This is a genomic window from Serratia silvae (assembly GCF_023282985.1).
In the GTDB taxonomy this organism is placed as follows: domain Bacteria; phylum Pseudomonadota; class Gammaproteobacteria; order Enterobacterales; family Enterobacteriaceae; genus Chania; species Chania silvae.
Genome location: NZ_JAGQDC010000001.1, coordinates 115,344 through 172,159 on the forward strand (window position 1 = coordinate 115,344; position 56,816 = coordinate 172,159).

Sequence of the window (56,816 nt, forward strand, 5' to 3'; positions counted from 1 at the left end):
GAATTCAATTTGCTGGTGGTGGTGCATGATGGTGTAGCTGACCGGGCACAGGAGATGTACGACCATTTTGTCGCGCTGGGTGTCCGTTACTTGCAGTTTCAGCCGCTGATGTTGGAAGGCGATGCCCCGGCGGCAGGTTATGGCTTGAGTGCCGCCAACTGGGGGCGCTTTATGGTGGCGATCTACCGCCGTTGGCGCAGCCAGGGCCATCTTGGCCAGGTTTTTATCATGAATATCGAGCACGTTTACGCCCAGTATTTCACCCACGTTAGCCCCAATTGTGTCCACTCCGCCCGCTGCGGAGGCAATCTGGTGATGGAGCCGGACGGCAGTGTGTATGCTTGCGATCACCTGATTGATGCCAAGCATCGGTTGGGCCGTTTTGATGACGCTAGCCAGTTTGCCGGCTATGTCGATGCTGCTATCGAGATGGACTTTGGTAAAACCAAGAGCCTGCGGCGCGAATGCCAGAGTTGTAGTGTGAAAAGCGTATGCCAGGGCGGTTGCCCGGCGCATATCGGTAAAGACCGCTACAACCGGTTGTGCGCCGGATACTACGCCTTTTTTTCAGAGGTGTTGGCACCGTTGCGTAGTTTTGCCAGAACGGCGCAAGGGGCGACGCTGTGGCGTTCCAGCGTGATTTCTGCCACAAGTTAATCAACCTCGTCCTTAAGGACGATAGCCAGCCTTTTGCTTTCCTTCCTATAGTGAGATTACCGCCCTTGGCGGCTAAACACCGGGTAAAAACCACTATAAGAGGAAGTAACCATGAACCTGTCGTCGCGGCTCAGTGCCCAGTTAGAACGGGGCAAGGTCGGGTTCCCCACCACGTTAGCCAGTTCGGTTGGGGTGATTATGGCCAGCCCGGTGATCCTCACCGTTACCAGCGGTTTTGGTATCGGCGGTGACACCTTCGCGCTGGCGATGCTGATCGCCTTTATCATGATGCAAGCCCAGCTCACCACCTTCTCCGAAGCGGCGGCGATCCTGCCCACCACCGGCTCGGTATATGATTATATCTCCTGCGGAATGGGGCGCTTTTTTGCCATTACCGGCACTCTGTCTGCCTATCTGATCGTCCATATCTTTGCTGGCACCACCGAAACCATTCTTTCCGGCATCATGGCGCTGGTGAACTTTGAAAACCTCAACACCCTGATGGAAAGCCACAACAGCTCGTGGATGATCGGCGTGGGCTTGGTGATCATTTTCGGTATTCTGAATGCGTTTGGCATCGAAGCCTTCGGTAAGGCTGAGGTAGTGCTGACCTTCTGCATGTGGAGCACCTTAATGATCTTTTCTATCACCGGGTTGCTGTTACCGCATGCAGTACCGTTAGAAGGCTGGTTTGGCACCACCCTCGACGTTGGCGATCCCCTTGCGGTGTTCAGCCTGGTCGGGATGGCGATGTTTATGTTTGTCGGCTGCGAGTTGGTGACGCCAATGGCCCCAGAGATTAAACATTCTCACCGCGTGATCCCACGCGCCATGTCCCTGGGGCTGTGCGGTGTGGCGCTGTGTATGGCGTTATACGGTGCGGCACTGAGTCACCAGGTGGAAAACGTGGTGGTGGATGCGGCCAATAATGTGCATCTGTTGGATACGCCGATGGCTATCCCGGCATTTGCTGGCCAGATCATGGGCAACTTTGGCAAATACTGGCTGGGCGTTGGGCTGCTGTTGGCCGGGGCAGCCACCATTAACACCTTGATGGCTGCGGTGCCACGCATTATCTACGGCATGGTGCTGGATGGTGCTATGCCACGCATCTTCGCTTATCTGCATCCGCGCTTTAAAACTCCGGTGGTGGCGATTGCCGCTGCGGTGCTGATCCCCTGTGTTCATGCTTTCGCTATTCAGGGCAATCTGGATCGCATTATGCCGATGGTGCTGGCTGCCGTGTGTGCCTGGGGCGTGGCTTATCTGCTGGTCACCTGTTCGGTGGTGATCCTGCGTATCCGCCGTCCAGATCTGCCACGCGCCTATAAATCGCCGTGGTTCCCGCTGCCGCAGATTGTCTCCAGCATTGGTATCGTGCTGGCGATTTTCTACATCACACCACCGGGCATGAACCCACGCGATGTCTACATCCCGTTTGGCATCATGATCGGCCTGACCTCCGCCTATGCGCTGTTCTGGACCCTGTGCGTGCAGAAGGTGAATCCGTTTAAACCGGTGCCGGTGGAAGAGGTGCTGGAGAGCGCCTTCAACAAGGCAGAAGCTGCGGAGGTGGAGTTTGATCGGCTTACTTCCCTCACTTAATCGCTTTTGGCGGCGCGATCCTCCCGGCTATCGACCAGGCACGACGTTGGATCGCTTGGTGAATAATCTGCGGCCTTACGCTTGCGAACGGGTCGCCGTGGGCCAGTTACGGCTCACGTTGCCACAGGGGCCGGTGATCGAGGTTGCCGAACAGGTGCAGTCGCTGTTTCTGGCACACATTGTTACCCATCATTTCCGCTTGCAGGGCCGCGCCCATTTTACCGATCCGCTGGTGCTCAACATCATCACCGGTGGCTGGCTGCGCCGTAAGGGCGTGATTTATCGCACCAAGGCCAAACATGATGGCGCTCGGCAGTTGATCGCCGCGTTGCAGCAATACCCGCAAATCGGCGATACGTTAGCCAAGCTCGATTTCCGCCACGCCACGCTCACGATAACAGAGGGCCGTTGGCAGTTGGATATCGAGCATTTTGCCGCTTCCGAAGTGGTCAGCCGCCTACCGGCCAGCCGTCGCTATCTGCGCTTGGAGGCCGAGCAGCGGCGCTTGCTGCTGAGCAGTTTCCTGATGGTCAGCCAACTGATGGAGAAATGTGATGAGTAGAGTGGTGGTGATCACTGGCGGCGGAACCGGCATTGGTGCCGCTTGTGCGCGTTTACTGGCGCAGGAGGGCGACCGGGTATTTATCGTTGGCCGCCGCCGTGAACCGTTGAACGCATTGGCTTCTGAGATTGGGGCATATGCCGTAGTTGGGGATGCCGCCAGCGGAGCCAGTTGGCAAACTGACATTCTGCCAGCGATTTTACAGCAGGCAGAGCGTATCGACTGTCTGATTGCCAGCGCGGGTGGAATGGGGGTGGGGCGCATTACCGAAGTCACCGATGCCCAGTGGCAGCAGGCGCTGGACAGCAACCTCAACAGCGCGTTTGCCAGCGCCCGGGCCTGTTTACCGGAGTTGGTGAAAAGCGGTGGCAATCTGCTGTTTGTCGCTTCGATCGCCTCGTTGGCCGCCGGGCCGGAGGTGTGTGGCTATGTCACCGCCAAACACGCGTTGATTGGGCTGATGTGTTCCATCGCCCGCGACTACGGGCCACAGGGTGTGCGTGCTAACGCGGTTTGCCCCGGCTGGGTGACTACGCCGATGGCCGATGAAGAGATGCAGCCGTTGATGGCGGCGCATAACTTAACGCTCGAACAGGCCTATCAATATGTCTGTCGCGATGTGCCGCTGCGCCGCCCGGCCAGTGCGCAGGAGATTGCCCAGGTGTGTCGTTTCCTCTGCTCAACGCAGGCGTCAATTATTACCGGTGCAACGCTGGTGGCCGATGGCGGCTCCACCATTGTTGATGTGCCGACCTTAGCTTTCACTTCCCTGTAAGGAGATTGTCATGAGTTCAGAAGCGGTATTTATTCAGGTTGGCGCGTTGGCGGAAGGCTTCGCCCCTCACAGCCATACGCTGGCACAGCAGGATTTGGCCGGTACCACGCTGGCGTTCCACTTTGCCGAAGGGGCAACGGTGCAGTGCAGCTTTAACGACGATCAAACCCTACTGTGGGGAGATCAACGGGTTGATTACCGGGCCACCAGCATTCGCCAGGGGATCCTGTTTATCGATTTCCTCGATCCGCAGCGGCCCAACGGCAGCATTACGCTGGTGTGCGATCGTCAGCAAGGCAACTTTACCGCCGTCTATGGCCAGTTGCCAGATGAGTCACAGGCGCGGCTGGACGCCTTTAGCCGGGTGGAGCAGGGCTTGCCGCTTACGGCGGTGAATGCCGAATTCCGCTTTGGCCGCCTGGACAACAGCGATGCAGCGTTGCCGCAGTTTACCGACGAATTGATCGGGATGCGTAATCTGTATACCTACAGCCCAACGGAGCGCTACGAGCATGTTTATCTGAACAATAATTTCTACGCCTGGCAGTGCCTGGACGGGGTCGAGAAAGGGCTGGCGGACGTTGATCGTTGCCATTACGTCAAAGTGGCGGAGAAGCTGTACCTGTTTGTCTGGCGCGAAAAGATCATTCCGACGCTGGGCGTGGTGATGATCGATCTGCAAGAGATGCGCACCGATGGCAAGATCCTCGGCTATCAGGGCAGCGATTTCAGCAGCCTGAGCAACTTTGCCGTGGGCGCTCACGCGCAGATCCTTAACACCACGCATTACCCTAAGGCCTGAGCCGATGATGGCGATCTATGCCAGTGACGCGTTTGCTGGGCAGGTGGTGTTGGTGACTGGCGGTGCGCAGGGCATTGGGCTGGCGATTGTCAGCGCCTTTGCTCGTTTGGGGGCCAAGGTAGTGGTGGCCGATCTGCAACTGCAAAAGGCGAAGGAGGCGGCTGAAAGCCTGTGCCAGCAGGGTTGGCAAGTGCAGGCCGCAGCCTGCGATATGGCCGATGCTGGGCAGATTGCCGAGTTGGTAGAACAGACTGCGCAGCAGCATCAACGGTTGGACGTGGTGATCCACAACGCTGCTTACTTTCCGCTAAGGCCGTTTAACCAGATAGATGCCGAACTGCTGCAATGCACGTTGAGCGTCAATTTAATGGCCCCGTTCTTTCTGGCGCAGGCGGCGTTACCGTGGATGAAGCGCCAGGGCGGTGGGCGCATTCTGGTGACTTCATCGGTTACTGGCCCGAGAGTGGCCTACCCAGGGCTGGCACATTATGCGGCCTCCAAGGCGGGGGTAAATGGTTTTATTCGTGCTGCCGCGTTGGAACTGGCCTGTGAAGGGATCACGGTGAATGGCGTGGAGCCGGGGATGATCCGCACGCCAGCGATGGCAAATCTGGGTGGGGAAGCGGTGAATCAGGCGATTGCCGCTGCGGTACCGCTCGGCAGGTTGGGGGAGCCGGAGGATATCGCTGCCGCAATGGTCTTTTTAGCTTCGCCAGCGGCGGGTTATATCACTGGCCAGACGCTGGTAGTGGATGGCGGTGCGCTGTTGCCGGAAGCCTATTTGTGAGCAACCACGTTGTTGGTTTGTTGATCCCCTAAACGGATCAGCTCATCGAGCAACACCATCAACTGATCCATCTTTTGCTTCGAAAATGCTGCTTCAATTTCCCCGTAACCCTGCTCCACCTGGTGGCGTGCCAGTTCATACAGCTCCTGGCCTTGCTGGGTCAAGGACACGTACAGCTTGCGCTGATCGTTAACCGGCTTGAGGCGAAAGATCAGCTTATCCCGCTCCATGCGCGACAGGATGCCGGTCAGGCTGGGGCGCAGGATGCAGGTTTCTGCGGCCAACTCGTGAAACTCAATGGAACGGCTATCGGCCAATACGCGAATGATGCGCCATTGCTGTTCCGTCAGGTTGTGGCTTTTCAGGATCGGGCGGAAGAACCCCATGGCGGTTTCACGCGCCTGCAACAGGGCGATGGTTAACGATTCATGCATGTCGATGGCCTTGGCTTAATTTTATTAACAACTTAATAGTAGCTAATTTTTGACCGGCGGAGAACGGCAAAACGCGATCCGTCACGTAAAAATCCTGCAAAAAAGGTTAATTTGCTGATTAATAACGCCAATGTACATAAAATGTGAATATTTCGTTATCACGATCACAAATTAAATTAACAACGTTGCGTAAAGTCTGAACAGCGTATAAAAGTATTCATTAACATATTAATGATTGGCGATCCGTAGAAGGAGTCTGCATGAAAGGCACCGTATTTTCCGTAGCACTTAACCACCGCAGCCAGCTTGATGCCTGGGATCAGGCGTTTCGCGCCGCCCCTTATCAAACGCCGCCCAAAACACCGGTTTGGTTTATCAAACCGCGCAATACTCATCTTGCCAACGGCGGCAGCATCCCGTTCCCGGCCGGTGAAACCGTGCAAAGTGGCGCGACGCTGGCAGTAGTGATTGGTAGCACCGCACGCAAGGTGGCAGCGGATAAGGTGGCCGATTATGTGGCCGGTTACGCCTTGGCTAACGACGTCAGCCTACCGGAAACCAGCTTCTATCGCCCGGCGATTAAAGCCAAATGTCGCGACGGTTTTTGCCCAATGGGGGAGGTAACCGCGCTCGCCAGCACCAACGGCCTGGAAATTATCACCGAGATCAACGGCGTGGAGCAGGATCGTTGGTCAACGGCGGATCTGGTGCGTTCGGTGCCGGAACTGATCGCCGCCATCAGCGATTTTATTACCCTGCAACCGGGGGATGCGGTGCTGATTGGCACGCCTCACCAGCGGGTTGAGATCAAGCCGGGTGACCAAGTAACGGTGCGGGCCGCAGGTTTGCCACCCCTTACCAACCACGTGACGCAGGCAGGAGAATAACCATGAGACACGCTCGTATCCGCCATCATGGCCAGATTGTTAACGTCACCGTCGACGATCAGTTACGCGTTGCGCTGCCCGATGGTAGCAAGCTTGGTGAGCACGATGTGGAATGGCTGCCACCGGCACAGGGCACGATATTTGCCCTCGGCCTGAACTATGCCGATCACGCCAGCGAGCTGGAGTTTAAAGCGCCGGAAGAACCTTTGGTGTTCCTCAAAGGGCCAAACAGCCTGACCGGCCACCGCCAGGTTTCTGTGCGGCCAGCGCAGGTGGAATACATGCACTACGAAGCCGAGCTGGTAGCGGTGATAGGTAAAACCGCGCGTAACGTCAGCCGCGAGCAGGCGATGGATTACGTGGCCGGTTATACCCTGTGCAACGACTACGCCATCCGCGACTACCTGGAAAACTACTACCGCCCCAACCTGCGGGTGAAAAGCCGCGACACCTTGACGCCTATCGGCCCCTACATTGTCGATCGTGACGATGTCGCGGATCCGCATAACCTGACGCTCAGCACCTACGTTAACGGTGAACTGCGCCAGCGCGGCACCACCGCCGACATGATTTTCGATATTCCATATCTGATCGAATACCTGAGTGAATTTATGACGTTGCAGCCTGGCGACATGATCGCCACCGGCACGCCGAAAGGGCTGGCCGACGTGCAGCCTGGGGATGAAATTGTGGTGGAGATCGAAGGCATTGGCCGCTTGGTTAACCACATCATCAGTGAAAAAGATTACGAGGAGAGCAAGGGATGAAAACCATCAACCATTGGATCAACGGCAAGAACGTCGCCAGCAAAGAGTATTTCACCACCACTAACCCGGCTAACGGTGAAGTGCTGGCGGAAGTGGCGTCCGGTGGTCAGCTCGAAATCGATCAGGCGGTAGCCGCGGCCAAAGAAGCCTTCCCTAAATGGGCCAATACGCCGATGAAAGAGCGTGCGCGCCTGATGCGTCGCCTGGGTGAACTGATCGACCAGAACGTGCCGCAGATTGCCGAGATGGAGACTGCCGACACCGGGCTGCCGATCCACCAGACCAAAAACGTGCTGATCCCACGCGCCTCGCACAACTTTGAGTTCTTTGCCGAGATCTGCCAGCAGATGAATGGCCGCACCTACCCGGTGGACGACAAGATGCTTAACTACACGCTGATCCAGCCGGTGGGCGTGTGTGCGCTGGTGTCGCCGTGGAACGTGCCGTTTATGACCGCCACCTGGAAGACAGCACCTTGCCTGGCGTTGGGTAATACCGCCGTGCTGAAGATGTCCGAACTGTCGCCACTGACGGCGGATCGCCTGGGTGAACTGGCGTTGGAAGCCGGTATCCCTGCCGGGGTGCTGAACGTGGTGCAGGGTTATGGTGCAACGGCGGGTGATGCTCTGGTACGTCATAAAGACGTGCGTGCGGTGTCCTTCACCGGCGGCACCTCAACCGGTCGCCGCATTATTGAAAGCGCCGGGCTGAAGAAATTCTCGATGGAGCTGGGCGGCAAATCACCGGTGCTGATCTTTGAGGATGCCGATATCGAGCGGGCGCTGGATGCGGCGCTGTTCACCATCTTCTCGATCAACGGTGAACGTTGCACTGCGGGTTCACGCATCTTTATTCAGGAAAGCATTTATCCGGAATTCGTTAAACGCTTTGCCGAGCGTGCCAACCGCCTGCGCGTGGGCGATCCAACCGATCCCAATACCCAGGTTGGCGCGTTAATCAGCCCGCAGCACTGGGAAAAAGTCTCCGGCTATATTCGCCTGGGCATCGAAGAAGGGGCCACTTTGTTGGCTGGCGGCCCGGATAAACCGGCCGGTTTGACCCACGGCAACTTCCTGCGCCCAACGGTGCTGGCCGATGTTAACAACAATATGCGTGTCGCGCAGGAAGAGATCTTCGGGCCGGTGGCCTGCCTCCTGCCGTTCAAATCAGAAGAAGATGGTCTGCGCATGGCCAACGATGTGGAGTACGGCCTGGCGTCGTACATCTGGACGCAGGATGTGAGCAAAGTACTGCGTCTGGCCCGCAATATTGAAGCGGGTATGGTTTTCGTCAACACCCAAAACGTACGCGATCTGCGCCAGCCGTTTGGCGGGGTGAAATCCTCTGGCACCGGCCGTGAAGGCGGGGAGTACAGCTTCGAAGTGTTTGCCGAAATGAAAAACGTTTGTATCTCCATGGGGGATCACCCGATCCCACGTTGGGGAGTGTGAGATAGCTCCGTGCCCTTTAAAACAACAACCAAGGACTAGACCCATTAGATTTCGGACTGCAGCTAGGCGACAAGCTTGTTCATCCAGGAGCTTACTTTTAGTAAGTGACTGGGGTGAGCAAGTGCAGGTAACAACGCTGCAGTTCGAAAGAGGATGGGTATAGGAGGACTTATGGGTAAATTAGCTTTAGCTGCAAAGATCACACACGTTCCTTCGATGTACCTGTCTGAATTGCCCGGTGAACATCACGGCTGCCGTCAGGCGGCCATTGATGGCCACAAAGAGATCAGTGCCCGCTGCCGCGAAATGGGCGTCGATACCATCATCGTGTTCGACACCCACTGGCTGGTGAACAGCGCCTACCACATCAACTGTAACTCGCATTTCAAAGGGGTTTACACCAGCAACGAGCTGCCGCACTTCATTCGTGACATGACCTATGAATACGACGGTAACCCGGAGCTGGGCCAGATGATTGCCGATGAAGCCCGCAAGCTTGGGGTACGTGCCAAGGCGCATGAGATCTCAACTCTGGAGCTGGAATACGGCACTCTGGTGCCGATGCGTTATATGAACAGCGATCGACACTTCAAGGTGATTTCTATTTCTGCTTTTTGCACCGTGCATGATTTTGCCGATAGCCGCCGTCTGGGCGAAGCGATCAAAACCGCGATTGAGCAATACGACGGCACCGTGGCGGTATTGGCCAGCGGCTCGTTGTCACACCGCTTTATCGACGATCAGCGTGCCGAGCAGGGCATGAACAGCTACACCCGCCAGTTCGACCAGCAGATGGACGAACGGGTAGTGAAACTGTGGGAGGAAGGGCGCTTCCGCGAGTTCTGCGAAATGCTGCCTGAGTACGCTGACTACTGCTACGGCGAAGGCAATATGCACGACACCGTGATGTTACTGGGCCTGCTGGGCTGGGATAAATATCAGGGCAAGGTGGAGTTTGTTACCCCGCTGTTTGCCAGTTCCGGAACCGGCCAGGTCAACGGCATATTCCCCCTTCCAGCCCAAGCGTGAGGACCCCAAATGCCCCATTTTTACGCTGAATGTACCGATAACATCCGCCGGGAAGCGGATTTGCCCGCGCTGTTCGACAAGGTAAACCACGCGCTGGCGGAAACCGGCATCTTTCCGCTGGCTGGCATCCGTAGCCGTGCCATCTGGCTGGATACCTGGCAGATGGCCGACGGTAAGCAGAACTATGCCTTTGTGCATATGACGCTGAAGATTGGCCACGGTCGCAGTCTGGAGAGCCGCCAACAGGTGGGCGAAATGCTGTTCATCCTGATCAAGGATCACTTTGCCGCGCTGATGGCCAAGCGCTATCTGGCCCTCTCTTTCACCATGGAAGAGCTGGATCCGGTGCTCAACTATAAGCAGAACAACGTCCATGCGCTGTTTAGCAAGGACTGAACAAGGGGTGGTAAATGCTGGATAAAGACATACTGAGCCGAGCCGTGCAGCGCCTGCATCAGGCCGAGCAGAGCCGTGAACAGATCCGCGCGTTATCGCTGGATCACCCGGAGATCACCATCGAAGATGCCTATGCTATCCAGCGTCAGTGGGTTGAGCTGAAGATCGCCGAAGGGCGCACTCTGAAGGGCCATAAGATCGGGTTGACCTCGCGTGCGATGCAGGTTAGCTCGCAGATCACCGAGCCGGACTACGGCGCGCTGCTGGATGACATGTTCTTTAACGACGGCAGCGACATTCCGATCGATCGCTTTATTGTGCCACGTGTCGAAGTGGAGCTGGCGTTTGTGCTGGCGAAGCCGCTGCGCGGGCCGAACTGCACGCTGTTTGATGTCTATAACGCTACCGACTATGTGATCCCGGCGCTGGAGATCATTGACGCTCGCAGCCATAACGTCGATCCGCAAACCCAGCGGCCACGTAAGGTGTTCGACACCATTTCCGACAATGCTGCCAACGCCGGTGTGGTGATGGGCGGCAGACCGATCAAGCCGGACGCGCTGGATCTGCGCTGGATCAGTGCCTTGCTGTATCGCAATGGCGTGATTGAAGAGTCTGGCGTGGCGGCGGCGGTGCTCAATCATCCGGCCAACGGCGTGGCCTGGCTGGCGAACAAGCTGTCTCCGTATGACGTGGAGCTGGAGGCCGGGCAGATCATTCTTGGCGGCTCCTTTACCCGCCCGGTAGCGGCGCGGCGGGGCGATACCTTCCATGCCGACTATGGCCCGATGGGCTGCATCAGTTGCCGGTTTGTCTAAGGAGGAACACCATGTTAACCAATCATTTCAAACAGGCCCTACAGGAAAAACGTCCGCAGATCGGTCTGTGGCTGGGGCTGTGCAGCAGCTACAGCGCGGAACTGCTGGCCGGAGCCGGGTTCGACTGGCTGCTGATCGATGGCGAACACGCGCCTAATAATGTGCAAACGGTATTGGGCCAGCTGCAGGCGGTGGCGCCTTACCCCAGCCATCCGGTGGTGCGTCCGGCCTGGAACGATCCGGTGTTGATCAAGCAACTGCTGGACGTCGGTGCGCAAACCCTGTTGATCCCGATGATCCAAAATGCCGAACAGGCGCAGGAGGCGGTGCGGGCCACCCGTTATCCACCCAACGGCATTCGCGGGGTCGGCAGTGCGCTGGCTCGCGCCTCGCGCTGGAACCGGGTGCCGAATTACCTGCATCTTGCCGACAGCCAGATGTGCGTGTTGGTGCAGATAGAAACCCGTGAGGCGGTAAAAAATCTGGATGCCATCCTGGAGGTGGAAGGGGTCGACGGCGTCTTTATCGGCCCGGCGGATTTGAGTGCTGACATGGGCTTTGCCGGTAATCCGCAACATCCCGACGTGCAACGCACTATTGACGATGCTATTGCCCGCATCAGTGCCGCAGGCAAGGCACCGGGCATCCTGATGGCACAGCAGGAACTGGCACAGCACTATCTGGCATCCGGCGCGCTGTTCGTTGCCGTTGGCGTGGATACCACCCTGCTGGTGCGGGCGGCAGACTCCCTGCTCAGCAGTTTCAAACAGGATAAACCGGCGGAGCAATCCCAGAGCGTTTACTAATCGGAGTCATCATGAGCAACGTCGATTCGCTCAAGCCGTTGAACCCGGCAGAGCAACATAAAGCGTTAACCGCCACCGAGCAGTCGGTGATTAAAAAGTTATTTCGGCGCCTGATTATTTTCTTATTTGTGTTGTTTGTTTTCTCGTTCCTTGACCGTATCAACATCGGGTTTGCCGGTTTGACCATGAAGCAGGATCTCGGTCTTAGCTCCACCATGTTCGGCCTGGCGGCAACGCTGTTTTACGTCACCTACGTGATCTTCGGTATCCCCAGCAACATGATGCTGAGCAGGGTGGGGGCACGGCGTTGGATCGCCACCATCATGGTGCTGTGGGGCATTGCTTCTACCTGCACCATGTTCGCCACTGGGCCAACCAGCTTGTACGTGCTGCGGATGATCGTCGGCATTACCGAAGCGGGCTTCCTGCCAGGGATCCTGGTGTATCTCACCTACTGGTTCCCGGCATTCTACCGCGCCCGGGCTAACGCGTTGTTTATGATTGCCATGCCGGTCACGATGGCGTTGGGTTCGCTGGTGTCCGGCTACATTCTGGCGCTGGACGGCATGATGAACCTGAAAGGTTGGCAATGGTTGTTCCTGCTGGAAGGCATCCCTTCGGTGATCCTCGGTGTGGTGGTGTGGTTCTATCTGGACGACACACCTGCCAAGGCCAAGTGGCTAACCGGCGAAGAGAAGGCCAGCCTGAAAGCGATGATGGAAGCCGACAAGCTGCAACTGGTGCAGCCGGAAGGGCCAAGCAGCCACCGGGCGTTGCAACAGCGCAGTCTATGGCGTGAAGTGCTGACACCGGTGGTGCTGATGTATACGCTGGCGTATTTCTGCCTCACCAATACCCTGAGTGCCATCAATATCTGGACGCCGCAGATCTTGCAGAGCTTCAACCAGAGCAGCAGTAACATCATGATCGGTTTTCTGGCGGCGATCCCACAAATTTGTACCATCGCCGGTATGATCTGGTGGAGTAAACGTTCGGATCGTCTGCAGGAGCGTAAATTCCACACCGCGCTACCTTATCTGTTTGCCGCGGCGGGTTGGCTGCTGGCCTCGGCAACCAATCACAGCATGGTTCAACTGCTGGGGATCGTGATGGCTTCGGTTGGCTCGTTTACCGCGATGGCGATCTTCTGGACCACGCCGGATCAATCAATCAGCTTTGAAGCTCGAGCTGTGGGGATCGCGGTGATCAACGCCACGGGTAACATCGGCTCGGCGGTCAGCCCGCTGCTGATCGGCTGGTTCAAGGACGTGACCGGCAGCTTTAACTCCGGGCTATATTTTGTCTCGGCGTTGCTGATTATCGGGGCCGTGCTGGTATGGCGTATTCCGATGAAGGATTCACGCCCACGGGCTACGCCATAAACTTTGGATACTGCCACCCTCTATGGGAGAGGGGCGGGGTGGGGGGATTTCCTTCTCTTACTTTCACCGGAGGACGACGTGCAGAAAAGTACCGGCTTTATCGCCAATATCGATATTGGCAAAGAGTATGACGCGCGTTATGCCGCTGATGAGGTGCACTACGAAACCTTTGCCGGGCTGGCGGCATTTTTTGGCCGGGATATGCAGGTGCACTGGCATGACCGTTTCTTCCAACTGCATTATCTGGCCACCGGCAGGATAGAGCTTCAGTTGGACGATCAGCACTATTCGGTGCAGGCTCCGCTGTTTATCCTTACCCCTCCCTCGGTGCCACATGCCTTTTTCACCGAGCCGGACAGCGACGGCCACGTGTTAACGGTGCGCCAGGAACTGATCTGGCCGTTGCTGGAACGCCTGTATCCGGGCAGCAATCTGGCGCTGGATATGCCGGGGATTTGCCTTTCGCTGGCCGCAGTGCCACAGGAGTTGGCCGCGCTTGGGCATTATTGGCAACTGATCGCCCGAGAGTTTAGCCAAAAGATGGCCGGGCGCGAGCAGACGCTGGCATTGCTGGCCCAGGCAGTCTTCACGCTGATGTTGCGCAATACCTCATTGGATGACAAGGCCGCCAGCGGCGTGCGCGGCGAACTGAAGCTGTTCCAGCGTTTTAACAAGATGGTGGACGAGCGTTTCCGCGATCACCTGTCGGTACCGGAATATGCCCAGTCGTTGGGGGTGACGGAATCACGCCTCAACGACCTGTGCCGCCGCTTTGCCAACCGGCCACCCAAACGGCTGATCTTTGATCGCTTGTTGCGTGAGGCCAAACGGCTGCTGTTGTTCAGTGCTTGCACGGTGCATGAAACGGCTTACAGCCTGGGGTTCAAAGATCCCGCCTATTTCGCTCGCTTCTTCAATCGGCTGGAAGGTTGTTCGCCTTCCGCCTATCGCGCTACACAACACATGCTGTCGTAACCAGGAACGGGTCAGCCTTTGTTAGCCACCAAATCCGCGACCAGCCGGTTGACCGGATCGCTCATATTGGTGAACTTGGTCAACTCCGAGCGGGTAACGACCACGAACACGCCGATATTTTGCTGTGGTACCATCGCCATATAGGTGATAAAGCCGCCGCCACCGCCGGTTTTCTGGATGATCCCCGGCAGGCCGTCTTTCGGTGCCATGTACACCCAGCCCAGCCCTAAAGCAGAGGCGTCACCCGGCACGTCCATCCCTTTCAACGACACCAGATCCTGGCGTTGGAAATACATGGTTTGTTCGCTCAAGGCCGTTGGCTTGCGCGAGCCGCTAACGTTGGAGGAGAGGAACTGCTGCATCCAGCGCTGCATATCGCGCGGCGTCGAGTAAACGCCACCGCTGCCACTGGCGGCCGTAGTGTCGCGGCAGGCGCTTGGCCCAGAGGCGGCCACCATCAGGCGTGAGCACTGTTCGGCACTCGGCGTCAGCGTGGTATCAACCATCCCCAGCGGGCCAGTGACTTTCTCACGCAGCAAGGCGTTATAAGGTTTGCCAGCGGCGCGTGACAGCGCATCGGCCAATAGATCGTAGGCCAGGTTGGAGTAGGCCGCCCGCACGCCCGGTGGCACGGTAATGGTGGCATGGGCCAACCACTGCCAGCGCTGTGCCTTGGTGGGCCAGGTAAACACTGGTGTTTTTGGCGGTTTCTTGCCGAGTTGCTCACGCGGCAGGGCGCTGGTGTGCGTTGCCAGGTTCAGCAAGGTAATCGGCTGGCGTGAATTGTAGGCAGGGACGATGGCCCCTTTAGGAGCATATTTGCGCAGCGGATCGGTGAGTTTGACCTTACCTTCCGCCGCCATTTTAACCATCACTTCGCTGGTCATCAGCTTGGTGATGGAGGCGATGCGGATCAGAGAATCTGGCCTTGGACGCAGGTCGTTGCCCGGTTTGGTATCGCCAAAACTGCGGTTAACCACCTGATTATTATCGATAACTACCAGCGCCATACCGGTTGCGCCGCTGTTATAGAAGATATGTTCGGCATACTGATCGACAATCTGTGAGGTCAGCTGTGCGTCAGCCGCCTGGCTGGCCAACGGCGCGGTACACAGGCCTAGCGCCAGCAATAACGTGGAGAGTGAGGTCTTCAACGGTCGTGTTCCATATAAAAATGTGGCAGGGAAGGCGTCAATTGTCCGCTAGTGTAATGCGCTACGGCGCGATTGGCATGTGATAAAAGTGGCGACAGGTAAAAGTTTTTCCCCTTTCCCCTTCCGGCGAAGGGGAAAAGATCAGGCGACGGGTTGCGGGTGGGAGGCAAGCTGGATATTGTTGCGGCCACTGTTTTTGGCCCGGTACAGCGCGGCGTCGGCGGCGCAGATCGCAGAGTTGATATCCAGCTTATCCAGCGCAGAAATCCCGGCACTTAACGTAACCTTGGTTGTCTCCTGCGTGTGGAAACGATGAGAGATGGTCAATTCCTGTACGCATTGGCGCACCTTTTCCGCTAGATAAGCCGCGTAGTCTTCACCGACGTTGGTCAGCAGTACCAAAAACTCTTCTCCGCCATAACGTACCACGATATCCCGTGAGCGTACCGCATCCCGGATGGTCGCTGCCACTTGGACTAGTGCTTGATCGCCCAGAGTATGGCCGTAGCGATCGTTGTAGGCCTTGAAGTGGTCGATATCGAGTAGCAGCACAAAGTGGTGGCTCGAGGTCGGCGAGAACAACTGATCCAGTTTGCTCTCCAGCCCACGGCGGTTATACAGGCCGGTTAGCGGATCGATCATGCTCAGGTCGCTGAACTTATCCCGTTCGTGGTACAGGTTGGCCACCAGATGTTGGGTAAACATTTCGCTGCGCTTCAACAGCAAATGACGCACCGAGAAAGCAATGATCGGCAGCAGGGTGGTGAACAGAATACGCATGGTGTTATGCATGTCGTCCAGCCACAGGATTATCAGCGCCGAGGGTACGGCGTGCAGGCAGAAGGCCAGCAGGTTATCCGTCAGCGAGATCGCACTGATAAAGAAAATGCTGAACAGGCTGATCAGCAGAAAGCCGTGGTTGTCACTGGCGGTAAGCTGACTCTTGCAATGGATGTGCACCGCCCATAGCAGCCCAAGGGTGATGGCGAGCAGGTTGAGCCTTTGGACGTAGTGGCGGGGCGAATACAGCGTAAATAGCATGGCCGCCAGGCAAATCGGCGGAATGCAGATTAGCGGCAGCGTGAAGGCCGGAGTCTTTTTAAAAGGCACGAATAAAGTAAAAATGGCAGAGGCTGCATTCATCAACAAGAAAAGAAACAGGGATAAGCGCTGTTTGCTGGTTTGCAGTTGCTGATAAGAACGCGAGTTCATACGGGGATCACTCTTTACCAATGGGGCCGGTCGAAGGAAAAATGTTAGACAACGCCTGCTGAATAATTCCAATCCGTTATTATTAATAGACTATAAATACTAGGAATTTTCTTATGTGAAGCTAACATTTTTACCGCAGGCTGTCATCCGCGTTCAGCCGGATCTTGAAAAGAGTGCGAGCTCAAAAAAAGTGTTATATGATATTGGTTATCATTATCACTTAAAGGGTGGGGTTATCATGTTAGCAGCCATGGTTACCGCTTGTGGGTTATGGGGCATCAGTTGGTGCCTGGGGAATAGGCTTGCCAGCGCCTGGGGTGTGTTGCTGCCCTGTGCCCTGATGCCATTTCTGGCGCTGATCGACCTGAATATGATGCAACTGCGTACCCTGATCGTGGTTGCCATGCTGGCCACGCTGGTGATGCTGTTTAACAGCCGCTGGCGTCATTACCTGTTACTTCCCTCCTGCATGGCTCTGGCCGGTGGTCTGGCCGCAATCAGCCTGCATTTCAGCTTTAATTGAAACGACAAAATCACGCCTGGGCGTGTTGGCGTTTTTCAGTGAGTTTTAATGCAGGAACAGCCAGAAGAGAACCCATCAAGTGGTGCGAAGAGAGGGACTTGAACCCTCACGTCCGTAAGAACACTAACACCTGAAGCTAGCGCGTCTACCAATTCCGCCACCTTCGCACAGTCTGATGTGTTGCTTTGATGTTGATTTATATCACCAGCTTGGTGCGAAGAGAGGGACTTGAACCCTCACGTCCGTAAGAACACTAACACCTGAAGCTAGCGCGTCTACCAATTCCGCCACCTTCGCATTCGATGCTGTGCAATATAAATCATGTGGTTATTTGGTGCGAAGAGAGGGACTTGAACCCTCACGTCCGTAAGGACACTAACACCTGAAGCTAGCGCGTCTACCAATTCCGCCACCTTCGCCTACCAGATACGTTACCGGAGTAACGCTACCACGGAGGCGAATTCTAGAGATTTTGGCGGGTACGTCAATAGTTATTTCCCTTTTTGGCGGCGTTTGCTGTAAAAAACGACATATCCCCTTCTATCTTTCAAACTACAGCGTTGTTGGCGGCCAGCTGTAGATTGAAATCTATTGAGGATAGGGAATCAATGTTTGTTGAACAGGGTAATCAGCCAATCAATCAATACCCTGACACGCGGCGCAAGGAAACGGCCTGGCGGATACATGATATAGATCGGCATCGGTGGTGGTGGTGTATCGGCCAACACTTCCACCAGTTCGCCGCTTTGCAACCAGGGAGAGAGCGTATAACGCGCTGCCTGGATCAGCCCTAACCCGGCACGGCTGGCGCTGGTATAGGCATCGGCTCCACTAACGCTCAATCTGCTCGGCAATTCGCGCAGCTCAAGGCGGCCATCACGGCAAAATTCCAGCGGGTAGTTGCGGTTATTCACCAATGAAAAATAGCCCACTGCCCGATGATGTTGCAGCTCATCGATCGACTGCGGAGTGCCAAAAGCTTGCAGATAGCCGGGAGAGGCGCAGGTGATCTGCGGCAGTTGGGCAATTCGCCGGGCTACCAGCGTATCGTCTTCGGTTTCCCAGGCCCGCAGCACGCAATCCACCCCTTCGCGCAGCAGATCGACATGGGCGTCGTTGGCCCCCAGTGCAATCTCTATCTCTGGATAGCGCTGATAGAAATCATCCAGCGCCGGGATGACGATTTCCCGCGCCAGCGAATGGGGCATATCGATCCGCACCTTACCGGTGGGTTGCAGCTTGTGGTGGCTGAACAGGGTATCTGCTTCTTCCAGGGCGTCCAGCAGGTGCAGACAACGTTGGTAGTACAGCGTCCCCTCGGCGGTGATCTGAACCTGACGCGTGGTGCGCACCAATAATCTGACGCCAAGCCGCTGCTCCAGGCGTTTGAGCACGTTGCTTACCGTGGCACGCGGCAGTTGCAACCGTTCCGCAGCGCGGCTGAAGCTGCCTAGTTCCACGATCCGGGTAAAGATGCGCATAGCCTGAACCTGATCCATCTTGCCGCCTATATTGTTGGTGATTTATGAACAGTGATGTGCAATCTGCATTATTTATCTTTATGGCATAAACAACCAGACTTTGTTCCGACATCCATGTTCAATGAGGACGACATAATGCAACAGCGCAAATTAGGTACTAATGGCCCCCTTGTCTCTGCTCTAGGTTTAGGTTGCATGGGGATGAGTGATTTCTACTCCACCGGTTATGACGAACAAGAGGCGATCGCCACGCTGCATCGGGCGCTGGAACTGGGGGTGACTATGCTGGACACCGCAGATATGTACGGCCCGCACACCAATGAGCAACTGATAGGCAAGGCGATCAAAGGCAAACGCGACCAGGTATTTCTGGCAACCAAGTTCGGTATTGTGCGCGATCCGGCCGATCCCAATGCGCGGGGCGTGAGCAGTAAACCGGACTATATCCGCCGCTCGGTGGAAGGCAGCTTGCAGCGGCTGGGCGTAGAAACCATCGATCTTTACTACCAGCATCGAGTCGATCCGACGGTGCCGATCGAAGAGGTGGTTGGCACCCTGGCGGATCTGATCGCCGAGGGTAAGATCCGCCATATCGGCCTGAGTGAAACCTCCGTTGCCACGTTAGAACGTGCTCACAAAGTGCATCCGATCACTGCGTTGCAGACCGAATATTCCCTGTGGAGCAGGGATGCCGAGCAGGGGCAACTGGCCGCTTGCCAACGTTTGGGCATTGGCTTTGTCGCCTATAGCCCGCTTGGGCGGGGTTTCCTGACCGGGGCGATCCAGAGTATCGAGGATTTGGCGGCAGATGATTTCCGCCGCGATAATCCACGTTTTCAGGGGGAAAACTTTGCTCGCAATCTGCAACTGGTGGCCAAGGTTAGCGAACTGGCCAAGCAGAAAGGCGTTGCCCCGTCGCAACTGGCGTTGGCTTGGGTGATGGCGCAGGGGGAATACATTGTACCGATCCCCGGAACCAAACGCCGCCGTAATCTGGAAGAGAACGTGGCGGCAGCGGAGATCACGCTAAGCGAGCAGGAACTGGCGGCGATCGAGGCGGTATTCCCACTGGCAGGCGTGGCGGGTGCACGCTATACAACGGTGGGTATGGAGTTGATTAACGGCTGATGGTGGGGGGCAAAGTGAGGATATTTCCCCCTCACCTGAGTGGTAAGGGGGAACACAGGCCTACTACCTTTTCTTCTTCGCATCGCGTGGCTGGCGGGCCACGGTGGCTTTGTACACCTTGAAGCGGCCATTCTGCGCCAACACTTCATGGCTACCGAAGGTGGCATCCAGAATATCTGGGTAAGGCAGGAAGGCGTTGGCGACGATGCGCAGTTGGCCACCGATTGGCAGGTGTTTTAACGCCCCGCGGATCAGCGTTTCTGCGGCGGTCAGGCTGGTGGCCAGGCCGTCATGGAACGGTGGGTTGGAGATGATCAGGTCAAAGCGACCGGTAATGTCGGAGTAGACGTTACTGACGATAACTTCCCCTTCGATACCGTTGGCAGCCAGCGTTGCCCGGCTGGATTCCACCGCTGCGGCATTGACGTCGCTAAGGGTCAGCTTCATTTTTGGCGACAGTTTAGACAGCACCGAGGCCATTACGCCAGCGCCACAACCCACGTCCAGCACTTTGCCTTTCATGTGTTTTTCCAGCGTGGAGAGCAGCAGTGAACTACCGACGTCCAAGCCGTCACGGCTGAACACGCCAGGCAGCGTCTTCACTTCCAGATCGTGCAGCTGATAGCTTTCCCACCAGTCGGCCAGATCAAACTGGGTCTGCACATCGATGCGGCCATGATACAACCCACAGCGGCGAGCACTGTCGATCTTGGCAAGCGTGGCATGTCCTTCCAGGGTTTGTTCCGCGCTGCGTACGCCGCTGCGGTTTTCACCGACGACAAAAATTTCTGCGCCAACCGGCAGCAGGGACAGGATATTGCACAGTTGGAACTGTGCTTCCTGTTTGCTCTTTGGCCAGTAATACACCAGCGTATCGCACTCGGCGACGAAGGCAGGATCGACCGTCAGGCCGAACTGTGCATTCTCTCCCATCGTCCGGTTCAGTAACTGCCAGTGATGGTATTGCTGGGTGTGGACACGCACATCCGCGGCCTCGAATTGGGCCGGCAGGGTATCCTGCAGATCGCCGGCAAACAGCACGCGGCGTTCAATAAATTCATCACTGTGGCGCAGCATGACTTCACTGGCGGGGGTTAATGCAGACATCAGTTTTCGGCTCCTCAAGATTTAGCCGGAGATTATAGAGCTTTGTGGCCAGATGTTCGACGGGTTTTATCCCCTTCATCTTTCAAGCTACAGCGTTGTTACCTGCGCGCCCTTACGCCAGTCACTTAGTTAATCTAAGCTCCTGGGGATAAAGACGCTTGTCGCCGGGCTGTGCTGTACAGGGATGTACAAATGCCGCGAGTGCATGGATGCACTTAGAGCGGCCAGCTTGAAATCTATTGGGGATAGGCCGCGGTGATAATTTGAATAGTTAACGGGAATAGCGCAGGCTGCGCGGGTTTGTTAGCATAGCGCGGCATAGAGCAGGTAGGGTGCGTCACACACGGGGATCGGCATGGCATCAAAACGCGACTGGTTGTTACAACAGCTGGGGATTACGCAGTGGATATTACGCCGCCCTGGAGTGTTGCAGGGGGAGGTGGCGGTCAGCGTGCCCCCGAACGTGCGCCTGCTGGTGGTGGCGCAGGCATTGCCAGACCAGCACGACCCGCTATTTTGTGACGTGCTGCGCAGCCTGGGGCTGACAGCGGCACAAACCTATGGCCTGACACCGGATCAGGTAGCGATGCTGCCGCAAGATACCGAGTGCAACAGTTGGCGGTTGGGCGTCACGGAGCCGCTAGCGGTGGCCGGCGCACAGCTACATAGCCCGGCGCTGGCCGAGCTTTCTCAAGATGCGGGTGCGAAACGCGCACTCTGGCAGCAGATTTGTCATCATGAACAGCATTTCTACCCTGACAGCGGCCGATCTGGCCACAGCCTTCAAGATTGAACAAGCCAGCCATGCGTTTCCCTGGACGGAGGCGACGCTAGCCAGCAATCAGGGCGAACGTTACCTTAACCTGAAACTGGAAACCGAAGGGCAAATGGCGGGTTTTGCCATTACCCAAATCGTGCTGGACGAAGCCACGCTGTTTAATATCGCCATCCACCCAAGTTGGCAGCGCCGGGGCTTTGGCCGCACTTTGCTGACTGCCGTGATCGAGCAATTGGAAGCGCGTGGAGTGGTCACTCTGTGGCTTGAAGTTCGAGCCTCCAACAGCGGTGCGATAGCGCTCTACGAAGACCTTGGCTTCAATGAAGTGACGGTGCGCCGCAACTATTATCCCGCAGCCAGTGGCCGCGAAGACGCGATCGTTATGGCATTGCCGCTGGGGTAGTGACTTATCGCCACCCCTGGTGCAGCCGTTTGGCCCGCCATTATGTTGTGCCGAAGAAACCATTGATTGTCACCGGTTGGTAAATCAGCGAAAATACTCGGCTACTATCTTTTTATTACCGCTTTGCCTGGCGCCGCGATCGGCGCGTTGTGACGATGAGCAGGGCGGACTAACCATAGAAACGTGAAAAACATGTCTCCTAGTGAATTCGCCCGCGAAGTTGCGAAAAGAAGAACTTTCGCCATTATCTCGCACCCCGATGCGGGTAAAACCACCATCACCGAGAAGGTGCTGTTATTCGGACACGCTATCCAGACCGCCGGTACGGTAAAGGGCCGTGGCTCCAGCCAGCACGCCAAATCCGACTGGATGGAGATGGAAAAACAACGTGGTATCTCGATCACCACCTCGGTGATGCAGTTCCCGTACCGTGACTGCCTGGTTAACCTGCTCGATACCCCGGGGCACGAAGACTTCTCCGAAGATACCTATCGTACCCTGACGGCGGTGGACTGCTGCCTGATGGTAATCGACGCCGCAAAAGGCGTTGAAGATCGTACCCGCAAGCTGATGGAAGTTACCCGCCTGCGTGATACGCCGATCCTGACCTTTATGAACAAACTAGACCGTGACATCCGCGATCCGATGGAAGTGATGGACGAAGTTGAGCGCGAACTGAAAATCGCTTGCTCGCCGATCACCTGGCCGATCGGCTGCGGTAAGCTGTTCAAAGGGGTTTACCATCTTTATAAAGATGAAACCTATCTGTACCAGACCGGTAAAGGCCACACCATTCAGGAAGTGCGCATCGTTAAAGGGTTGAACAACCCGGATCTCGACGCTGCCGTAGGCGAAGATCTGGCTGCCCAACTGCGCGATGAGCTGGAGTTGGTACAAGGAGCTTCCCATGAGTTTGAGCAAGAAGCCTTCCTGGCAGGCGAACTGACTCCGGTGTTCTTTGGTACCGCGTTGGGTAACTTCGGTGTCGATCATATGCTGGATGGGCTGGTGGCTTGGGCGCCTGCGCCAATGCCACGTAAAACCGATTCCCGTGAAGTCGTCGCTGCCGAAGAGAAATTCACCGGCTTCGTGTTCAAGATCCAGGCGAACATGGATCCTAAACACCGTGACCGTGTGGCGTTTATGCGCGTGGTGTCTGGCCGCTATGAGAAAGGGATGAAGCTACGCCAGGTACGTACCGGCAAAGACGTGGTGATCTCCGATGCGCTGACCTTTATGGCTGGTGACCGCTCGCACGTTGAAGAAGCCTACCCAGGCGACATCATTGGCTTGCACAACCACGGCACCATCCAGATCGGCGATACCTTCACCCAGGGTGAGGATATGAAGTTCACCGGTATTCCAAACTTTGCGCCAGAACTGTTCCGCCGTATCCGCCTGCGCGATCCGCTCAAGCAGAAACAGTTGCTGAAGGGTCTGGTCCAGCTGTCGGAAGAGGGCGCGGTGCAGGTGTTCCGCCCAATTGCCAACAACGATCTGATCGTGGGTGCGGTGGGCGTGCTGCAGTTTGACGTGGTGGTTGCCCGTCTGAAGAGCGAATACAACGTGGAAGCGCTGTATGAATCGGTGAACGTCTCTACCGCCCGTTGGGTAGAGTGCGACGACGTGAAGAAATTCGAAGAGTTCAAGCGTAAGAGCGAGCTGAACCTGGCGTTGGACGGCGGCAATAACCTGTCGTATATCGCGCCAACCATGGTTAACCTCAATCTGACGCAGGAACGCTATCCAGAGGTGGTGTTCCGCAAAACTCGCGAGCATTGATCTAGCTGCCCCTCACTCTAACCCTTATGTCTTGATCTTCTCCGCCTTAGCGGAGAAGATCCCCGACTGATCATCGGGAGATAGCCGGTGAGCTCCCTCTAACCCTAGTGCCTATGAGCCCGTGGGAGAGATTGTACCCCGGCTGTCTATTTCCCTGTCGGCGTTGATATCGCCAAACACAAGTTTGATGTCGCCATACTGCTGGAAAATCAGAAGGATAAAACCAAAAAGTTTTCCAATACCCCTTCTGGATGCCGCGAGTTCGCGGCCTTGTTGAGCCGCTTTGGCGACTGTCATATCTGCATGGAGGCCACCGGGAGCTACAGCACGGAACTGGCCACTTATCTGGCAGACAACAACTACCATATCCCATCAGCATGGTGCGAGTGTCCCGTTATCACGCCAAAAAGCAGTATATCGGAACATAGAAAAGTGGATAGATTAAAAGAACGCCGAATATCACAGCTTTGATCAAAAAACACACACAATCATAAAAACGTCCAACAAACCCTCGTTTGTTGGACGTTGCTCAAAAAGCACTTATCAGAAAGCGGTGGGGAGTTATTCGATTCCGTATTTTTTATCGGTCACGAATGTGGGTGCTTTCCAATTCGGGCCTTTTTCTGGCAGCGGTTTACCCGTTTTTTTCAATTTTCCTTCCTTAAATAATCGTTGATGAGTTCGCAGCAATTCACCGTTTGCAATAACTTCAAATTTATAGCGAACATACATGCGGTCGATATTTGGGTAGGGCGTCCGTGGAGCAAAATGCAAAAGAACATCCTCTACACTTTCATTTTTGTAAATACCTTCAAGATCTAACATCATTTACCCTCCTCGGCTTTCCAATACGCGTCTTCCGCTTCAGGCGTATACAAAGGTTGATTTTTTTCATTTATTTTATAGTCTTCCAGAGTTGCCGTATGGGTATTATTCCACACTTCATCATAGTTTTCTGGTATTTCCCCATCTTTAACCCCCAGATTCCGGTAACGCTCCAATTCCCGAATTTCGTGGGTGTAAAATCGCTTATCGGTATCGGTGACTTGCAGTTCCCCCTTGAGGATTTTCTCCAGACGATCGATCATCACCTTGTTATCAGGTGATTCACCAAACCGGCCAGCATGCAATTTCACCTTATCCACACCTGCACGGTCAATCTTAGCCCCTTTCCAGTCGAGGTTCTGGATCGGACCACCTGCTTTTTCGGTATGGTAGTCACGGCCGCTATATTCCCCCTTGGTGTTGGTTTCCCCATAAGGGCCACTCAACATCACATAGATCGGCTCAACACCGCTTCCTGTGGCGTCAGGCTGCCAATAGATAAAATCCCGAATATCTTTGAGATCATCTGCCGGATAGGTGGTTGTCACAATGCTGGCAACCTGCTTTACTTCCGTTCCGGTATGCACAGGTGTAGCCGGAACCGGTGAGCTGTTCCCGGTATGGGATGGCGCTGCTGACCCCGTCGGCACCGGGTTAACCAGAATAGTACGTGCCGGAACCCCACCTACTGCTGGCAACGTGATTTTATCCAGCCCGGTTTTCTCGTCACGCACTGCCCTGAGCACTGGCACTTTCGCAGAAACAGCGTTTACGCCCGTTTTAACCAAGGCGGCATACTGCCGACCATTCTCCACCGTGATAAAACCACGCACAGGTAGATTGACCGACGTCATTTCAGGCTGAATATTGACTTTGCCTGCGGCCATAAGGCTGGCATGTACACCAAGCATCGTGGCTCTGTCCCTGCCAAGCGTTTTATCAATTTCACTCTGGCTTTCCCCAACCTTGCCGGACCAGAATACTGCGACAAGAGCCCCGACAGTTGTTACAGTACCCACTGTTACCGTAGGTACAGCCTCAGCCAGTGCTACGGCTCCCCGCCAAACGGCACCGGATATATAACCCGACAGTTCACTGCCTGCCGTCAGAATACCTTCAGCGAAAGTAGATAGCTGAGTCATCCCCGGGGCACGATTCAGTACCAGTGCCCCCGCAGCGGCCAAGGAGGTCTGAGCCGATTTGACCATTTCTGGCGTATATACCGGTGTGGGGTTTATGCCAGCTTTGACCATCAGTGCTGCAAGTTTTGCTCGAGCCTCTGCTTCGGCTTTTGCCTTGGCTTCTGCTTTTGCCCTGGCTTCGGCTTTTGCCTTGGCCTCTGCTTCGGCTTTTGCCCTGATTTCTGCTTCTACCCTATTTTTTATCTCAATCAAGGTATTATTCTTACCACTCACGTCTCCCTTGACAGTTTTTACCCAATCAAGGTACGTGACAAGTTTATTTTTTTCCTCAATTTCCGCGTTAATTTTGGGGGAGACTGCTTTATTCCATAAGTCGATTAACCATGGCCCTGTTGTTGATATCGCGACATCAATCATGCCAGCAGACTTGTCGATAAAGTTCGACATTTTATTGTTATTCATAAAATCCAGGAACGCGATTTCTGTGTCCTGTACTTTTCCATTGACGATTTGTTCTTCCTGATTTTTTAAATCGAGATTTATCTGTAATGAATCAATAGCCTCCTGCAATGCTCTTGCAGCTGAATTGATTTCAGGATTATCAATGAGTCCTGATCTTCTCAAGTCAGTAAGTAACGCGGAGGCCTCATCCCTGATTTGCTCTATATTCTGCGGATAAGCATTTCTAGCCTGCTCCAAGATTTGATTGATTTTTGTCTGGCTCTCTCGTAGAGCAGATAATCCGTAAAAAACCACCTTGTTCGGGTCATACGCTATGCCACCTCCATGTGTTGCCCCCCATGGAACATAGACGGGAAGTGGCGCGATGGGGCTAGTCCCGACAGTTCCTATGGGATTGGTAGGGCCATTTGTGATACTTATGATTATTTCATTATAAATATTATATGGGATTCCATCTATATAATAATAGGGAGTGCCAGATATACTTGCCATTTGATTTCCTTGCTATTTAAATCACGATTTAATTTTTTTAGAGTAAATAGTGTTCAGCGCCAGAATCCATCGAACTAGTTGGCTTTATTTATTAGATATTTTATTTTCTAACGTCGCTAATCGAGACTCCAGCTCGCATCTGTCTTCAATCCTGGCTGCACGTTCTTCTTTAAGCGCTTCAATCAAAAGAGCCACGACGCCATTGATATTGATCCCCCGGGCGTCTTTCAGCGTGCTGCCGTCATTCAGCTTAAGTTCAGTTGTGGTCACTGATTGCGGTAATACACTTTCTACTTCCTGGGCGATGACCCCGGCTTCTGGCACTCCCTGTTTCAGGTAGGTATACCCGCCGATTTTTCCTAGCTTATCCAGCGCACCATCAATTTTTACGATATCCGTTTTCATTCGGGCATCTGAGCTGCTGTGCCACCCGCCGCCGGTGACGGCATAGCCGTCTTCTTTGAAAACGAACCAGCTATTCTTGTTGCCGTCACTCACGTTTATCACCAGCTCGTTGTACTTCACATGGTCGTGATGATAAATTTTTACGTGTTTGTTACCTGGATTTTGTAAGTACAACCCATTTGTAATGGATTCTTTCGATTTATCGGCATTCTCAGGCGGGCTTGCAGTAAACCAGCCGTGAGCGTTGCGTTTGGTCAGTTGCCCAACAGACAGCTCGGCATTGGGCCTGACCCGAAGTTCATTCCAGTTCCCCTGCCAGTCTCGATAGGAGATTAAACCTACCTCTTCTTTTCCGGGGGTTAAGCGGGTACCCATCATCATGGAAGTGGTCACATTGCCGCTGGTAAAATTGGTTTGGATACTGGGCGCGTTATACGTCTGTCCAAGAATGAGGGGATCGGGGCCGGTGGTCACGGCACTGATGCCTGCATTGTGTGACACCATCGCGCCGCCTGATACATCTACGCCATTACGCAGGGATACCCTGCCGTTAGAAAGGTTAAAGGAGAAGGGGCGCAGGGTGTTCCACTGCCCGTCCTGCGCCTGACCGCTCGGCGTCGTCAGTGCATAAAAATCTTGCCCATCATTACGCAGGATCACGCCGGTATTGCCGTTTGCCAGGCGAAAACCGTTTGGTGATTTAGACACGACCTCACCGTCACTGATGACGCGCTTACGCAACGTAGACAGCGATTTCAGTTCGGTAATGTCATCATTCATACCGTTCAGCACCTGAGCGTTTTTCTTTTCTTCAGCCATAGTTACTATCCTTCTTAACAACGAGTTTTTTGACGGTTGACAGCGTCTGTATCCTGATGAACTTGTAGCGGATTCAATATTTTTTCTGCTGTCACACCAGTAAAACACACGGCATGAAGCTGTATGCATAAACAGTATTTTGTTCTTATGAGAGAGAGGTGTCGATTGGTGTTTGTTGTATGGTGGCTGATACAAAAATGGAGATGGATTAGTCGAATAGTCAGAGGCAGCGACCACCCGTTTCATCGTTGGTGAGGAATAACGTCACATTACAAATTTGCAAATAATGTGGGCTGATTATCATTTAATCTGGGTTTCAGGCTCGGAGAGAATCGCCTAATGTGGGTTGAAAAACACCGTTGATTGCAGGTCGGGCAGTCTTCGATGTCAGGTCGTTACACATACTGACTTCCCACCGTACAAGTTCCTTCTCCTTTTTTGGGGAGAGGGAAATGCCCCTATCCTGCTAATTATTAAACCTTACTCATTGATCTTTTTGCTTCTAACCGCACAAGACTTTCCTCTTTCTCCGGCAAATTTTCGCTTATGATCTATATTTATCAGGGCGCATAGCGGTAACTGAGCGTAAAACACTATTGTATCCACATAATTTAGATAGTTATTCGGTAGTGTTGCCGATTGGAGACAGTCCTACCTTAGCAATATCAATAAGATAGTGATGTGGCTCTCAAATTAACTGCTATCTGTCTCCAATAGACGACGGTTTTGCGCTTTATTGTTGCTCAGTTGTTTTGTTGTTGTTGATTTTTAACGGCGTTTTTAACTTGGCACGGGCATTGCAGCAGTGTTCATCGTAGAGCAATAGTCCGGTCGTGAACGTTAGATTGTATAGAGATCGTGAAGTATTCATTTGAGTTAGCCGCATCTGGCGGCACAAGAGCCCGCAGTAGTTTGGGGTTCTACAACAAGAAGGAAGAGATCGATGAAAAATACCAAGTTTGCACATTCGCTGATGGCAGTCGTTTTGGGTTCGGTACTGGTTAGTGGTTCGGCCCTGGCTGAAGAGACCTTGATGAACAAAGCATCCGGCGTAGTTGATAGTACTGGTGCCAAAATCGATAGCTCCATGAAAAAAGTCGACAGCTATATGGATGACAGCGGCATAACGGCTAAAGTTAAAAGTGCGCTGGTTGACGATAAAGCCATCAAAAGTACCGACATCTCGGTGGAAACCGAAAAGGGTGTGGTGACGTTGAGCGGTTTTGTCGCTACTCAGGCTCAGGCTGAGCAAGCGGTTAAAGTCGCGGGCCAGGTGGAAGGGGTCAAATCCGTCAGCGATAAGCTGCACGTGAAAGATAAAGCGACCCAGTCGGTGAAATCTTATGCTGGTGACACCGCGACTACCAGCGAACTGAAAGCTAAACTGCTGGCCGATGACATCGTGCCTTCACGCAACGTGAAAGTAGAAACCACCGATGGTGTGGTGCAGCTTTCCGGTGAGGTGAAAACCCAGGCGCAGTCTGACCGTGCCGAAAGTATTGCCAAAGCCATTGATGGCGTGAAAAGCGTCAAGAACGATCTGGCAGTAAAACCGTAATCATCAGTAACAGTAAGCTAGAATCCCAGGCGGATGCCTGGGATGTACCACCAGAAATAGAATAACCCGCAGTTTTAAGCCGCACCCAGCAGGGGCGAGCCGAACGCGAAATTTTTTATCACCATGGTAAGGAGAGGCTTATGTTTCGATGGGGCATTATTTTTTTAGTTATTGCATTGATCGCCGCAGCACTGGGTTTTGGTTCGTTGGCAGGTACTGCTGCCTGGGCTGCCAAAGTGGTGTTCGTGGTTGGGATCATCCTGTTCCTGGTCAGCCTGTTTACTGGCCGTCGGCGCCCTTAGCGTCTCTCTAAACTGTAACAAAGCTTGATTCCTTTCCTCAATGCCAGGAGGCAGTTCATGAACAGCGACATCATTGTTGGCCGCTGGAAACAGCTGAAAGGCCAGGTTTGGCAGGCATGGGCGGAGTTTTCCGGCAATGACGGCCTGTGGCTGGCTGGGAGCAATGACTGCCTCTCTGGCGTATTACAAGAAGATTACGGAAGAGAGCAAGAAGAGGTATCCTCGGGGAAACGGTCATATTGAGGATACGGGTTTGGGATATAGAATACCCATCACGCTCGGTAATATAGAACCCCTGGCGTATAAACCATACCGGCCCGGTAAAATGGCGCTGGTGTGTGAGGGCGGCGGACAGCGCGGTATCTTTACCGCCGGTGTACTGGATGAATTCCAGCGCGCCCGCTTTAACCCTTTTGATCTGATGATTGGCACCTCTGCTGGCGCGCAGAACCTCTCGGCTTTTATTTGTGGTCAGATGGGCTACGCACGGCGGGTGATCACCCGCTACACCACCTCTGCCAATTTCTTCAACCCGTTGCGCTTTGTGCGTGGTGGGCATCTTATTGATCTCGATTGGTTATTGGATATTACCTCACAACAGCTGCCGCTGGCTTTTGATGTGGCGGAAAAGCAGCTGATTGATGGCCGTGAATTTCTGGTGTGTGCCTGCCGCAGCGATGACTTTGCGCCGGTTTATCTGCCTGCGGTGCGGGATAGCTGGTTACCAGCCATCAAGGCTTCCAGCGCTATCCCCGGTTTTTACCGTATGGGCGTAGAGCTGGATGGCATCAGCTATCAGGATGGCGGCATCAGCGATGCCATCCCCGTGGAAGAAGCCTATCGCCGTGGGGCGGATACCATCGTGGTGATCCGCACCGTGCCTTCACAGATGGTTTACACGCCGAAGTGGATGAAACGCATGGAGCACTGGCTGGGGGAAAGCAGCCTGCAGCAAATGGTGCGGGTGTTGCAGCATCATGAGCAGAGCTATTTGCGCATCCAGCAATTTATTGAAAAACCGCCCGGCAAACTGCGCATCTTCGAAATATTCCCGCCTAAGCCGCTGGCGAGCAATGCGCTCGGCAGCCGTTTGCCCGCACTGAATCGCGATTATCATCTGGGGCGCCGTTGTGGGCGCTATTTCCTGGCGACGGTAGGCCATTGGCTGCTGGAGCAGGAAAAGAGTGATGGCATTAAGGTGAAAAAGTCGCTATCACGTCGTTTGCTCCAACCGGAAACAGTGCGGATGCCGTCGCCGATTATTACCGATGTGCTTAACCCGCACAGCCATTCTGTGCAGCCTGAAGTTACGCCAAAAATCATCCTGCCAGGTGAGGTCACTCCTGGTGATGGAGAAGTGCGGTGAGTTACGCCTTTGTCGATACTCATTGCCACTTTGATTTCCCCCCTTTTAGCGGTAATGAAGCGGCGAGCCTGGCAGTGGCCGCCCAAGCCGGGGTGCAGCAAATTATAGTGCCTGCGGTAACGGCCGATCGCTTTGTACGCATTCTCAAACTGGCGCGCGAACATACCCCGCTGTTCGCTGCACTGGGCCTACATCCGCTGTATATCGCCCAGCACCATGATGAACAGCTTGAACAACTGGCCGGCTTCCTGGCGAGCAAGCCGCAGAAGCTGGTGGCTGTGGGGGAGATTGGGTTGGATCTGTATATGGCAGAGCCGCAGTTTGAACGCCAACAGGCGTTGCTCAAGGCACAGCTGAAGCTGGCAAAGCAGTATGATCTGCCGGTGATCCTGCATTCCCGTCGTAGTCACGATCAGCTGGCTGCTGCATTGCGTCGTACCGAGGTACCGCGCTGTGGCGTGGTGCATGGTTTTGCTGGCAGTCTGGCCCAGGCGCAGGCTTTTATTCGCCTGGGATATTACATCGGCGTTGGTGGCACGATCAGCTATGAACGGGCGCAGAAGACCCGCCAGGTGATGGCGCAGTTGCCGTTGACCTCGTTGTTGCTGGAAACCGATGCGCCGGATATGCCGTTGGCGGGTTATCAAGGGCAGCCGAACCGGCCCGAACGGGCTGCGGAGGTGTTTAAGGTACTTTGCCAACTGCGGCCTGAATCTGCGGACGACATTGCCGAACAGCTACAACAAAATAGCCAATCCCTGTTTGCATTAGATCCATATGCCTAACTTTATATGTGATTTTCGTCACGTTTTGTGATTTTCAGTTACTTCCACTTGTATATATTTGTGACATAAAACGAGTCTCATCCCGCCTCGCTCAGTATAATTGCGTCCCATTATCGCCCTTGAGCAACCCGTTTCATCCAGCGGGCCGGGGGCATTTCTTCTTCGCAACAGGGACATACTCGTATGCAACTCTTCATGAGCCTGGTCGGTATGGTGGTCTTGATCGCCATTGCGGTGCTGCTTTCCAGCAACCGGCGCGCTATTAAACTGCGTACCGTACTCGGCGCGTTTATCATCCAGATTGGCATTGGTGCGCTGGTGCTCTATGTCCCTGTCGGGCGCCGTATTCTTGGTGGCATGTCGGAAGGGGTGGCAAACGTCATCGCTTACGGTAACGAGGGCATCTCTTTCATTTTCGGTGGCCTGGTCTCCGACAAAATGTTTGAAGTGTTCGGCGGTGGCGGCTTTGTGTTCGCACTGCGCGTGTTACCGGTGATTGTGTTCTTCTCCTCGCTGATTGCGGTGCTCTACTATCTGGGCATCATGCAGGTGGTGATCAAGCTCCTCGGCGGTGGTTTGCATAAATTGTTAGGTACCTCGCGTACCGAATCGCTGTCAGCCACGGCCAATATTTTTGTGGGCCAGACCGAAGCGCCGCTGGTGGTACGCCCTTATATCGCCACTATGACCCAGTCGGAGCTGTTTGCCGTGATGTGCGGTGGCCTGGCTTCGGTAGCCGGTTCCGTGCTGGCGGGCTATGCCCAGATGGGGGTGCCGTTGGAATATCTGATCGCCGCTTCCTTTATGGCCGCGCCGGGTGGGCTGTTGTTTGCCAAACTGATGGTGCCGGAAACCGAAAATACTCAAGACCGAGCCGATGCGATGAAGCTGATCGCCGAAGACGATCGCCCGGCCAACGTCATTGATGCCGCTGCCTCGGGTGCGGCATCTGGTATGCAACTGGCCTTGAATGTGGGGGCGATGCTGTTGGCATTTATCGCTCTGATCGCGCTGCTTAACGGTATTCTTGGCGGTATTGGTGGCTGGTTCGATTTCCCGCAGCTGTCACTAGAGCTGATCCTGGGCTGGGTGTTCTCGCCCATCGCCTTCCTGATCGGCGTGCCTTGGAGTGAAGCCATGGTGGCCGGTTCGTTTATCGGCCAGAAGGTGATCGTGAATGAATTCGTGGCTTACATGAACTTTGGTGCTTACCTGCGTCCAGATGACGTGGTAGCCGCTGAGGGGCTACAGGTGTTGTCACAGCACACCAAGGCGATCATCTCCTTTGCGCTGTGCGGGTTTGCCAACCTCTCTTCCGTGGCGATCCTGTTGGGCGGGCTGGGCAGTATGGCACCGGGCCGTCGTCACGATATTGCCCGTTTCGGTTTGAAAGCGGTGGCGGCCGGTACCTTATCCAACCTGATGAGTGCCACCATCGCCGGATTCTTCTTGGCGTTGTAAGCTATACTTGGCATCAAACCAGGCTCCAGCAGGGGCCTGGTTGCCCGCAAAGTGGGCATTTTCCTGATGACCGCCTTCTCTTTAGTGAATTTGTGAACAATATCGCGTTATTTTGTGATGATCTTCACATATAATTCAGTCCTGTTACAGTGCTATCGTGTGTAGTGTGAATCAGAACACAAATATGCCAGAGTGATCGTGTTCAAATAGCGATCGCTGGCTATTCGCAATCGAAGGGCTATGTGCGGTGAGAAGGATCTCAGTTGCTGGCGTGGGAAGACTGTCCCGCGCGCTATCTTCAAGGAACCAAGTCCGCTCGCCAACATCAGAATGCTCAGTTGGAGAGTTTTATGACCGAATTAACCGCAGCAGCGCAACGCGCGCTGAACCTGATGGATTTAACCACGCTGAACGAAGATGATACCGACGAGAAAGTGATCGCGTTGTGTCGTCAGGCGAACAGCCCGGCAGGCCATACTGCCGCCATCTGCATCTATCCGCGTTTTATCCCGATTGCCCGCAAAACGCTGCGTGAGCAGGGGACGCCAGATATCCGTATCGCCACCGTCACCAACTTCCCGCATGGCAATGATGATATCGACATCGCCGTGGCGGAAACCCGTGCGGCCATCGCCTACGGTGCCGATGAAGTTGACGTGGTATTCCCTTACCGTGCCCTGATGGCCGGTAACGAAAGCGTGGGCTTTGAACTGGTCAAACAGTGCAAGCAGGCCTGCGCCGCTGCCAACGTGCTGCTGAAAGTGATCATCGAAACCGGTGAGCTGAAGCAGGCGGAACTGATCCGTAAAGCATCCGAGATCTCCATCAAGGCCGGGGCTGATTTTATCAAGACCTCTACCGGTAAGGTACCGGTCAACGCCACGCTGGAAAGCGCAGAGCTGATGATGACCGTGATCCGTGATATGGGCGTAGGCAAAACCGTTGGCTTCAAGCCAGCTGGTGGCGTGCGTACCGCAGAAGATGCACAACAGTATCTGCAACTTGCCGAACGTCTGTTGGGGGAAGGCTGGGCCGATGCGCGCCACTTCCGCTTTGGCGCGTCAAGCCTGTTAGCCAGCCTGCTGACTACGCTGGGGCATAGCACCCAAGCCTCTGGCAACGGTTACTGATTTTCATACCCTTCGTCTTTCAAGCCGTAGCGTTGTTGGCTGCGAACGTAAACCCCAGTCACTTATGATGTATAAGCTCCTGGGGATTTACGTTCTTACCGCCTAGCTACAACTTGAAATCCATTGGGTATCTTGCGGCATACTGCTTTCTTTCGGGCGCGACAACGTTGATAACGTTTCCCGGTGGTATGTCGAGTCATCCAAATATCAGCTAAAACAGGGGGCCACTTTGTTCTTGGCACAAGAAATAATCCGTAAAAAACGTGACGGGCAACCGTTGAGCGAAGCCGAGATCCGCTTCTTCATTAATGGCATTCGTGACAACGTGGTGTCAGAAGGGCAGATTGCCGCGCTGGCGATGACCATCTATTTCCACGACATGACGATGCCAGAGCGTGTAGCTCTCACCATGGCAATGCGTGATTCCGGCACGGTGCTGGATTGGAAAAGCCTGTCGCTGAACGGCCCGATTGTGGATAAACACTCCACCGGCGGCGTGGGCGACGTGACTTCGCTGATGCTTGGCCCGATGGTGGCAGCCTGTGGCGGCTATGTGCCGATGATTTCAGGTCGTGGCCTGGGCCACACCGGTGGTACGCTGGACAAGCTGGAAGCGATCCCGGGTTTTGATATTTTCCCGGACGACAATGCGTTCCGTAAGATCATCAAAGACGTTGGCGTGGCGATTATCGGCCAGACCAGCTCACTGGCTCCGGCAGACAAGCGTTTCTACGCGACGCGCGACATCACGGCTACCGTCGACTCCATTCCGCTGATCACCGGCTCGATTCTGGCGAAGAAACTGGCCGAAGGGTTGGATGCGCTGGTTATGGACGTGAAAGTTGGCAGCGGTGCCTTTATGCCGACCTACCAGTTGTCCGACGACCTGGCGCAGGCGATCGTGGGTGTTGCCAACGGTGCCGGTTGCAAGACGACCGCGCTGCTGACCGATATGAACCAGGTGCTGGCTTCCAGCGCAGGTAATGCGGTCGAAGTACGTGAAGCGGTACGCTTCCTGACCGGGGAGTATCGCAATCCGCGTCTGCTGGAAGTGACCATGGCGCTGAGCGTGGAAATGTTGCTGTCTGGTGGTCTGGCCACCGACGACGCTGACGCGCGCGCCAAACTGCAGGCGGTGCTGGATAACGGTAAAGCGGCGGAGATCTTTGGCCGCATGGTGGCGGCGCAGAAAGGCCCAACCGATTTTATCGAGCGTTACGACAGCTATTTGCCAGCCGCGACGTTAACCAAGCCGGTTTATGCCGAAAAACCAGGTATCATTACTGCGATGGATACCCGTGCACTGGGTATGGCGGTGGTGTCACTGGGCGGTGGCCGCCGTCGCGCGACCGATAGCATCGATTACAGCGTGGGCCTGACCGATATGGCTCGTCTGGGCGACACTGTCGATACCCAGCGTCCGTTAGCAGTGATCCATGCCAACGACGAAGAGAGCTGGCAGCAGGCGGCAGATGCGGTACGCGGCGCGATGGTACTGGGCGACAAAGCGCCAGAAGTTACGCCGGTGGTCTACAAACGCATCTCTCAATAACATTTTTTAAACGTTCAATGGCAGTTTTGAATTTTGTGACTGTTTATACCCAATGGATTTCGAGCTACAGCTAGGCGGAAAGTGCGCTCACCCCAGGAGCTTACTTAAGTAAGTGACTGGGGTGAGCGCACGCAGCCAACAACGCTGTAGCTTGAAAGACGCAGGGTATCAGCGTGAATACGCAGGAGAGTATGATGAAACGTACGTTTATTATGGTATTAGACTCATTCGGCATTGGCGCGAGTGAAGATGCCAAAAGCTTTGGCGATGAAGGTTCCGATACGCTTGGCCATATTGCTGCTGCCTGTGCGCGCGGCGAAGCCAACGTGGGCCGTAGCGGCCCGCTGACTCTGCCAAACCTGAGCCGTCTGGGCCTGGGCAAAGCGGCGGAAGAATCCACCGGAAAGTTCCCGGAAGGCTTGGATAAAAACGCTGAAATCATCGGTGCTTACGGCCATGCCAGCGAGCTTTCCTCCGGTAAGGATACGCCATCAGGCCACTGGGAAATTGCTGGTGTGCCGGTATTGTTCGACTGGGGCTACTTCTCGGACGAACACAACAGCTTCCCGCAGGAACTGCTGGATAAGCTGGTGGCGCGTGCCAACCTGCCGGGCTATCTCGGTAACTGCCATTCATCCGGCACAGTGATCCTGGATCAACTGGGTGAAGAGCATATGAAAACCGGTAAGCCGATTTTCTACACCTCTGCGGACTCGGTGTTCCAGATTGCCTGTCATGAAGAGACTTTCGGCCTGGATCGCCTGTACGAGCTGTGTGAGATTGCTCGTGAAGAGTTGACCGAAGGTGGCTACAATATCGGTCGTGTGATTGCCCGTCCGTTCCTGGGTAATAAGCCTGGTGAATTCCAGCGTACCGGTAATCGTCACGATCTGGCCGTGGAACCCCCAGCTCCAACCGTGCTGAAAAAGCTGGTTGATGAGAAGGGTGGCGAAGTGGTTTCCATCGGTAAGATTGCCGATATCTATGCCAACGTGGGGATCACCCAGAAGGTGAAAGCTACCGGGATCGACGCCCTGTTCGATGCCACTTTGGTTGAGATGGAAAAAGCGGGTGACAACACCATCGTGTTCACCAACTTTGTTGATTTCGACTCTTCCTACGGCCACCGCCGTGACGTGGCTGGCTATGCTGCCGCGCTGGAATTATTTGACCGCCGCCTGCCAGAGCTGCTGAAGCTGGTGAAAGGGGATGACATCATCATCTTCACCGCTGACCACGGCTGTGACCCGACCTGGCCTGGCTCCGACCACACCCGTGAGCATATCCCGGTTCTGGTCTATGGCCCGAAAGTCAAACCAGGCTCGCTGGGGCATCGCGAAACCTTCGCCGACATTGGCCAGACCGTCGCCAGCTATTTTGGCGTGTCGCCGATGGATTACGGCAAATCCATGCTTTAATATCGCTTTTAATGACGCTGGCCTTCACGCCAGCGTCTTTTTTTCCATGAATTGGGGGATAGATTATGGCTACGCCACATATTAATGCTGAGATGGGTGATTTCGCTGACGTAGTGCTGATGCCGGGGGATCCGCTGCGGGCGAAATACATCGCAGAAACCTTCCTGGAAGGCGCGGTAGAAGTTAACAACGTGCGTGGCATGTTGGGTTTCACCGGTACCTACAAAGGCCGTAAAATCTCGGTGATGGGCCACGGCATGGGCATCCCATCCTGCTCTATCTATGCGCGTGAACTGATTGCCGAGTTCGGCGTGAAGAAAATCATCCGTGTCGGCTCTTGTGGCGCGGTGCGTGATGACGTCAAACTGCGTGATGTGGTGATCGGCATGGGGGCTTGTACCGATTCCCAGGTCAATCGTATGCGTTTCAAAGGCCACGACTACGCGGCCATTGCGGATTTTGACATGGTGCGTAATGCGGTAGACGCTGCGGCTGCGCAGGGCATCCCTGCACGCGTAGGTAACATCTTCTCCGCCGATCTGTTCTACACGCCAGATCCGGATATGTTCCAGGTGATGAAGAAGTACGGCATCCTGGGCGTAGAGATGGAAGCGGCAGGCATCTACGGCGTGGCCGCAGAGCTGTATGAAGAGTTTGGTTGCAAGGCGCTGACCATCTGCACCGTATCCGATCATATCCTGACTCATGAGCAGACCACCGCTGCCGAGCGTCAGACCACCTTTAACGAGATGATCGTTATCGCGCTGGAATCTGTCCTGCTGGGCGACAAAGCGTAATGACCTCAAGGGCGCAGCACGCTGCGCCCCATTTTATCTATTCGCCAATCTATTTATCAGCCGACTAGCTACGTTGCTAACCCATGGGTCATCTGAACGGGCGCAGCATGCAGCGCTCCTACGGCCGAACATGAAATTGTCACTTCTTGGAACACCATCAGCTTTTCTTTGTCTCTTCCTGCTCTGCCGGTTTCTCGTCATCACCATCGTCTACCGTGTTACCTTCTGCCAGTGGTGTGTTGGCGGTTAGCAGGTACGGCGACTGCTGCCAGCGGCTGCGGCGGCCTTGCAGCAGGGTGCGAGCCAGAATGATGCCGATGGCCAGCGCCAGCAGGATCATCAGGCGTAGCAGGTTGGTAGTGTTATCCACCTGTTTGGATTCGGTAGCCAGTACGTGGGTATCCAGCGTGACGCGGATAAAGCCCAATGGGCCATCTTTGCCCTGGATTGACTCGACAAGCTGGTGGTTGAAGTAGCTGCCCGCACGTTTGCCATCCATCGCCAGGCGATCGCGCACGCTAATCTGCTCGCCGGCATGGGCGATCTGGGTGCCGTTCAACTGGTAGACGCTGGCGTCCAGAATGCGGCTGTGATCGGTCAGTTGTGTGAGAATGCGCTCAACCTGCTGATTGTCTATGTCGCTGTCGTCATCCATCAGCGGAGTCAGGCTAAAAGCCACCTGCTTAGTCAAGGTTTGTGCCAATTCCTCGACCTGTTCCGATCGCGCCATTTGGTGGCTCAGGCTAAAATAGGAGGCACCTTGCATCAATAGCACCAGCAACGCCAGGCAAATCAGGATAATCGCGGTGCGATGCAGGCGGAATTTCAGTTTAGCTTTAGCCATTAGGCTTCCTTTAGGGCGGTCATCCGGGAGTCACTGTGCTGCACAGTGATGTACCAATGCCGCGAGCGCATGGATGCGCCAGAGCGGCCAACTCGAGATTCATAGGGTAATATGTTGCCAGAAGCAATGGCGATAGGATAGCTTGATGCGTCGTTTTATCATGCAGTGTTATTCAGGAGTTAAGGATGCCAAATAGTCTGACCTATTGCGATCTCCCCGCCGAGATCTCTCAATGGCCGGGGTTGCCTCTTTCGTTGAGCGGTGACGAAGTCATGCCGCTGGATTATCGGGCGGGCCACACCGGTTGGCTACTATATGGCAGAGAACTGGATAAAGAGCGTATTACTCAGTTCCAGCGCAAGCTGGGTGCCGCGATGGTGATCGTGACGGCCTGGGCGGTGGAAGATTATCAGGTGGTTCGCCTGGCGGGGACGCTGTCTGCGCGCGCCAAACTGTTGGCGAATGAAAGCGGGCTAGACGTTGCCCCACTGGGCAAAATCCCTAACCTGCGCAAGCCGGGTCTGTTGGTGATGGATATGGACTCGACGGCGATCCAGATTGAGTGCATCGACGAAATTGCCAAGTTGGCCGGGGTGGGCGAGCAGGTCAGTGAAGTGACCGAACGCGCGATGCGCGGCGAACTCGATTTCACCGCCAGCCTGCGCCAACGTGTGGGGACGCTGAAAGGTGCCGATGCCAATATCCTTAAGCAGGTGCGTGACGAACTGCCATTGATGCCTGGGTTGACCAGCCTGGTGCGTAAATTGCAGGCGCTGGACTGGCACGTTGCCATTGCCTCTGGCGGCTTTACCTATTATGCCGAGTACCTGCGTGACAAACTCAAGCTGGTGGCTGTGGCCGCCAATGAGCTGGAGATCCGCGACGGTAAGCTGACCGGCGAAGTGCTTGGGCCAATCGTAGATGCCCAATTCAAGGCCGATACTTTGGTGGCGCTGGCAGAGAAGCTCGGGATCCCGCCGCAGCAAACCGTGGCGATCGGTGACGGTGCCAACGATTTGAAAATGATGCAGGTAGCCGGGCTGGGCATTGCCTACCACGCGAAGCCTAAGGTGTATGAGAAGGCGCAGGTCTCGATCCGCCATGCCGACCTGCTGGGAGTGCTCTGTGTGCTCTGCGGTAGTTTGAAACACGATGTGAGGTAAGTTGTGGCAAAAGCAGTAAAACGGGCATTTGTCTGTAATGAATGTGGCGCTGACTATCCGCGCTGGCAGGGGCAATGCAGCGCCTGTCAGGCCTGGAACACCATTACTGAAGTGCGCCTGGCTGCGGCCTCCTCTTCTGCTGCCCGCAGCGAGCGCTTAAGCGGTTATGCGGGCGATGCTGGTATCAGCAAGGTGCAGAAGCTTTCGGACATTAGTCTGCAAGAGCTGCCGCGTTTCTCTACCGGCTTTGTTGAGTTTGACCGCGTACTGGGCGGCGGCGTGGTGCCGGGCAGTGCGATCCTGATCGGCGGCAACCCCGGCGCGGGGAAAAGTACGCTGCTGTTGCAGGTGCTGTGCAAGCTCGCAGAGCAGATGAAAACCTTGTACGTCACCGGTGAAGAGTCGCTGCAACAGGTCGCGATGCGTGCTCATCGTCTTGGATTACCTACCGGCGGCCTGAATATGTTGTCTGAAACCAGCATCGAGCAAATCTGCCTGATCGCCGAGCAGGAGCAGCCGCGGTTGATGGTGATCGACTCGATCCAGGTCATGCATATGGCGGATATCCAGTCATCGCCAGGCAGCGTGGCGCAGGTGCGCGAAACGGCGGCCTATCTCACCCGCTTCGCCAAAACGCGCGGCGTGGCTATCGTGATGGTTGGCCACGTCACCAAAGATGGCTCATTGGCAGGGCCGAAAGTGCTCGAACACTGTATCGACTGTTCCGTGTTGCTGGATGGCGATGCCGATTCCCGTTTCCGTACGCTGCGCAGCCACAAAAACCGTTTTGGTGCTGTCAATGAGCTGGGCGTGTTTGCCATGACCGAGCAGGGGCTGCGTGAGGTAAGTAACCCTTCCGCCATCTTCCTCAGCAGGGGTGATGAAGTGACCTCTGGCAGTTCGGTAATGGTGGTCTGGGAGGGTACCCGGCCGCTGCTGGTTGAGATCCAGGCGCTGGTGGATCACTCGATGATGTCTAACCCACGCCGCGTTGCCGTGGGCCTGGAGCAAAACCGTTTGGCAATCCTACTGGCGGTGCTGCATCGTCATGGTGGCTTGCAGATGTCCGACCAAGACGTTTTTGTCAACGTGGTGGGCGGCGTCAAGGTTAGCGAAACCAGTGCCGATCTGGCATTGTTGCTGGCGTTGGTCTCCAGCCTGCGCGACCGCCCATTACCCAACGATCTGGTGGTGTTTGGCGAAGTGGGGCTGGCAGGGGAGATCCGCCCGGTGCCTAGCGGCCAGGAGCGGATTTCTGAAGCGGCCAAACACGGTTTCAAACGAGCGATTGTGCCACACGCCAACGTGCCGAAGAAACCACCGGCCAATATGCAGGTGTTCGGCGTCAAGAAGCTGGCGGATGCGTTAAGTATTTTAGATGAGCTTTAAGTGAGCCGGTAACCGTTTCCTGTTTAGTATATTATACCCAATAGCTTTCATGTCGCAGCTAGGCGACAAGCTTGTCCATCCCCTGGAGCTTACTTTAGTAAGTGACAGGGGTGACAAATCTGTCAGGAACAGATTTGAACGCTGTGCACAGTGGCCCCGAAGGGGTGAGGCCCATGGACGGGCCGAGTAACTAAGTGCAGTCAACAACGCTGCGGCTTGAAAGATGAAGGGGATATAAATGGGAGGGGTTATGCGGCAGTTCGATTATCTTAAAGCAGCGATTAAGCAGCAGGGATGTACCTTACAGCAGGTAGCTGATGCCAGTAGCATGACCAAAGGCTACCTCAGCCAGCTGTTAAACGACAAAATCAAAAGCCCGAGCGCGCAGAAGCTGGAAGCCTTGCACCGTTTCCTCGGGCTTGAATTTCCACGTCGTGAGAAGAAAGTCGGCGTGGTGTTTGGTAAATTTTACCCGCTACATACCGGCCATATCTATCTGATCCAGCGCGCCTGTAGCCAGGTAGACGAGCTACATGTGATCCTGTGCCACGATGAGCCGCGCGATCTGTTGCTGTTCGAAAACAGCTCGATGTCACAGCAGCCAACGGTCAGCGATCGTTTGCGCTGGCTGTTACAGACCTTTAAGTACCAGAAAAATATCCATATTCACTCTTTCGACGAAAAGGGCATCGAGCCTTACCCGCACGGCTGGGACGTGTGGAGCAACGGCGTGAAGTGCTTTATGGAGCAAAAGGGCATCATCCCGAGCTATATCTATTCCAGTGAAGAACTGGACGCCCCCCGTTACCGCGAACATTTAGGGATTGAAACTATCCTGGTGGATCCGGAACGTTCCTTTATGAATATCAGCGGCAGCCAGATCCGCCAGGATCCGTTCCGCTATTGGGACTACATTCCTACCGAGGTGAAGCCGTTCTTTGTGCGCACGGTGGCGATCCTGGGCGGTGAGTCCAGCGGCAAGTCAACGTTGGTCAACAAGCTGGCGAACATCTTCAACACCACCAGCGCTTGGGAATATGGCCGTGACTACGTGTTCTCCCACCTGGGCGGTGACGAGATGGCGTTGCAGTATTCCGATTATGACAAGATCGCGCTTGGGCAGGCTCAGTACGTGGATTTTGCGGTGAAATACGCCAATAAAGTGGCCTTTGTCGACACCGACTTTGTCACCACGCAGGCGTTCTGTAAAAAGTATGAAGGGCGGGAACATCCGTTCGTTCAGGCGTTGATCGACGAATATCGTTTCGATCTGGTGATCTTGCTGGAAAATAACACCCCGTGGGTGGCCGATGGCTTGCGCAGTTTGGGTAGCCCGGTCGATCGCAAGGCGTTTCAGTATTTGTTGGAAGAGATGCTGCACGCCAATAACATCGAATATGCGCATGTAGAGTCGAGTGACTACGAGGAGCGCTTCTTGCGCTGTGTTGAGCTGGTGCAGCAACTGCTAGCGGCGGATGCCAGCCGCTTGGTGAAATTTTAGGCTGGTAAATGTCGGTGTAGTTGCGATGTGGTGCCCCCTCACCCAAAGGGGACATCGATTCAGTATCATGTACATAGCAATTCATTACTACCTGATAAATCGACTTTTCCACTAACTTAGTAAGTTATCACCAGCTTGCCCTGCATATGCCCATCCAACAGTTTGGCGTGCGCGGCGGTCAACGTGTCCACCGTCAGCCCCTGTAGCGTTTCGCTCAACGTGGTGGTCAGCTTGCCTGCATCGAGCAACTGCGCTACTTGCTTGAGGATCTCCCCCTGCTGGGCAATATCCGGCGTGGTGAACATGCTGCGGGTGAACATGAATTCCCAATGCAGCGCCGCGCTTTTCAGCTTCAAGGCATTTTGATCCAGCGGTTGGCTGTTCTCAACGATGGTGCAGATATGGCCGAGTGGGGCGATCAGATCGCCGATAGCTTTCCAGTGGCCATCGGTATCGTTCAGGCACAGGATATAATCCACGCTCTCAATCCCTTCCTTAGCCAGGTTGCCTTTCAGATCGCGGTAATCGACCACCAGCTCAGCACCCCGTTCACGGCACCAGGCGGCGGATTCGGGGCGAGAGGCCGTAGCGATGACTTTCACCTTGCTACGCTGTGCTGCCAGGGGGATCGCCAGCGAGCCCACGCCACCAGCACCGCCAATGATCAACAGCGTCTTACCGGCGTCTGCATGCTGAATATTCAGGTGTTCAAACAAGGCTTCCCAGGCGGTGAGTGCGGTCAGCGGCATCGCAGCGGCCTGCGCCCAGTCCAGGCTGGCAGGTTTATGCGCCACGATACGTGAGTCAATCAGCTGATGGGTGCTGTTGCTGCCCGGGCGGGTAATATCCCCGGCATACCACACCTCATCTCCGGGTTTGAACCCGCTAACGCTGCTGCCCACTTCGAGCACCACGCCGCTGGCATCCCAGCCGAGAATACGTGGCTGCTGCAAACCATTCTTTTGCAGGCCTGCATGAACCTTGGTATCGACCGGGTTGACGGAAACGGCTTTCACTTCCACCCACAGATCGTATTGACCCGGTACAGGTTTTTCTGGGGAAATCTCGATAAAACCGGCTGGATTTTTCGGATCGACGGCAATGGCTTTAATTAACATAACTGTGCTCCTTCGCATGAATAGCCCCAGTGTAGACCCTGAGGAGTAGAGTGATAAGATGGACAATAACTAACTAAGTGTTCGTCTGAGGTGAACAATTATGTTCAAGCAGTTGCAGGATATGGCGCTGTTTGCGCTGGTGGCGGAGTGCGGCAGTTTTACTGCGGCGGCCAAACGGGCCGGGCTGCCTAAATCCAGCGTCAGCCAGCGTGTCAGCCAGTTGGAGTTGAAGCTTGGCCTGCGTTTGCTCAACCGCACCACCCGGCAGTTAAATTTGACCTTTGCCGGTGAGCGCTATCTTGAACACTGCCAGGAGATGCTCTCTGCTGCCGAACGGGCAGATCTGGCCTTGCAGCGCTTACGCGATAACCCCAGCGGCCGTTTACGTATCTCCACGCCTGCCGGGCTGGGGGCGACGTTGCTTCCGCGTCTGGCGGTGGATTTTCAGCGCCAGTACCCGGATGTTTCGTTGGAAGTGTCAGTGTCGGATGCGATGGTGGATATGGTGCAGGAGGGCTTTGATGCGGCATTGCGTACCGGCAGACCGCAGGATTCCTCATTGATTGGCCGCCGTCTGGGGCATGCTCCCCGTTACTTGCTGGCTGCGCCGGAGTATCTGGCCCAGCACCCGCCTTTGCTGCATCCACAGCAGTTGCAGCAGCATCTTTGCATCTCTCACCGCGCTTGGCCCGCCTGGATATTGCGCCGTGGTGAAGAGTATTACCGTTGGCAACTGCCGCTGCGACATACCACTGATAATCTGTTATATGCGCGCGAATGTGCCATTTTGGGGGCGGGTATTACACTGCTGCCCGCGTTTCTCAGCCGCGAAGTGGTCGCGCAAAAGCAATTGGTGGAAGTGTTGCCGCAGTGGCAGGCCGAAGGTAATGAACTGTATCTGGTTTACCCGAGCCGCAAGCTTAATTCCCCGGCGCTGGCCTGTTTTATCGATGTCGTGATCCAGCATCCGGTCTTTGTGGACTATGCGCAGGCGCTGGATTGGGGATAACAAAAAGCCCGCAAATGCGGGCTTGAAAGCAGAGATAGCCAACCTGATGTTATTTGGTGACTTTCTTGTACTTGATACGGCGAGGTTCCAGCGCATCGGCACCCAGAGTACGTTTTTTGTACTCTTCGTATTCGGTAAAGTTGCCTTCGAAGAACTCCACCTTGCCTTCATCCTGATAGTCCAGAATGTGGGTGGCAATACGGTCGAGGAACCAACGGTCGTGCGAGATCACCATCGCACAGCCCGGGAACTCCAGCAGGGCGTTTTCTAACGCGCGCAGGGTTTCGATATCCAGGTCGTTGGTTGGTTCGTCGAGCAGCAGTACGTTACCGCCAACCTGCAGCAGCTTGGCCAGATGCAGACGGCCACGCTCACCACCGGACAGCTCGCCCACGCGTTTGCCCTGATCGACGCCCTTGAAGTTAAAGCGGCCAACGTAGGCACGGCTTGGCATTTCGGTATTGCCCACCCGCATGATGTCCTGACCGCCGGAAACTTCTTCCCACACGGTTTTGGCGTTATCCATGCTGTCGCGGAACTGATCGACCGAAGCCAGCTTGACGGTATCACCCAGCACGATGCTGCCGGAATCAGGCTGTTCCTGGCCGGACATCATACGGAACAGCGTGGATTTACCCGCGCCGTTCGGGCCGATGATGCCAACGATAGCCCCCTTAGGTACCGCGAAGGTGAGATCTTCGATCAGCAGGCGGTCGCCGTAGGATTTACGCAGATTGTTAACTTCAACCACTTTATCGCCCAAGCGGGTGCCTGGTGGGATAAACAGTTCGTTGGTTTCGTTACGCTTCTGGTATTCAGTGCTGTTAAGTTCTTCAAAGCGTGCCAGACGGGCTTTGCCCTTGGACTGACGGCCTTTGGCACCCTGACGTACCCACTCCAGCTCTTTCTCGATCGACTTGCGGCGAGCGGCTTCGGTTGAGGCTTCTTGCGCCAGACGAGCGTCTTTCTGCTCCAGCCAGGAAGAGTAGTTACCTTCCCACGGAATACCTTCGCCACGGTCCAGCTCCAGGATCCAGCCAGCCACGTTATCGAGGAAGTAACGGTCGTGGGTGATCGCCACCACGGTGCCTTCGAAGTCGTGCAGGAAGCGTTCCAGCCAAGCCACGGATTCAGCATCCAGGTGGTTGGTCGGTTCGTCCAGCAGCAGCATGTCTGGCTTTTCCAGCAGCAGGCGGCACAGCGCTACGCGGCGGCGCTCACCACCGGACAGGTTGGCGATTTTTGCATCCCACTCCGGCAGGCGCAGTGCATCGGCGGCACGCTCCAACTGGGTGTTGAGGTTGTGACCATCGTGAGCCTGAATGATCTCTTCCAGACGGCCCTGTTCAGCGGCCAGCTTGTCGAAGTCGGCCCCTTCTTCAGCGTACAGTGCGTACACTTCATCAAGGCGTTTGAGGGCACCGACCACTTCTGCCATCGCTTCTTCAACCGATTCGCGAACGCTGTGCTCCATATTGAGCTGCGGTTCCTGCGGCAGATAGCCGATCTTGATGCCCGGTTGCGGGCGAGCCTCCCCTTCGATATCGGTATCAATACCGGCCATAATGCGCAGCAGGGTAGACTTACCGGAACCATTCAGGCCCAGTACGCCAATTTTGGCCCCAGGGAAGAAACTCAGGGAAATGTTTTTCAGAATATGACGCTTCGGCGGAACTACTTTGCCGACGCGGTGCATGGTATAGACGTATTGAGCCACGTTGCTCCGAGCCTCTCTATCAGTTTTTATAGGATGTCTGGCGGCCTGAGTGTAGCCCGTTTCAGCACCGGTTCCCAGAACCTCTATGATGATCGTCAAGTATAACCGCTAATGCTCACCATTAGGTGAACTTTGCTGTTTCTTAAGGGGTGACGACAATCGCCACGCGACGGTTTTCAACACGCCCGCTGGAGGTGGCGTTACTCGCTACCGGTTGGCGTTTACCCATCCCGCGGGTTTCTATATTGGCACGCGGAATGCCGATACCGGCCAGCACGTCGGCCACTGCGTTGGCGCGGCGCAGGGAAAGTTGATCGTTATAGCTATCTTCGCCGTAGTTATCGGTGTGGCCGTCCAGGCGGAATTGCACGATGTTTACGCTCTTCAGCGCTTCGCCCATCTTCTCGACGATCTCGGTACTTTGAGGGTTCAATTTACCGACGTTGTTATCGAACAACACCTTGTCGGAAAAGCCAAATTCCCAACCGTTATCGGTCAGTTTGAACCCTTGCGCCTGCAGTAAGGCGATCTGTTCCGCCGTCAGCCCCTGTGGTTTGCTCTGGCAGCCTGCCAGCGTGAGTAAGGTGATAAACACTAATGCCAGTAGGGAAAAAGACCGTTTAAAATTTTGCTGTAACATTGATTTTTCTCTTTTTGGTTGTTTGAGGCTCGGTGCTGGCGCTATTTGCGCATCGCTAACCGCCAACCTCCGTGGGACAGGTGTTTTGCCCGGTACATTGCGTCATCCGCTTCGTGTAATAGTTCCTGAGTGTTAGAGGCATGTTCAGGGTAAAACGCGATGCCGATACTCAGTGCGGCGATCACTCTTTCCTTGTTGGGTAACACAATGGGTTGTTGCATACACTCGATGATGATGTCGGCAATCGGCAACACATCGTTGGTGTCTTTGAGCGGTGCCAGCAGGATGGCGAATTCATCGCCCCCCATCCGGGCGACCAGATCGTGCTTGCGCAACCTGCTGCGTAGGCGCTCTGCGATGGTAATCAATACGGTATCTCCGGCCGCATGACCATGGTTATCGTTCACCTCCTTGAAACGATTGCCGTCGATAAACAGTACCGCCAGCTTTTCATCGGGTTCTAGCTCTGCCAGCGCACGGCCCAACTGAGCTTCAAAGAAGGCTCGGTTTGGCAACCCGGTCAGGCTGTCGTGGGTGGCTTGGTGAGTTAATGCGTCATTCTCTTGTTGCAGGTGCTCTTGCCAGGCTTCGATTTCATCCAGCAGGCCGTTAAAATCACAGCTCAGTTCGTGCAATTCGGCAATCGGTGCTGAAGGCACCCGCAGTTCGAAAGTCCTATCGCGACGTACCGTATGGGCAACGTTGGTGATATCGTCCAGTGAGGTCACGATCCCTCTGAGCATTCTGCGGGAAAGCACCAGGGCGCACAACGTACTGAGCATCAGGCAGGCAAGCATGCCCAGCATGCCGCGTAGCAAGAATGTCAGCAGGCTGCTGCCGTTGCCGGTCAACCAGACCAGGCCGATCTGTTTGCCTTCATGGGCGATGGGCAAAACCACCGCTTCCGGCAAGACCCACCGGGCCACCAACTGTTCCAACCCATGCAATGGGTTATCCGTTGGGTGACTCCAACTGGCCAAGGCGACCCCCTGCATATCCAGGATCTTGGCCTCCGACACTTCTTCGTTGGACGCGATCAGGAGCAACGCCTCGCGAGCGGCGGGGCGGTCCTCAAACACCACTGCGGCTTCAGCGGTATAGCTGATCGAGCGGGCGATCAGATGCAGGTTATGGTTGGCATAGGCACGCAGGGCAAACAGCGCCAGCAACGTCAGGAAGATCCCTGCGGTGCCGACGGCGATCAGTGCCAGCCCCAGGTTCATCCGTTGCAGCACTTGGCCCAGCGTAGGGCGAGATGTGGTCGAACCTTTGTGACTGAACAGTTTCATTGCGGCGGCCCCTTTTTACGCGCCAACTGCAGCACGTTAGGGTGAACACGCACGCCACTGCGCGCCAGTGAGTCCAGATTCACTTTAAAACCCGCCTGATCGTTGCTGATTTGCAAACAAAAGGCACTGCCAACAGCACATTCCATATCCTTTTCGCTGATGCTGAGGATCGAGTGACCCGAGATCCGGTGGAAGAAATCTTGTTTCTGAGCGGCATTAACGTCGCCCAAATACACCACATCACAGCTAGTTGCCAACTGCGGGTTATCTATCTCGATCCGCAGGGTTTTGATTGGCCGCGGTGCAGTCAGCAATATCGGGTCGAACAGACCTTCGGCATACTGGACAGGCGCAGTCACGCACAAGTGGATCGGATCAGGTTTGGTGGGCCAGCGAGCATAGCTGATAATTCCCACCACCACGGTGGTGACGGTATGAATGCGTTTTTGGTAGGGATCTTGCGTATCAGCCCCGGCCAAGTTTGGAAACGTCAACATAGACAGCAGCAGGATCGGTAACATGCGACGTGATTGGATCGGGTTGTCACATGAACCCAGCGTCCTGATAGCCAACCATCTGGCCTTTATCGACATTTTCATCCGCCATTCCTGCCTACGGCCGGCTTGGTGGCACGGCAGTCTGATACTAAATAATTGAGCCTAGTCGAAAAGGGTAAAAGCTTTACCATGTACAATCAATCACACTACCTAAAAAGCATAACCTGAACGTCTTGGGTGCGGATTGTAGTATAAGAGCCGTTTGTTGTGCGCTTTACGCTCGGTTTTATAAGAGTTTTCCTAGGTGTTTTTGACGTTATAAAACGCCCGGCAGAGTTTGCCAGGCGTTTTAGTGAAAATTGCGTGTCCCTGAGTACCTATTATAGCGTTTTTCGGCTCGCTTTGATGCGGTTAATCACCCATTTTTCTACTTCCACAATCAGGAATAGCGCAATGGCAATCATCAGCGTCACGCCCCAATAGAACAGCGGCAGCGGCGCGGTGCCAAACAGTGAGTTCATAAACGGCAGATAGATGATGGCCATCTGCAGCAGTAACAGTACGCCACTCACCAACCACAGGCCCTTATTCAGGAACAGTTGGCGGTTGAGCGGGAAGCGGTCTGCGGTGCGGCAGTTGAACATATAAACCCACTGTGCGGTGACCAGGGTTTGCAGCAGTACGGTGCGGATCAGTTCGCTGCTGTAGCCGCGTGGTGCCATCCAGGCTTCCAGTGCGAAGGCGCTGATGGCTATCAGCACGCCGACGAAGCCTATGCGCCAGATAGCATGCAGATCCAACACGTTGCTGCCCGGTACCCTTGGTTTTCGGTGCATCAGCCCTTTTTCGGCGGGCTCATAGGCCAGTCCGAAGGACAGAGTGGTGGAGGTAGCCATGTTCATCCACAGGATCTGGATGGGCGTCAGCGGCAGCATGGCACCGGCCAGAATGGCGATGATGATCAGCAGGCCCTGTGCCAGGTTGGTCGGCAGGACGAACAGGATGGTTTTCTTCAGGTTGTCGTAAACGCGACGGCCTTCTTTTACCGCGCTGGCGATGGTGGCGAAGTTATCGTCGGTCAGCACCATGTCAGCGGCTTCTTTAGTGACCTCGGTGCCTTTGATCCCCATGGCGATACCTACGTCAGCCTGTTTCAACGCTGGCGCATCGTTGACGCCGTCGCCGGTCATCCCCACCACGCCGCCTTTATCCTGCAGCGCTTTTACCAGACGCAGCTTATGTTCCGGGCTGGTGCGGGCAAAGATATCGTAACGCACGGCGGCTTCAGCTAACGCTTGGTCATCCATATGTTCCAGTTGGGAGCCGGTGATGGAATCCTGGCTGTTACCAATACCCAGCATGGCACCGATGGCCATGGCCGTTTTCTGGTGGTCGCCGGTGATCATCTTCACACGGATCCCCGCTTGCTGGCATTCGGCGATGGCGGCGACCGCTTCAGGACGCGGTGGGTCCATTACGCCAGCGATACCGATAAACACCATCTGCTGGCGGATATCGCCGTGATCCAGTTCCACTTCGCCGTCTGGCGTGGTTTTACTGGCGGCGGCGACCATACGTAAACCTTGCTCGGCAAAGCGCGACATCTCTGCTTCCCAGTAGCCGCGGCGGAAGGGCTTAATGCCAGAATCGGTCAGTTCGAATTCGCACAGTGAGAACAGCACGTCTGGCGCACCGGTAAGGAACACCTGATTCTTGCCCGCTACCTGGCTACGTACCGCCATATATTTGTAACTGGAGTCGAACGGGATTTTAGCCAGCTGGCGAGCTTCACCTATCTCTAATCCGGCCTTCATCGCCAACACTTTCAGTGCGCCTTCCGTCGGGCTGCCAGTGATCGCCCAGCGGCCACTGTCATCCTGCTTTACCTGGCTGTCGTTACACAAGGTGATCGCGGTAATGAACTGCGCTAGCGGCGGGATATCTTGAACTTGCGCGGGTTTGTTGCTGTCGGCAAAGAAAATGCCGCCAACCGGTTCATAGCTTTCCCCTTCAACACGGAAGGCATGGTCGGCCATGATGACGTTTTTCGCTGTCATTTCGTTCATGGTCAGCGTGCCGGTCTTATCCGAGCAGATCACCGTCATCGAGCCCAAGGTTTCTACCGTAGGCAGCTTGCGGATAATCGCGCGGTTACGTGCCATCGACTGCACGCCCAGGGACAGGATAATCGAAATAATGGCGGGTAGACCTTCGGGCACCGAGGCTACCGCCAGGCTGATCAGCGCCACCAGCAGCTCACCGAGCGGCATATCACGCATCGTGAAGGCAAACACGAACAGCAACACCATCATTACCAGGATCAGGATGAAGATGTTTTTACCCAGACGGTCCATCTGTTGCAGTAACGGGGTGCGCTGGGTTTTAACGGTTGAGATCATCTCGCTGATGTGACCGAGTTCGGTATAACCGCCGGTCGCGATAACCACGCCCTTGGCATTCCCGGCGCTGATGGTGGTACCGGAGAACAACAGGTTGGTGCGATCGCCAATCATCACTTCATCAGGGATGGCGTCGGTTTGTTTCGAGACTACGGTAGATTCGCCGGTCAAGATGGCCTCTTCAACCTGTAGGTTGTGAGATTCCAATAACCGCAGGTCGGCGGGGATTTTATCTCCAGGGCGCAATAACACGATATCTCCCGGGACCAAATCTTCCGCATTCACGGTGTGGTTAATTCCGTCACGCACCACAATGGCCTGGCTTGAAAGCATATTCTTAATGCCTTTCAGCGATTTCTCTGCGCTGTTTTCCTGCACAAAACCGATAAGTGCATTGATCACGGCAACGCCGAGAATAACTACAGTATCGATCCAATGCCCCATAATGCCTTTGAGGAAGGCGGCGGCCAGCAAAATATAAATAAGCACATCGTTAAAGTGGGCAATAAAGCGCATAAAGGCGCTTTTGCCTGCCTGCTCCGGCAGGGCGTTGGGGCCAAACTTCTTCAGCCGCTCGGCGGCGTCCTGTTCGCTCAGGCCTTGGGGCTGGCCGTTCAAATGCTGAAGCGTTTGTTCAATATCATATTGATACCAGGCTTTTTCCGGCTTGGGCGGCTCTTGGTATTCAGTGGGGGAATGTTTTGGCATTGAGTGCCTCTCCTTAAAGTCGCTCGAATCTAAGTCCCCATCTGTGTCGGCAGCCCTTTTGCCGGAGTGGTGTTCCATTTTTTCTGTTACACAGACGTGAATGGTAATAATTTTCAGCTAGCTGCTAGCCAATTATCTGCCGCGTGATGGTAAATAATCGCAAAATTGAGTTTTTGATCTGAGATAATAAAAATAAAGTAATAGGAATTGTTTTAATTGGTATGGGGTATTTCTATATTAATGTCTCTGCAATGTCATTTTTTGTATAGGAAGATTCTCCCTCACATAGAAAACTATAGAACATCGGGGTTATTGTGTGATGGAAAATCCCCCCATAATTCCGTGATTTTTCAAAACGTCGCCTTGCTGTTTAGCCTGGCACAATAGTCAGGCCGCGTGGTTTTCATCCACTCTGATAAACTTGTCATAAAGTAATGAATGGATACGCGTTTTTGCTGTCTATGATTAATACCTGATGCCAGCCTGGTGTGGCGGCACGGTTTTGTTCCCGTCGTGGCTTCCCACGGTGGGGCGTGAGTCACTCGCAGAGCAGGATCCACTGGCCCGTTGGCTGCTGACGCGGCGCGGCATCGGGGTGGATCGGTTCTGGCAAGCTAACCCAGCGAGGAAAGAGTAAGTATGGTCAAGGTGGACAAATGGCGGCTTTGGGCTGTGGGGCTGTGCCTGACGGCATTTTCTGGTGCAACATTGGCAGACTCCTTGGAAGGTGAACGCCAGCGTTATCTGCAAATCAAGCAGGCCTGGGACAGTAAACAGATGGATGTGGTGGCGCAGTTGATGCCAACGTTGCAGGGCTACCCCCTGTATCCTTATCTGGAATATCGCCAGTTGACGCAGGATCTCAGTACGGCCAGCGCGGCTCAGGTCCAGCAGTTTTTGCGATTGCATCCTACGTTGCCACCGGCGAAATCGCTCTCTGCCCGTTTCGTGAACGAGCTGGCGAGCCGTCAAGACTGGACGACCCTGCTGGCCTTCAGCCCGCAGGAGCCTAAACCGGTTGCGGCGCGCTGTAATTTCTATTACGCCAAGTGGGCCACTGGCGATCAGCAGGTGGCCTGGGCCGGTGCCGATGATATCTGGATGAGCGGTAAAACCTTGCCGGGTTCCTGCGATAAGCTGTTCAGCGTTTGGCAGGCTGCTGGTAAGCAAACACCGTTGAACACGCTGGCGCGGATGAAACTGGCGTTGAAAGAGGGCAACAGCGGCTTGGTGAACTACCTGTACCGCCAACTACCAAGCGATTATCAGACCATGGGGGATGCGCTGGTACGGTTGCAAAACGATCCCACCACGCTGGAAGCCTTTGCCCGTAGCGTCGGCCCGACAGATTTTACCCGTTCAGCCACCAGCATCGTATTTGCCCGTCTGGCCCGTCAGGATGTAGAAAATGCTCGTGCCATGATCCCAACGCTGGCCCGCCTGCAGAAAATGAGCGAAAGCGAGAAGTTGGGAATGGAGGAAGAGGTGGCCTGGCGGTTGATGGGCAACGATGCCACCTTTGAGCAGACCCAATGGCGCGATCAGGTGATCCTGCGCAGCCAACAGCCTGCCTTGCTGGAGCGCCGCGTGCGTATGGCGCTGGGCGTGGGCGATCGTCAGGGGCTGAAAACCTGGCTGGCCCGCCTGCCTGAAGAATCGCGCAACAAGGACGAGTGGCGTTACTGGCGTGCCAACGTAATGATCGATGAAGGTAAACGTAGCGAAGGGGAAGTGGTACTGCGTAGCCTGATGAACGAACGCGGCTTCTACCCGATGGTGGCGGCGCAAAAACTGCAGGTGGTTTATCCGGTGATGGTCGCCGTGGCGGCAAAACCGCGTGCCGATCTGGTGAGTGGCCCGGAGATTGCCCGGGTGCGCGAACTCATGTACTGGAATATGGATAACCTGGCGCGCAGCGAATGGAGCTCATTCGTCGCCAGCCGTAGCCGCCCGGAACAGGAAGCGTTGGCCCGGTATGCCTTTGAGCAGAAATGGGCCGATCTGAGCGTACAGGCGACCATCGTTGGCAAGCTGTGGGATCATCTTGAAGAACGTTTCCCGCTGGCCTGGCCACAGGAATTCCGTCGTGCTACCGAAGATAAAGGCATTACGCCGAGCTATGCCATGGCGATTGCCCGTCAGGAGAGCGCCTGGAACCCGAAAGCGCAGTCGCCGGTTGGAGCCGCAGGTTTGATGCAGGTTATGCCGCGTACCGCGAAACATACGGTGGATCTGTTCGGCATCCCAGGCTACAGCAGCCCGAGCCAACTGTTTGACCCGCAAACCAATATCACCATTGGTACCAGCTATCTGGAGTCGGTGTATCAGCAATTTGGTCGTAACCGCATTCTTGCGTCTGCGGCTTATAACGCTGGCCCATCACGGGTAAATACCTGGTTAGGTAATACCGACGGCCGTGTGGATGTGGTGGCGTTTGTGGAAAGCATTCCGTTCTCGGAAACCCGTTCTTACGTGAAGAACGTGTTGGCCTATGACGCGTTTTATCGTTACTTCATGCATCGGCCAGCGAAGGTGCTCACAGATGCCGAGTGGCAAAGACGTTATTAAAATCCCCGTCGTCTTTCAAACTGTAGCGTTGTTACCTGCACTTGCCCACCCCAGTCACTTACTAAAAGTAAGTTCCTGGGGATGAGCAAGTTTGGTGCCTAGCTACAGTCTGAAATCCATAGGGGATTGCGAAGATATTACTTAAAAGGCATCCCTCAACCGGCTCACAACGTAGGGATGCTGCATGTTGCGCCCATTTTGATCATCAATGGGTTAGTTAGGGTCGAGTATGCTCGCCTCCGACACACCGGTTGCACCAATACGTGCAGCTATTTAGCTCAGCGTTAGCGGCATTTTGACGCTCACCCGCTGTATGCTATGCTGCTGTACTAGTTAAATAGTATGGTGGCTGGCATGACGCAATTATCGCTAAACGACCCCGCTCTTTCAGAACAAGGCAATGAAGATTGGCTGCGCTTTGTCGCGCTGCTGCAAAGCTCGTTCGATCAGGATTTACACCAACCGTTGATGCAACTGTTGCTGACGCCGGATGAGCGTACTGCGCTGGGTACACGGGTGCGGATTATTCAGGAGCTGATGCGTGGCGAAATGAGCCAGCGCGAGCTGAAGAATGAGCTCGGGGCGGGCATCGCGACCATCACCAGAGGGTCAAATAGCCTAAAGATGGCGACGCCAGCGCTGAAACAGTGGCTGGAACAGCAACTACTGGGGTGAAGCAATCACCCCGGTAGCTTATTGCTGCGGCGTATTATTGCTGTTGTGGCTGCGGTAAATCGGATTGTGGAACGGCACCAGCGCCAGCAGCAGTGCCTGATGGTAAACGCTGGTACGGCTCAGCCGACCATCGGTAAAGATACCGATCGCTCCCCCCTGACGTTTGACTTCGCTATTGCCGGTGATCAAGGTCATTTCATCGCCTAACTCGCGGCCAGCGCGAATACCCTGTAAAATTGATTCCGGCAGCATCAGGCTGGCGGAACGCGATTCGCCACGGGTCGTCGGGTTTTCTACCGTCATCCAGGCGAATGTCATGTTTTCTTCGATCCCGGCTTCTACTCCGACCCAAAAGTCGGCTTCTGGCCGCACCTGCCGCGCTTCCATCACGCGCTGGCGTGCGCCGGTACGGGTTTCGGTATTGCCAATGGGTTGCAGTGAAACGCCGCTGGCGACGTCAACCGATTCTATGCGGCATTGGTCTGCGCCAAAGGTATCTTCAAAAGCCAGTTGAATAGCCCTGATCTTTGCCGGGTTGGTAGTTGCAGCGATAACATGATACATAACGGCTTTAGCTTCCTTAAAGTGGGGCTGTGTCTTGCCATGATTTTTGATGGCGGCAAGTTATGCGAAGTGCAAGGCACGAGCCACAGATAAACTCAAGTTTCACGCAGTATAACGGAAAAGCATAATGTTACAGGTATACCTCGTTCGCCACGGCGAAACGGAATGGAACGCAGCACGTCGCATTCAGGGCCAATCCGACAGCCCATTAACCGCCACTGGCGTTCACCAGGCTCATCTGGTTGGCAAACGCGTTAGCCATGAGGGCGTGACGCACGTGATTTCCAGCGATCTGGGCCGCACCCGCCAGACCGCGCAAATCATTGCGGACGCTTGCGGTTGCGACGTTATGGTAGATGCCCGGCTGCGTGAACTGCATATGGGCGTTCTGGAAGAACGTTTGATCGACAGCCTGACACCGCAGGAAGAGCTGTGGCGTAAACAGATGGTCGATGGTACTGCTGACGGCCGTATCCCTCAAGGTGAATCTATGACGGAGTTGGCCACGCGGATGCATGCG

54 protein-coding genes and 3 tRNA genes (2 of these 57 cut by a window edge) are annotated in these 56,816 nt (G+C 55.0%); 38 read left to right on the plus strand and 19 right to left on the minus strand.

Translation table 11 applies throughout. The features are described 5' to 3' along the window. From KAJ71_RS00505 to KAJ71_RS00530, 6 genes are all read left to right on the plus strand, one after another. On the plus strand, positions 1-657 hold the 3' portion of the coding sequence (locus KAJ71_RS00505; RefSeq protein WP_248943899.1) for an anaerobic sulfatase maturase. 522 nt of this gene lie to the left of the window's left edge; 657 of the gene's 1,179 nt are visible here — the last part of the coding sequence; its start codon lies off the left edge, out of view; the stop codon is at positions 655-657. A 111-nt stretch (positions 658-768) separates the two neighbouring features. After that, on the plus strand, positions 769-2,262 hold the full coding sequence (locus KAJ71_RS00510) for an APC family permease (protein WP_248943900.1): 1,494 nt from the start codon (positions 769-771) through the stop codon (positions 2,260-2,262). Beyond that, positions 2,237-2,824, plus strand: a complete 588-nt coding sequence (locus tag KAJ71_RS00515) for a DUF3156 family protein (protein ID WP_248943901.1) — start codon at positions 2,237-2,239, stop codon at positions 2,822-2,824. Before KAJ71_RS00510 ends, KAJ71_RS00515 begins: the two co-directional genes overlap by 26 nt. Beyond that, complete coding sequence (locus KAJ71_RS00520) at positions 2,817-3,599, plus strand: SDR family NAD(P)-dependent oxidoreductase (protein WP_248943902.1); 783 nt, start codon at positions 2,817-2,819, stop codon at positions 3,597-3,599. Before KAJ71_RS00515 ends, KAJ71_RS00520 begins: the two co-directional genes overlap by 8 nt. Positions 3,600-3,609: 10 nt before the next feature. Next, positions 3,610-4,401 (plus strand): MoaF C-terminal domain-containing protein, encoded by a 792-nt coding sequence (locus KAJ71_RS00525; protein WP_248943903.1) that lies wholly within the window; start codon positions 3,610-3,612, stop codon positions 4,399-4,401. Between the two features lie 4 nt (positions 4,402-4,405). Then, positions 4,406-5,188, plus strand: a complete 783-nt coding sequence (locus tag KAJ71_RS00530) for an SDR family oxidoreductase (RefSeq protein ID WP_248943904.1) — start codon at positions 4,406-4,408, stop codon at positions 5,186-5,188. Here KAJ71_RS00530 and hpaR read toward each other — a convergent pair. Next, positions 5,179-5,622, minus strand: a complete 444-nt coding sequence (hpaR, locus tag KAJ71_RS00535; protein ID WP_248943905.1) for a homoprotocatechuate degradation operon regulator HpaR — start codon at positions 5,620-5,622, stop codon at positions 5,179-5,181. The two genes, KAJ71_RS00530 and hpaR, sit on opposite strands and share 10 nt — an antisense overlap. A gap of 260 nt (positions 5,623-5,882) precedes the next feature. Here hpaR and KAJ71_RS00540 point away from each other — a divergent pair, with 260 nt between their 5' ends. The 9 genes from KAJ71_RS00540 (at position 5,883) to hpaA (ending at position 14,133) form a co-directional block, all read left to right on the plus strand. Next, a complete protein-coding gene (locus KAJ71_RS00540) occupies positions 5,883-6,509 on the plus strand; it encodes a fumarylacetoacetate hydrolase family protein (protein ID WP_248943906.1) in 627 nt (208 codons plus the stop codon). Between the two features lie 2 nt (positions 6,510-6,511). Beyond that, positions 6,512-7,276, plus strand: coding sequence for a fumarylacetoacetate hydrolase family protein (locus KAJ71_RS00545; RefSeq protein WP_248943907.1), 765 nt, complete (start codon positions 6,512-6,514; stop codon positions 7,274-7,276). Continuing rightward, a complete protein-coding gene (gene hpaE, locus KAJ71_RS00550; RefSeq protein WP_248943908.1) occupies positions 7,273-8,727 on the plus strand; it encodes a 5-carboxymethyl-2-hydroxymuconate semialdehyde dehydrogenase in 1,455 nt (484 codons plus the stop codon). The genes KAJ71_RS00545 and hpaE overlap by 4 nt, the downstream gene beginning before the upstream one ends. A 171-nt stretch (positions 8,728-8,898) precedes the next feature. Next, entirely contained in the window at positions 8,899-9,756 is an 858-nt protein-coding gene (hpaD, locus tag KAJ71_RS00555; protein ID WP_248943909.1) for a 3,4-dihydroxyphenylacetate 2,3-dioxygenase, read from the plus strand. Positions 9,757-9,765: 9 nt separating this feature from the next. Beyond that, complete coding sequence (locus KAJ71_RS00560) at positions 9,766-10,152, plus strand: 5-carboxymethyl-2-hydroxymuconate Delta-isomerase (RefSeq protein ID WP_024527249.1); 387 nt, start codon at positions 9,766-9,768, stop codon at positions 10,150-10,152. Between the two features lie 14 nt (positions 10,153-10,166). Continuing rightward, positions 10,167-10,970 carry a 2-oxo-hept-4-ene-1,7-dioate hydratase gene (gene hpaH / locus KAJ71_RS00565; RefSeq protein WP_248943910.1) on the plus strand — a complete coding sequence of 268 codons (804 nt, stop codon included), beginning with the start codon at positions 10,167-10,169 and terminating at the stop codon, positions 10,968-10,970. 11 nt (positions 10,971-10,981) lie between these two features. Next, complete coding sequence (gene hpaI / locus KAJ71_RS00570) at positions 10,982-11,776, plus strand: 4-hydroxy-2-oxoheptanedioate aldolase (RefSeq protein ID WP_248943911.1); 795 nt, start codon at positions 10,982-10,984, stop codon at positions 11,774-11,776. A gap of 11 nt (positions 11,777-11,787) precedes the next feature. After that, on the plus strand, positions 11,788-13,158 hold the full coding sequence (gene hpaX, locus KAJ71_RS00575) for a 4-hydroxyphenylacetate permease (RefSeq protein ID WP_248943912.1): 1,371 nt from the start codon (positions 11,788-11,790) through the stop codon (positions 13,156-13,158). Between the two features lie 78 nt (positions 13,159-13,236). After that, complete coding sequence (hpaA, locus tag KAJ71_RS00580) at positions 13,237-14,133, plus strand: 4-hydroxyphenylacetate catabolism regulatory protein HpaA (RefSeq protein ID WP_248943913.1); 897 nt, start codon at positions 13,237-13,239, stop codon at positions 14,131-14,133. Positions 14,134-14,144: 11 nt separating this feature from the next. Here the strand turns inward: hpaA and ampH are convergent, their stop codons facing one another. Then, positions 14,145-15,287: a D-alanyl-D-alanine-carboxypeptidase/endopeptidase AmpH gene (gene ampH, locus KAJ71_RS00585; protein ID WP_248943914.1), complete on the minus strand. Its 1,143-nt coding sequence runs from the start codon at positions 15,285-15,287 to the stop codon at positions 14,145-14,147. 141 nt (positions 15,288-15,428) lie between these two features. After that, positions 15,429-16,499: a GGDEF domain-containing protein gene (locus tag KAJ71_RS00590; RefSeq protein WP_248943915.1), complete on the minus strand. Its 1,071-nt coding sequence runs from the start codon at positions 16,497-16,499 to the stop codon at positions 15,429-15,431. A gap of 238 nt (positions 16,500-16,737) precedes the next feature. Between KAJ71_RS00590 and KAJ71_RS00595 the strand changes: the two genes are divergently transcribed. Further along, positions 16,738-17,022: a DUF1435 domain-containing protein gene (locus KAJ71_RS00595; protein WP_248943916.1), complete on the plus strand. Its 285-nt coding sequence runs from the start codon at positions 16,738-16,740 to the stop codon at positions 17,020-17,022. Between the two features lie 80 nt (positions 17,023-17,102). Here KAJ71_RS00595 and KAJ71_RS00600 read toward each other — a convergent pair. The 4 genes from KAJ71_RS00600 to KAJ71_RS00615 all read right to left on the minus strand — a co-directional run bounded on the left by KAJ71_RS00600 (position 17,103) and on the right by KAJ71_RS00615 (position 18,521). Next, positions 17,103-17,189 (minus strand) — tRNA-Leu (locus KAJ71_RS00600). Positions 17,190-17,232: 43 nt separating this feature from the next. Then, positions 17,233-17,319 (minus strand) — tRNA-Leu (locus KAJ71_RS00605). Between the two features lie 35 nt (positions 17,320-17,354). Continuing rightward, positions 17,355-17,441, minus strand: a tRNA-Leu gene (locus KAJ71_RS00610). 186 nt (positions 17,442-17,627) lie between these two features. Then, entirely contained in the window at positions 17,628-18,521 is an 894-nt protein-coding gene (locus KAJ71_RS00615; RefSeq protein WP_248943917.1) for a LysR family transcriptional regulator, read from the minus strand. 117 nt (positions 18,522-18,638) lie between these two features. Between KAJ71_RS00615 and KAJ71_RS00620 the strand changes: the two genes are divergently transcribed. Then, the gene (locus KAJ71_RS00620) at positions 18,639-19,631 is read left to right on the plus strand and encodes an aldo/keto reductase (protein ID WP_248943918.1); all 993 of its coding nucleotides are present in this window, start codon (positions 18,639-18,641) and stop codon (positions 19,629-19,631) included. A gap of 63 nt (positions 19,632-19,694) precedes the next feature. Here the strand turns inward: KAJ71_RS00620 and rsmC are convergent, their stop codons facing one another. Beyond that, positions 19,695-20,738 (minus strand): 16S rRNA (guanine(1207)-N(2))-methyltransferase RsmC, encoded by a 1,044-nt coding sequence (rsmC, locus tag KAJ71_RS00625; protein WP_248943919.1) that lies wholly within the window; start codon positions 20,736-20,738, stop codon positions 19,695-19,697. Positions 20,739-21,093: 355 nt separating this feature from the next. On the opposite strand from rsmC, the gene KAJ71_RS00630 reads away from it, so the two are divergent. From KAJ71_RS00630 to KAJ71_RS23575, 4 genes are all read left to right on the plus strand, one after another. Further along, a complete protein-coding gene (locus KAJ71_RS00630; RefSeq protein WP_248943920.1) occupies positions 21,094-21,531 on the plus strand; it encodes a DNA polymerase III subunit psi in 438 nt (145 codons plus the stop codon). Next, entirely contained in the window at positions 21,476-21,919 is a 444-nt protein-coding gene (gene rimI / locus KAJ71_RS00635) for a ribosomal protein S18-alanine N-acetyltransferase (protein WP_248943921.1), read from the plus strand. Before KAJ71_RS00630 ends, rimI begins: the two co-directional genes overlap by 56 nt. 192 nt (positions 21,920-22,111) lie before the next feature. Continuing rightward, positions 22,112-23,701 carry a peptide chain release factor 3 gene (gene prfC / locus KAJ71_RS00640; protein WP_248943922.1) on the plus strand — a complete coding sequence of 530 codons (1,590 nt, stop codon included), beginning with the start codon at positions 22,112-22,114 and terminating at the stop codon, positions 23,699-23,701. Positions 23,702-23,869: 168 nt separating this feature from the next. Beyond that, positions 23,870-24,172: an IS110 family transposase gene (locus KAJ71_RS23575; RefSeq protein ID WP_375540714.1), complete on the plus strand. Its 303-nt coding sequence runs from the start codon at positions 23,870-23,872 to the stop codon at positions 24,170-24,172. 90 nt (positions 24,173-24,262) lie between these two features. Here the strand turns inward: KAJ71_RS23575 and KAJ71_RS00645 are convergent, their stop codons facing one another. The 3 genes from KAJ71_RS00645 to KAJ71_RS00655 all read right to left on the minus strand — a co-directional run bounded on the left by KAJ71_RS00645 (position 24,263) and on the right by KAJ71_RS00655 (position 27,846). Then, positions 24,263-24,526 carry an immunity protein gene (locus KAJ71_RS00645; protein ID WP_248944149.1) on the minus strand — a complete coding sequence of 88 codons (264 nt, stop codon included), beginning with the start codon at positions 24,524-24,526 and terminating at the stop codon, positions 24,263-24,265. After that, entirely contained in the window at positions 24,526-26,622 is a 2,097-nt protein-coding gene (locus KAJ71_RS00650; RefSeq protein ID WP_248943923.1) for an S-type pyocin domain-containing protein, read from the minus strand. Before KAJ71_RS00650 ends, KAJ71_RS00645 begins: the two co-directional genes overlap by 1 nt. Before the next feature lie 84 nt (positions 26,623-26,706). Continuing rightward, positions 26,707-27,846: a tail fiber domain-containing protein gene (locus tag KAJ71_RS00655; protein WP_248943924.1), complete on the minus strand. Its 1,140-nt coding sequence runs from the start codon at positions 27,844-27,846 to the stop codon at positions 26,707-26,709. A 943-nt stretch (positions 27,847-28,789) separates the two neighbouring features. On the opposite strand from KAJ71_RS00655, the gene osmY reads away from it, so the two are divergent. The 10 genes from osmY to deoD all read left to right on the plus strand — a co-directional run bounded on the left by osmY (position 28,790) and on the right by deoD (position 38,215). Then, entirely contained in the window at positions 28,790-29,404 is a 615-nt protein-coding gene (gene osmY / locus KAJ71_RS00660) for a molecular chaperone OsmY (RefSeq protein ID WP_248943925.1), read from the plus strand. A gap of 140 nt (positions 29,405-29,544) precedes the next feature. Further along, the gene (locus KAJ71_RS00665; protein WP_004933089.1) at positions 29,545-29,706 is read left to right on the plus strand and encodes a DUF1328 domain-containing protein; all 162 of its coding nucleotides are present in this window, start codon (positions 29,545-29,547) and stop codon (positions 29,704-29,706) included. A 57-nt stretch (positions 29,707-29,763) separates the two neighbouring features. Continuing rightward, complete coding sequence (locus KAJ71_RS00670) at positions 29,764-29,949, plus strand: CsbD family protein (protein WP_248943926.1); 186 nt, start codon at positions 29,764-29,766, stop codon at positions 29,947-29,949. 10 nt (positions 29,950-29,959) lie between these two features. Beyond that, positions 29,960-31,072, plus strand: a complete 1,113-nt coding sequence (locus KAJ71_RS00675) for a patatin-like phospholipase family protein (RefSeq protein ID WP_248943927.1) — start codon at positions 29,960-29,962, stop codon at positions 31,070-31,072. Then, positions 31,069-31,857, plus strand: coding sequence for a TatD family hydrolase (locus KAJ71_RS00680; protein WP_248943928.1), 789 nt, complete (start codon positions 31,069-31,071; stop codon positions 31,855-31,857). Before KAJ71_RS00675 ends, KAJ71_RS00680 begins: the two co-directional genes overlap by 4 nt. A 183-nt stretch (positions 31,858-32,040) precedes the next feature. Continuing rightward, positions 32,041-33,318 (plus strand): NupC/NupG family nucleoside CNT transporter, encoded by a 1,278-nt coding sequence (locus KAJ71_RS00685; protein WP_021179219.1) that lies wholly within the window; start codon positions 32,041-32,043, stop codon positions 33,316-33,318. Between the two features lie 350 nt (positions 33,319-33,668). Further along, positions 33,669-34,448: a deoxyribose-phosphate aldolase gene (gene deoC / locus KAJ71_RS00690; RefSeq protein WP_248943929.1), complete on the plus strand. Its 780-nt coding sequence runs from the start codon at positions 33,669-33,671 to the stop codon at positions 34,446-34,448. Between the two features lie 229 nt (positions 34,449-34,677). Beyond that, on the plus strand, positions 34,678-36,000 hold the full coding sequence (gene deoA, locus KAJ71_RS00695) for a thymidine phosphorylase (protein WP_248943930.1): 1,323 nt from the start codon (positions 34,678-34,680) through the stop codon (positions 35,998-36,000). A gap of 194 nt (positions 36,001-36,194) precedes the next feature. Beyond that, a complete protein-coding gene (deoB, locus tag KAJ71_RS00700; RefSeq protein WP_248943931.1) occupies positions 36,195-37,418 on the plus strand; it encodes a phosphopentomutase in 1,224 nt (407 codons plus the stop codon). Positions 37,419-37,483: 65 nt separating this feature from the next. After that, positions 37,484-38,215: a purine-nucleoside phosphorylase gene (gene deoD, locus KAJ71_RS00705; RefSeq protein WP_248943932.1), complete on the plus strand. Its 732-nt coding sequence runs from the start codon at positions 37,484-37,486 to the stop codon at positions 38,213-38,215. A gap of 157 nt (positions 38,216-38,372) precedes the next feature. Here the strand turns inward: deoD and KAJ71_RS00710 are convergent, their stop codons facing one another. Continuing rightward, on the minus strand, positions 38,373-39,059 hold the full coding sequence (locus tag KAJ71_RS00710) for a YtjB family periplasmic protein (RefSeq protein WP_248943933.1): 687 nt from the start codon (positions 39,057-39,059) through the stop codon (positions 38,373-38,375). A 185-nt stretch (positions 39,060-39,244) separates the two neighbouring features. On the opposite strand from KAJ71_RS00710, the gene serB reads away from it, so the two are divergent. From serB to nadR, 3 genes are all read left to right on the plus strand, one after another. After that, complete coding sequence (gene serB / locus KAJ71_RS00715) at positions 39,245-40,222, plus strand: phosphoserine phosphatase (protein WP_121608652.1); 978 nt, start codon at positions 39,245-39,247, stop codon at positions 40,220-40,222. Between the two features lie 3 nt (positions 40,223-40,225). Beyond that, positions 40,226-41,611: a DNA repair protein RadA gene (radA, locus tag KAJ71_RS00720; protein WP_248943934.1), complete on the plus strand. Its 1,386-nt coding sequence runs from the start codon at positions 40,226-40,228 to the stop codon at positions 41,609-41,611. 250 nt (positions 41,612-41,861) lie between these two features. Further along, positions 41,862-43,112 (plus strand): multifunctional transcriptional regulator/nicotinamide-nucleotide adenylyltransferase/ribosylnicotinamide kinase NadR, encoded by a 1,251-nt coding sequence (gene nadR / locus KAJ71_RS00725; RefSeq protein ID WP_248943935.1) that lies wholly within the window; start codon positions 41,862-41,864, stop codon positions 43,110-43,112. A 116-nt stretch (positions 43,113-43,228) separates the two neighbouring features. Here nadR and KAJ71_RS00730 read toward each other — a convergent pair whose 3' ends face one another. Next, entirely contained in the window at positions 43,229-44,230 is a 1,002-nt protein-coding gene (locus KAJ71_RS00730; RefSeq protein ID WP_248943936.1) for a zinc-binding alcohol dehydrogenase family protein, read from the minus strand. Positions 44,231-44,330: 100 nt separating this feature from the next. On the opposite strand from KAJ71_RS00730, the gene KAJ71_RS00735 reads away from it, so the two are divergent. After that, positions 44,331-45,239: a LysR family transcriptional regulator gene (locus tag KAJ71_RS00735; protein ID WP_248943937.1), complete on the plus strand. Its 909-nt coding sequence runs from the start codon at positions 44,331-44,333 to the stop codon at positions 45,237-45,239. 49 nt (positions 45,240-45,288) lie between these two features. Here KAJ71_RS00735 and ettA read toward each other — a convergent pair whose 3' ends face one another. The 5 genes from ettA to KAJ71_RS00760 all read right to left on the minus strand — a co-directional run bounded on the left by ettA (position 45,289) and on the right by KAJ71_RS00760 (position 52,489). Next, positions 45,289-46,956 (minus strand): energy-dependent translational throttle protein EttA, encoded by a 1,668-nt coding sequence (ettA, locus tag KAJ71_RS00740; RefSeq protein WP_248943938.1) that lies wholly within the window; start codon positions 46,954-46,956, stop codon positions 45,289-45,291. A 142-nt stretch (positions 46,957-47,098) separates the two neighbouring features. Next, positions 47,099-47,596: an outer membrane lipoprotein YfiB gene (gene yfiB / locus KAJ71_RS00745; protein WP_248943939.1), complete on the minus strand. Its 498-nt coding sequence runs from the start codon at positions 47,594-47,596 to the stop codon at positions 47,099-47,101. A 41-nt stretch (positions 47,597-47,637) separates the two neighbouring features. Beyond that, positions 47,638-48,885: a diguanylate cyclase DgcN/YfiN gene (gene dgcN / locus KAJ71_RS00750; protein WP_248943940.1), complete on the minus strand. Its 1,248-nt coding sequence runs from the start codon at positions 48,883-48,885 to the stop codon at positions 47,638-47,640. After that, on the minus strand, positions 48,882-49,484 hold the full coding sequence (gene yfiR / locus KAJ71_RS00755; protein WP_248943941.1) for a regulatory sequestration protein YfiR: 603 nt from the start codon (positions 49,482-49,484) through the stop codon (positions 48,882-48,884). The genes dgcN and yfiR overlap by 4 nt, the downstream gene beginning before the upstream one ends. A gap of 278 nt (positions 49,485-49,762) precedes the next feature. Continuing rightward, positions 49,763-52,489, minus strand: a complete 2,727-nt coding sequence (locus tag KAJ71_RS00760) for a cation-transporting P-type ATPase (RefSeq protein WP_248943942.1) — start codon at positions 52,487-52,489, stop codon at positions 49,763-49,765. 639 nt (positions 52,490-53,128) lie between these two features. Between KAJ71_RS00760 and sltY the strand changes: the two genes are divergently transcribed. Both sltY and trpR read left to right on the plus strand, forming a co-directional pair. Continuing rightward, positions 53,129-55,057, plus strand: a complete 1,929-nt coding sequence (sltY, locus tag KAJ71_RS00765; RefSeq protein ID WP_283106603.1) for a murein transglycosylase — start codon at positions 53,129-53,131, stop codon at positions 55,055-55,057. A 354-nt stretch (positions 55,058-55,411) separates the two neighbouring features. Continuing rightward, the gene (gene trpR / locus KAJ71_RS00770; RefSeq protein WP_029710775.1) at positions 55,412-55,732 is read left to right on the plus strand and encodes a trp operon repressor; all 321 of its coding nucleotides are present in this window, start codon (positions 55,412-55,414) and stop codon (positions 55,730-55,732) included. 18 nt (positions 55,733-55,750) lie between these two features. Here the strand turns inward: trpR and yjjX are convergent, their stop codons facing one another. Next, entirely contained in the window at positions 55,751-56,296 is a 546-nt protein-coding gene (gene yjjX / locus KAJ71_RS00775; RefSeq protein WP_065683575.1) for an inosine/xanthosine triphosphatase, read from the minus strand. A 127-nt stretch (positions 56,297-56,423) separates the two neighbouring features. Between yjjX and gpmB the strand changes: the two genes are divergently transcribed. Next, positions 56,424-56,816: the 5' portion of a 2,3-diphosphoglycerate-dependent phosphoglycerate mutase GpmB gene (gene gpmB / locus KAJ71_RS00780; RefSeq protein WP_248943943.1), read on the plus strand. The gene runs 255 nt beyond the window's last position; the window shows 393 of its 648 coding nt (coding positions 1-393); it begins with the start codon at positions 56,424-56,426; its stop codon lies beyond the right edge, outside the window.

Excerpts from the sequence above, each read along its gene's own strand:
- KAJ71_RS00510 (WP_248943900.1), top strand. The coding sequence starts at position 769 with ATGAACCTGTCGTCGCGGCTCAGTGCCCAGTTAGAACGGGGCAAGGTC.
- KAJ71_RS00520 (WP_248943902.1), top strand. The coding sequence starts at position 2,817 with ATGAGTAGAGTGGTGGTGATCACTGGCGGCGGAACCGGCATTGGTGCC.
- KAJ71_RS00525 (WP_248943903.1), top strand. The coding sequence starts at position 3,610 with ATGAGTTCAGAAGCGGTATTTATTCAGGTTGGCGCGTTGGCGGAAGGC.
- KAJ71_RS00530 (WP_248943904.1), top strand. The coding sequence starts at position 4,406 with ATGATGGCGATCTATGCCAGTGACGCGTTTGCTGGGCAGGTGGTGTTG.
- hpaR (WP_248943905.1), bottom strand. The coding sequence starts at position 5,622 with ATGCATGAATCGTTAACCATCGCCCTGTTGCAGGCGCGTGAAACCGCC.
- KAJ71_RS00540 (WP_248943906.1), top strand. The coding sequence starts at position 5,883 with ATGAAAGGCACCGTATTTTCCGTAGCACTTAACCACCGCAGCCAGCTT.
- KAJ71_RS00545 (WP_248943907.1), top strand. The coding sequence starts at position 6,512 with ATGAGACACGCTCGTATCCGCCATCATGGCCAGATTGTTAACGTCACC.
- hpaE (WP_248943908.1), top strand. The coding sequence starts at position 7,273 with ATGAAAACCATCAACCATTGGATCAACGGCAAGAACGTCGCCAGCAAA.
- hpaD (WP_248943909.1), top strand. The coding sequence starts at position 8,899 with ATGGGTAAATTAGCTTTAGCTGCAAAGATCACACACGTTCCTTCGATG.
- KAJ71_RS00560 (WP_024527249.1), top strand. The coding sequence starts at position 9,766 with ATGCCCCATTTTTACGCTGAATGTACCGATAACATCCGCCGGGAAGCG.
- hpaH (WP_248943910.1), top strand. The coding sequence starts at position 10,167 with ATGCTGGATAAAGACATACTGAGCCGAGCCGTGCAGCGCCTGCATCAG.
- hpaI (WP_248943911.1), top strand. The coding sequence starts at position 10,982 with ATGTTAACCAATCATTTCAAACAGGCCCTACAGGAAAAACGTCCGCAG.
- hpaX (WP_248943912.1), top strand. The coding sequence starts at position 11,788 with ATGAGCAACGTCGATTCGCTCAAGCCGTTGAACCCGGCAGAGCAACAT.
- KAJ71_RS00590 (WP_248943915.1), bottom strand. The coding sequence starts at position 16,499 with ATGAACTCGCGTTCTTATCAGCAACTGCAAACCAGCAAACAGCGCTTA.
- KAJ71_RS00595 (WP_248943916.1), top strand. The coding sequence starts at position 16,738 with ATGTTAGCAGCCATGGTTACCGCTTGTGGGTTATGGGGCATCAGTTGG.
- KAJ71_RS00615 (WP_248943917.1), bottom strand. The coding sequence starts at position 18,521 with ATGGATCAGGTTCAGGCTATGCGCATCTTTACCCGGATCGTGGAACTA.
- KAJ71_RS00620 (WP_248943918.1), top strand. The coding sequence starts at position 18,639 with ATGCAACAGCGCAAATTAGGTACTAATGGCCCCCTTGTCTCTGCTCTA.
- rsmC (WP_248943919.1), bottom strand. The coding sequence starts at position 20,738 with ATGTCTGCATTAACCCCCGCCAGTGAAGTCATGCTGCGCCACAGTGAT.
- KAJ71_RS00630 (WP_248943920.1), top strand. The coding sequence starts at position 21,094 with ATGGCATCAAAACGCGACTGGTTGTTACAACAGCTGGGGATTACGCAG.
- rimI (WP_248943921.1), top strand. The coding sequence starts at position 21,476 with ATGAACAGCATTTCTACCCTGACAGCGGCCGATCTGGCCACAGCCTTC.
- prfC (WP_248943922.1), top strand. The coding sequence starts at position 22,112 with ATGTCTCCTAGTGAATTCGCCCGCGAAGTTGCGAAAAGAAGAACTTTC.
- KAJ71_RS00645 (WP_248944149.1), bottom strand. The coding sequence starts at position 24,526 with ATGTTAGATCTTGAAGGTATTTACAAAAATGAAAGTGTAGAGGATGTT.
- KAJ71_RS00650 (WP_248943923.1), bottom strand. The coding sequence starts at position 26,622 with ATGGCAAGTATATCTGGCACTCCCTATTATTATATAGATGGAATCCCA.
- KAJ71_RS00655 (WP_248943924.1), bottom strand. The coding sequence starts at position 27,846 with ATGGCTGAAGAAAAGAAAAACGCTCAGGTGCTGAACGGTATGAATGAT.
- osmY (WP_248943925.1), top strand. The coding sequence starts at position 28,790 with ATGAAAAATACCAAGTTTGCACATTCGCTGATGGCAGTCGTTTTGGGT.
- KAJ71_RS00665 (WP_004933089.1), top strand. The coding sequence starts at position 29,545 with ATGTTTCGATGGGGCATTATTTTTTTAGTTATTGCATTGATCGCCGCA.
- KAJ71_RS00670 (WP_248943926.1), top strand. The coding sequence starts at position 29,764 with ATGAACAGCGACATCATTGTTGGCCGCTGGAAACAGCTGAAAGGCCAG.
- KAJ71_RS00685 (WP_021179219.1), top strand. The coding sequence starts at position 32,041 with ATGCAACTCTTCATGAGCCTGGTCGGTATGGTGGTCTTGATCGCCATT.
- deoC (WP_248943929.1), top strand. The coding sequence starts at position 33,669 with ATGACCGAATTAACCGCAGCAGCGCAACGCGCGCTGAACCTGATGGAT.
- deoB (WP_248943931.1), top strand. The coding sequence starts at position 36,195 with ATGAAACGTACGTTTATTATGGTATTAGACTCATTCGGCATTGGCGCG.
- deoD (WP_248943932.1), top strand. The coding sequence starts at position 37,484 with ATGGCTACGCCACATATTAATGCTGAGATGGGTGATTTCGCTGACGTA.
- KAJ71_RS00710 (WP_248943933.1), bottom strand. The coding sequence starts at position 39,059 with ATGGCTAAAGCTAAACTGAAATTCCGCCTGCATCGCACCGCGATTATC.
- serB (WP_121608652.1), top strand. The coding sequence starts at position 39,245 with ATGCCAAATAGTCTGACCTATTGCGATCTCCCCGCCGAGATCTCTCAA.
- nadR (WP_248943935.1), top strand. The coding sequence starts at position 41,862 with ATGCGGCAGTTCGATTATCTTAAAGCAGCGATTAAGCAGCAGGGATGT.
- KAJ71_RS00730 (WP_248943936.1), bottom strand. The coding sequence starts at position 44,230 with ATGTTAATTAAAGCCATTGCCGTCGATCCGAAAAATCCAGCCGGTTTT.
- KAJ71_RS00735 (WP_248943937.1), top strand. The coding sequence starts at position 44,331 with ATGTTCAAGCAGTTGCAGGATATGGCGCTGTTTGCGCTGGTGGCGGAG.
- yfiB (WP_248943939.1), bottom strand. The coding sequence starts at position 47,596 with ATGTTACAGCAAAATTTTAAACGGTCTTTTTCCCTACTGGCATTAGTG.
- dgcN (WP_248943940.1), bottom strand. The coding sequence starts at position 48,885 with ATGAAACTGTTCAGTCACAAAGGTTCGACCACATCTCGCCCTACGCTG.
- yfiR (WP_248943941.1), bottom strand. The coding sequence starts at position 49,484 with ATGAAAATGTCGATAAAGGCCAGATGGTTGGCTATCAGGACGCTGGGT.
- KAJ71_RS00760 (WP_248943942.1), bottom strand. The coding sequence starts at position 52,489 with ATGCCAAAACATTCCCCCACTGAATACCAAGAGCCGCCCAAGCCGGAA.
- sltY (WP_283106603.1), top strand. The coding sequence starts at position 53,129 with ATGGTCAAGGTGGACAAATGGCGGCTTTGGGCTGTGGGGCTGTGCCTG.
- trpR (WP_029710775.1), top strand. The coding sequence starts at position 55,412 with ATGACGCAATTATCGCTAAACGACCCCGCTCTTTCAGAACAAGGCAAT.
- yjjX (WP_065683575.1), bottom strand. The coding sequence starts at position 56,296 with ATGTATCATGTTATCGCTGCAACTACCAACCCGGCAAAGATCAGGGCT.